Raw genomic sequence first — 55,866 nt, 5'->3', positions numbered from 1 at the left:
TCGTGCTGAGCCGCACGCCCGAGGACGGCTGGCTGACGCAGCCGCTCGCGTTCGTCGCGTACAGCGCGCTCGCGACCGCCGTATTCGAGGAAATCGGCCGCTATCTCGGCATGCGCGTGCTGAACCGCCGCTATGGCGCATCGGCCGGCGACGGCCGCGGAATCGGCTACGGGATCGGTCACGGCGGCGCCGAGGCGTGGTTCGTCGGCGTGCTCGTGTGGGGTCAGTGGTCGTATCTCGCGTGGCTCGCGAGCCGCGGCCAGCTCGAGACGCAGTTGTCGGACCTGCCGGTCGACACCGTGGTGCGGCTGCACATGATGCTCGCGACACTGTCGGCCCAGTCGATCCTGCTGTTGCTGCTCGAACGCTGCGCGGCGTTCGCGGTGCAACTGGCGCTGTCGGTGCTGATGTGGCGCAGCGTGCGTGCCGGCCGCATCGCCGTGTTGCCGCTCGCGATGGTGCTGCATGCGCTCGCGGCGACGCCCACGCTGCTGTACCAGGTGCGCGTGCTGCCGGCCGCGTGGGTCGAGGCCGCGTATTTCGTGCTGGCCGCGATCCTGGTGGCCGTGCTGGCGAAGACGTGCCGGCCGTCGCGTGCGACGGCCTGACGGGAGAGACGCAATGGACGACTATCTGATCGAATGCCCGAGCACGGAATTCGATGCGCTTGCGCGCGTGATCTGCGAACTCTTTCCGGAGCAGACGCGCTTTGTCGAAAACAGCGACGAACGCGGGCGATTCCTGTCCGTGCAGTGGCTCGCGATGCGCTTCGGCGCGACGCCGAAGCGGATGACGCTGGACATCCGGATCGTGCCGGCCGCGCTCGCGCGCTACCTGGCGCTCAAGCCGATGCAGCGCGCGCGCAGCCATGCGGTGCTGCATGCGTATACGGAAGCGATGCTCGGCTCGCTCGAAGAGCGGCACGCGGCCGGCGAGGCCGTCGAGCGCGACGCGGAACTCGAACTCGACGAAGACTTTGCGTGAACGGCGGCGCCGGCCTTGCGCCGGCGCGGTGCGAGACGCGTCACGCGTCGCGGTAGACCTGAGCGAAGCGCTGCGCCTGCACGACGCCGTAGTCGCCCGGCGCGTATTGCATCACCCAGTCGCCGGCGACGCCGCGCAGCGTGTCGCCGTTTTCCGAGCGGGCGATCGTGAACGGCTCGTCCATCCGGCGCGCGAGCACGACGGCCGGCCGGTTGCGGTAGGCGCCCGGCGTGCCGTGCGCGAGCGCCGGATCGGCGGGCAGGTATTTGGCGTCGAAACGTGCGCGCGACACGACCCAGCGGTCGCCGGTCGAGCCGGTGATCAATGCGTCGCCCGTCACATAACGGTTCGGGCCTTCGAGGCTCATCAGTTCGCCGTCGGCGTCCGCGAAGGACACGGCGACGGTTTCGTCCTTGACGACGCGACGGGCCTGCGGATCGGTACGCAGATCGAGTTGCTTGAGTTCGAGCATGGCGGGGAGGGGCGGGAAAGCGGGAAAAGCCGGGAGCTTATCCCGAATTCGGCGCGCCGTGTGACGCGCCGGTCGCCGGTCGACGCACGGCGCCGTTCGGCCCGGGTGGGCCGGCACGGCGCCGGCGGGGAAGGCGTCAGGGCTGCGCGGGCGCGCTCGCGGCCGGCGCGGCGGCTGCGTTGCCTTCCTTGCCCTTCGTCTTGCCCTTGCCGCGGTGCTCGCCGCCGTGGTGCAGCCAACTGCGGAACGTCGTGTCGGCCAGCGCCTTCTGCTCGGCCGGGAAGCTCTCGTAGAGCGGCGCGAATGCGTCGGCGAGCTTCTTCGCGCCGTCGGCGTTCGCCTGCGACAGTTCCGCGTACTGCTTCATGTCGTCGATCGCGGACACGTCGTGTTTGGCCATCCGTTCACTGTAGAGGCGGCCCATCGTTGCGCCGTTGTCGCGCATCGTGTCGGCGAACGTCTTCCATTGCGGCTCCTGCGCCGACGTGATCTTCAACTGGTCGTGCAGGTACTTGATGCGCTGCTCGATGCGCGCTTCGTGGCGCGCCGCGCGCTGCTCGGCGCTCGGCGCCGACGCCGACGCCGCGGCCGTCGTTGCCGGCGCTTGCGGCTGTGCCGGGGTTTGCGCGAACGCGCTGGCTGCAACGGCGAGCGTAGCGAGGGTGAGCGAGATTTTCTTCATGGTTGGCTCTCCGGGGTGGTGTCTGGCGAGCGGGCGCGGCGGCCATCGCCGCCAGCGCGCCTCTCGCGTCGCCCGTTATTAGTAGCACGTTGCCTGCCGCGCGGCAGTGAATGCGACACTTGCTTACATCCGATACGAATCGAAATCGAAGGTGCGAATCCGGGCGATGCCGGTTGGGCGCGCCGGCGTTCGGCGCTATCATCGCGTCACTTTCCACTCCGCCGGCACATCGCGCGCCGGCTCAGCGTCATGCGTCCACCCCGTCTCGACCAACTCGACGATCTCGACCGGCAACTCGTCGCGCTGCTGCAAGCCGATGCGCGCGCCAGCGTCGCCGATCTCGCGCGCCAGCTCGACGTGGCGCGCACGACGGTCGTCGCGCGCATCGCGCGGCTCGAACGCACCAACGTGATCGCCGGGTACAGCGTGCGACTCGGGCAGGACGTGCTCGACGCGAGTATCTATGCGTACGTCGGCATCATCCTCACGCCGAAGTTCGGCAAGGACGTATTGCGCAAGCTCGACCGGATGCCGGAAGTGCAACTGCTGTGCGCGGTGAGCGGCGAGTACGACTACGTCGCGTGGCTGCGCGCCGATTCGCCGGAGCGGCTCAACGACCTGCTCGACCAGATCGGCACGCTCGAAGGCGTCGAGCGCACGACGACGTCGATCATCCTGTCGCGCAAGATCGATCGCGGAACGATCGGCGGCTGACCCGTTGGATGCGGCGCCGCGCGGGCGTCGCTGCGTCACGGCTGCCCGGATTGAAGTCGAGGTACCTGCCCGCACGCACTCGTATCGGCCTTCGCTGTCCTTCGTGATCGGCACGGGCGCCCGCCGTTGTCCTTCTGCGCACTTCGCGCGTCTTTCCCGAATCTCGTTTCGTATTCCGCTTCGAGCGGCGTGTCGTACCTGACGCATGTGCGGTTCGTGCGTCCGGTGCGACGGCGTGCGTCGTCTTCATCCTCGCGATGCGCAGCCGCCAACGGCCGGCGTGCGACAGCGGCTATGCGCGATTTTTATGCGAATCGGTCGTTTCGACCAAATCGATCGTCATAACGTCGAAATTCTCGGTCGTTTCGCATCATTCTTTGTCTTGGAACTGATTTTGCACGTCCCTACACTGTGTTCATTGGCTTAACGCCGTTCACAACACCAAACCCATCATCAGGAGATAAGCGCATGAAAATCGCCATCGTCGGCGCAGGTCTGATCGGCCACACCATTGCTCACATGCTGCGCGAAACCGGCGACTACGAAGTCGTCGCGTTCGACCGCGACGCGGATGCGCTCGCGAAGCTGTCGCGCGAAGGCATCGCGACGCAACGGGTCGATTCGGCCGACGCGAACGCGATTCGCGAAGCGGTGAAGGGCTTCGATGCGCTCGTCAACGCGCTGCCTTACTACCTCGCGGTCAACGTGGCCGCGGCGGCGAAGGCGGCCGGCGTTCATTACTTCGACCTGACCGAAGACGTGCGCGCCACCCATGCGATCCGCGAACTGGCCGACGGCTCCGACCGCGCGTTCATGCCGCAATGCGGCCTTGCGCCGGGCTTCATCGGCATCGCCGCGCACGAACTCGTGAACGGCTTCAGCGAAGTGCGCGACGTGAAGATGCGCGTCGGCGCGCTGCCCGAATATCCGACCAACGCGCTGAAGTACAACCTGACGTGGAGCGTCGACGGCCTGATCAACGAATACTGCCAGCCGTGCGAAGCGATCCGCGACGGCCGCAAGCAGTGGGTGCAGCCGCTCGAGGGCCTCGAACACTTCTCGCTCGACGGCACCGAATACGAAGCGTTCAACACGTCGGGCGGCCTCGGCACGCTGTGCGAGACGCTGTCGGGCAAGGTCGAGACGCTCGACTACAAGTCGGTGCGCTACCCGGGCCACCGCGAACTCGTGCAGTTCCTGCTCGAGGACCTGCGCCTGTCGACCGACCGCGACACGCTGAAGTCGATCATGCGCCGCGCGGTGCCGTCGACGAAGCAGGACGTCGTGCTCGTGTTCGTCACGGTGACGGGCGTGAAGGACGGCCAACTGGTTCAGGACGTGTTCACGCGCAAGATCTTCGCGAAGGACGTGTGCGGGATGCACATGAGCGCGATCCAGATCACGACGGCCGGCGCGATGTGCGCGGTGCTGGATCTGTTCCGCGAAAAGAAGCTGCCGCAGAGCGGTTTCATCCCGCAGGAGAAGGTGTCGCTGAAGGCGTTCCTGTCGAATCGTTTCGGCAAGCTGTACGACGGCGGCACGATGGAGCGCATGCACGCGGTTGCCTGACCGCGGTTGCCAGACGGTAGTTACCAGACGATTCGCCAGCCACTGGCACGAGGGCCGTACGACGCCGGGAGCGCAGCAGCGCTTCCGGCGTTGTTTTTTGGGGGAGAAGCGGAAGGGCCGGGGGGCGCGGGATCAGGCCGGCAGCGGCGGGACCATCGTCGCCGGCTGCGGCGGCGGCACGATGCGGTACAGCAGCGCGTCGATGTCCGCGTCGGACGGCGCGGTGTTGTCGAACATCACGATGCCGTCGCATTCGCGGCCGGTGGGCACGAAGCGGCGCTGCCGGTATTCGTCCCAGTGCGCGAGCTTGTACGCATCGTTCGGGTTCGCACGCGCGACGATCCGCTGGTGCGCGACGTCTTCCGACGTATGGACCCACACGACCGTCAGCGTGACGTCCGGCGCGATGCCGAGCCACGCGCGATCGAGGATGCGCCGGTCGCGCACTTCGCGCGACAGCGGGCCGACGACGAGCGCGCCGATGCCGAGCGCGAGATTTTCGCGGGCCGTGTCGAGCAGGCCCTGGTATTCGGCATCGCGAAGGTGCTTCAGGTAGAGCGGGCTGTCGCGGTCGTTCGGATCGTCCGTGAGCGCCCCCATCGCGGCCGCGCTGTAGCGGCCGTACAGCGTGTCCTTGTCGAGCAGGCAGAACGCCTGGCCGGTCGCGCGCATCAGCGGCCCGATGAGCCGCTTCGCAAGCGTGGTCTTGCCGGTGCCGGCGTGACCGCAGAAGAACGCCAGGTGCGTCACGAATGCCGGCTCCCCGACCGCTGGCCCGACGTGTCGCCGCGCTTGTCGCCGCGCGAGAACACTTCCGCTTCCAGCCACATCGCGTTGATGATGCCGAAGCCGAGCGCCACGCCGATGCCGAGTATCCACGAGAAATACCACATAGGTCTGTCTCCTTGACGATTGGGCCGCGCGGCCGTTGTGCAGTGCGCAATGCAGGCCTGACGAGCCGGTCGGAGCGCACGGAGCGCGTGCTGCGATGCACGCAGCCCGATCATGACCAATATCGGCGTGCCGTGCAAGCCGGCCCGTCCGTGCAGCAAACCGGTAAACTGATGCGCAAACCGCAATATCGTGAACAACATGCTGATCAACTGTGCTGCTTACCAGGACGGCCGCAAGCTGGCCGATATCGACATCGATGCCATCAGCGATTACGTGTCGAAGCCCGAATGCTTCGTCTGGGTCGCGCTGAAGGATCCGACGCCCGAGGAAATCGACCTGATGGGCGAGGAATTCGGGTTGCACGAGCTGGCGCTCGAGGATGCGCGCAAGGGCCATCAGCGGCCGAAGATCGAGGAATACGGCGATTCGCTGTTCGCGGTGCTGCATACGGTCGAACTCGACGAGGACGGCGAATTCAAGGTCGGCGAATTGAACGTGTTCGTCGGCCCGAATTACGTGCTGTCGATCCGCAACCATACCGAGCACGATTTCCGCGACGTGCGCAAGCGTTGCGAGCGGGAGCCGCATCTGCTGCGGGAGGGGTCGGCGTTCGTGTTCTACGCGCTGATGGACCAGGTCGTCGACCGGTATTTCCCGATCCTCGAAACGCTCGGCACCGAACTCGAGGAACTCGAGGACCGCATTTTCGCGAAGGCCACGCCGGCGTCGTCGCGCGCGATCATCGAGGATCTCTATTCGCTGAAACGCCGGCTCGTGCTGCTGTACCAGCACACGGCGCCGCTGATGGAGCCGCTCGCGAAGCTCACCGGCGGGCGTGTTCCGCAAGTCTGCAGCGGGATGGCGGCCTACTTCCGCGATGTGTACGACCATTTGCAGCGGATCGTGAAAACGATCGAAGGGCGGCGCGAGATGGTCGTCACGGCGATCCAGGTCAACCTCGGAATGATCTCGCTCGCGGAGAACGAGGTGACCAAGCGGCTCGGCTCGTTCGCCGCGCTGTTCGCGATACCGACGATGATCGCCGGCATCTACGGGATGAACTTCGCGAACATGCCTGAACTGCACCTGAAATACGGGTTCTACGGCTGCATCGCGGTGATGGCCGCCGCCGACCTCGCGCTGTGGTGGCGTTTCAAGCGGGCAGGGTGGCTGTAGGGCGGCGTCACGCCGGCCGCGGCGCGTGCTTGCCGACCACGACGCGCCACGGCCGCACGCGCCACGATTTCACGAGGCCGTTCTGCACGTACGGATCGGCGCGCGCGAACGATTCGGCCGCTTCCGGCGAATCGCCTTCGAACACGAGCACGGCTTGGTCGGCCGGGTCGGCCAGCGCACCGGCGAGCACGAGTTCGCCGCGCTCGGTCGCCGCCTGCGCGAGCGCGAGATGCTCCGCACGAAGCGGTTCGCGGCGCGACAGGTAGTCGTCGACGAGTTCATAGATCAACTGGTAATGCATGATCGCTCCAGGAATCGGTTTCCGCCTCGGATAGTGGGCGGCCAGGTCAGTATAGGGCAGCGGGAAAGCCCTTGGCGGCGTGGTTTGCCGGCGCGATGGCGGGCATTGGCCGGGCGCGCTTCATGACCCGCGCATCCCGGCCGATATCCCGCTGGTTTCCTCAAAAACGCAACTAACGGTCGAGCTTCCAAACATCGGCAAATTGCCGGGCGCTTCGCGTCCACGGCCGATCCGCGTGGAATTCGTCTACAGGAAACGAGGGGCCGCCGCGGCCTATGCCGGGTCCGGATTTCGCATCCCGGCGAACGCAGGGGAGCGGATGAAAACGATAGGCGCCGGCCCGGGGCGGGGGCGTGCGAGGGGTGTTTCCATTGGGCCGGAATGCGACCTATGCTGAACGAATCCGGAGCGAACGCCGTTCGCCCGATTCGCCCAGACGAGGTGTGCCATGCCGGTCTCAGCCACCCTGCAGGATTGCCTGCGCCAGAAGTCATCGCGGTACGAAGTCGTGTACCACCCCTATAGCCATACGAGCATGGAGACGGCCGCCGCCGCGCACATTCCCGGCGATCGTCTCGCGAAAACGGTGCTCCTCGAGGACGCCGAGGGCTACGTCGCCGCCGTGTTGCCGACGACGCACGCCGTGCGTCTGTCGGATCTCTGGGTGAAGACGGGACGCCATCTCGTGCTCGCCCGGGAGGTCGAATTGCGCGACCTGTTCAAGGATTGCGACATGGGCGCGCTGCCGCCCGTATGCATGGCGTACGGGATGAAGACGTTCCTCGAGGAACGCCTCGCGCAGCAGCCGGAAGTCTATTTCGAGGCCGGCGACCACGAAGCGCTGATCCACATGATGCAGGACGAATTCCTGGCGCTGATGGAGACGGCCGAGCGCGCGCATTTCTCGCATCGTATGCAGGGGATGATGCTGTCCTGAGCGATGCCGGCCGTGCATCGATGACGCATGCGCGGGCATTTTTCCCACCGGGCTCGGTGAAGTGGAGATGCCCGTGCGCGCAGAGGGGCGGGCAACGAATTCACGCTGGCGCAGCGGTACCCGGTTTCGGAAAATCGGTTCGTTGTGCAGAAGATACTTTAAACCGGGCCGGTAGGAAGGTTTGCTTATTTTCGTTTGGAATCCTTTGCAAATAAGCGGTGGGCGACTCCGCGGAATATCGCGTCAACGGGACCTGGCTCCGCGTGACAACGGTCAATCGGCTTCCATCCTTGCATGAGACAACCAGACGCATCCGGCGGCGCGCACTCCAGACGCGCCAATTCAGTGCGCCGCACTAAATCGGTGATTATTTATGAGAAGCACTGAATTAGTGCGATAGCCTACAAAATAATTACCGAATTAATGGAAAATGTTTGTTGAAGCTTACTAACTTGTTATTCGAGTAAGGCCTCCAAACTTTGTATTTGGGTATCAAATAAAGTTTGACGCCCCAATTTTTTCCTTGCTATCTTCTGCACCCAAGACGAACGGCCTGGCTGACATCGGCGTGTAACGAAGATTCAATCGCCATACGAGAATGTGGCTGCGCCGACGAAGCTGACAATTGCCTGAACGCGCTGGTGCAGGGCGGACGCCGGATAGGGCGGCTACCCCGTGGTGGTTGAAACGATTCCTTGAAATTGAATGAATTCGGATCCGAGATCGATGCTTTCGATTCGGATTACTAATTGCATCGAAAATGAAATTTCACGTTGAGGCGGAGGCGGAACCGACCCGGTTCCGGCGCCGGCCATCATCGCGAAACTGGGCGATTCGCTTGGGGGATGGATAGTGGGCATGAAAGTCGAAGAGCATCTGGTTGCTTCGAACAGCGGACTGGCCACGCTGGGCCGTCCGCGGGAATTCGGCAAGAAGCAGCAGAATCCGGTGCGCCGTTTCGGCGGCATCGCAGTCGTCCTCCTGTTGCATGCAGTGCTGATCTACGCATTGCTCAACGGCCTCGCGACGAAAGTCGTGCAGGTGATCCAGCATCCGATCGAAACCCGCATCATCGAGCCGGTGAAGCCGCCGCCGCCCCCGCCGATGCCGGTCGTCAAGCTTCCGCCGCCGAAGTTCGCACCCCCGCCGCCGCCGTTCGTGCCGCCGCCGGAAGTACCGGTGCAGGCGCCGCCGCAGGCGACGATCACGCACCAGTCGGCACCGGTGCCATCCGCGCCGGCCGTGCAGGCGCAGGTCATCGCACCGCCCGCGCCGGCGGCCAAACCGGTCAGTCACGAAGTAGGTGTCGTCTGCCCGAACTCGGACACGATTCGCGCGTCGATGCAGTACCCGAAGGAAGCGCAGGAAAACAACATCACGGGTGACGTGACGATCGAGTTCGTCGTGGATGCGGAAGGGAACATCACGAACGAACGCGTGGCCCAGTCGGCCGACCCCGTGCTCGATCGTGCGGCGTACAACACCGTGAAGCGGTTCAAATGCGTGGCGCAAGGCCAGGCAGTACGGGTGCAGGTGCCGTTCTCGTTCAACCTGAATTGATGCAGTGGGCGGTCCGGCGGGAGCCGGACCGGTGAAAACCGGCTCGAACCTTAATCGTAAGTTCAACGAAAGAATTGGAGTGGGGTATGACGAAGCGTTCTCTAGCCGCGCTGGCGGCAAGCCTGTTGATGTCCGTCGCTGCAATCGACGGGCTCGTTGCACCGCAGCCCGCTTATGCGCAGGCGAGCGGATCCACCGCGGCATCCGACGCGCCGACACAGGCCGCGGCGCCCACGCAGGCGCCTTCCGCGGCCGAGCCGGCCCCGCCGCCGGCGCCGGCCACGACCGAAGCGGTCGAGAATCCGTACGGACTCGGCGCGCTCTGGAAGAACGGCGACTTCGTCGCGCGCTTCGTACTGATCCTGCTCGTGATCATGTCGATGGGCAGCTGGTACATCATGATCACGAAGTTCGTCGAGCAATTGCGGGCAAACCGCCGCGCGAAAATCGCGGACGCACAGCTCTGGAGCGCGCCGTCGCTGGCCGAGGGCGCAAAGCTGCTCGACGAGGCGTCGCCGTTCCGCTTCATCGCCGAAACGGCGATCGAGGCGGGCGAGCATCACGACGAGGCGCTGCTCGAAGCCGTGGACCGCAACACATGGATCGACGTGTCCGTCGAGCGCTCGATCACGAACGTGTCGAACCGCCTGCAGGACGGGCTCGCGTTCCTGGCGACGGTCGGTTCGACCGCGCCGTTCGTCGGGCTGTTCGGCACGGTCTGGGGGATCTATCACGCGCTGACGGCGATCGGGATCGCGGGCCAGGCATCGATCGACAAGGTCGCGGGCCCGGTGGGCGAGGCGCTGATCATGACGGCGATCGGCCTGGCGGTCGCGGTGCCTGCCGTACTTGGCTACAACTTCCTCGTCCGGCGCAACAAGTCGGTGATGGAACGCGTCCGCAACTTCGGCGCCCAGCTGCATACCGTGCTGCTGGCCGGGAGCAAGCGCGCGGTGCGCGCGCCGTCGCCCGCCGCGTCGCTCGTGAACTGACCGGCTGACGGAGGCGCGCGATGGGCATGAACGTCGGGCAGGACGAAAGCGACGAGGTGATCGCGAACATCAACACGACGCCGCTCGTCGACGTGATGCTGGTGTTGCTGATCATCTTCCTGATCACGATTCCGGTCGTCACGCACACGATCCAGCTGCAGTTGCCGAAGGAGGTCGTGCAGCCGCTGCAGACCACGCCGAAGAGCGTCGAGATCGCGGTGAATCGCGACGGCGATTTCTTCTGGGGCGAACAACGGGTGGATGCGTCGGCGTTGCTCGCGAAGCTGAAGGGTGTGTCGCAGCAGCAGCCGCAGCCGAGCGTGCACGTACGGGGCGACCAGAACACGCGCTACGAGTTCATCGGCCGGGTCGTCACGATGTGCGAGCGAGCGGGTATCGCGAAGGTGTCGTTCATTACGGAACCGCCGGCGCGGGGTGGTTAGCCTTGCATGGGAACGGCATACGCGCCGATTCCGATTGACGACGACGCATGGGATCAGATCAGGCATCGACAGGAGCAGACGATGGGAATGAACGTGCCTTCGGGCGGGAGCGGCGGCGAGCCGGACGTGATGGTCGACATCAACACCACGCCGCTGATCGACGTGATGCTGGTGCTGCTGATCATGCTGATCATCACGATCCCGATCCAGATGCATTCGGTGAAGATGGACCTGCCGGTGGGCAACCCGCCGCCGCCCGCCGCACCGCCGGAAGTGGTGCAGATCGACATCGACTTCGACGGTGCGACGACGTGGAACGGCGCGCCGGTGCCGGACCGCGCGGCACTCGAGGCGAAGCTGACGGCGGTCGCGCACGAGCCCGTGCAGGCGGAGATCCATCTGCGAGCGAACAAGCTGGCGCCGTACAAGGACGTGGCGGCCGTACTGGCGTCCGCGCAGCGCGTGGGCGCGACGAAGATCGGCCTGATCGGAAACGAGCAGTTCATGCAATGACGGGACAGGCCGACCGATGAACCAGCGACGATGGAAACGGATGATGGCGCTGACTGCGCTCGGTGCGGCCTGCGTGCTCGGCCGGCCGGCGTGGGCGGCCGACGCGTTGCGGCCCGACGTGGCGAAGCCGCTGGCCGCGGCGCAGGACCTGTATCGCGCGCACAGGTATCGCGATGCGCTCGGCAAGATCGCGCAGGCGGCCGCCGTGCCCAACCGCACGCCGTACGAAACCTACATGGTGGAAGCGACGCGCGGCGCGGCGGCGATGGCGGCCGGCGATACCGGCGTGGCCGCGCAGGCCTACGAAACCGTGCTGAACTCGGGGCGCCTGTCGGGCGCGGACGAGCAGCGGACGACGGCGGCGCTCGCGGGAATCTACTTCCAGCAGAAGAACTATCCGCAGGCGATCCGCGTCGCGCAGCGCTACCTGAAGGCGGGCGGCACGGATCCGGACATGCGCACGCTGCTCACGCAGTCGTATTACCTGTCGAACGATTGCGGCCAGGTCGTGAGCCAGTTGAAGGCGAGCACGGAGGCACAGGCGAAGGCCGGCCACGCGCCGGACGAGGGCCAGCTGCAGATGCTGGCGACCTGTGCGCAAAAGAGCAAGGACGCCGTTGCCTATCGCAACGCGCTCGGCATGCTGGTGGCTTTTCATCCGAGCCCCGCGTACTGGGAGGACATGATCTCGGCCATTCGCGGCAGCCCCGGTTACCTGTCGTCGCTCGACCTCGACATCTACCGGTTGCGCAGGGCGACGGGCTCGCTGACGACGGCCGACGCCTACATGGAGATGACGCAGCTCGCGCTGGTGGCGGGAACGCCGGCCGAGGGCAGGCAGGTGATCGACCAGGGATTCGCGTCCGGCGTGCTGGGCAAGGATGCACAGGCGGAGCGCGAGAAACGGCTGCAGGCGCTGGCTGCCAAGCGTGCGCAGTCGGGTGCGGACGCCGCCAACCCGGTGGCGCCGATCGATGCCGGCATGAATCTGGTGTTCGCGGGCCATGCGGCGCAGGGGCTGTCGATGATGGAGCAGGTGATCGCGAAAGGCGGACTCGAGCATCCCGATGCCGCGCGGCTGCGGCTCGGCGAGGCGTACTACGTAGCCGGCCAGAAGGCGCATGCGGTCCAGGTGCTGCGCACGGTGAAGGGTAACGACGGGTCGGCGGATCTGGCGAAGCTATGGACGGCGGTGGCGTCCCGGTAGCGCAACGCAAAGCCGCGACGGCATGCGACGCGCACGCAATCGACGAGCAGCGTGGCGCGATGGAAGTACAAGTCCTTGACGTTCTGACATGAAGAGAGACAGGGGAAATGTTATTAATTAGTAACGCGAATGAAATAGGCGAAACACTCGCGGGCGCGCGGCGACGGTGCCGCGCCGCGTCGGCCGCGTCATCGCATCGGCCAAGGCTGGCCGACATCAAACCGGTTTCGACTGCGAGGCTCCGCACTTCCATGACTGTGCCCCCTGATGAGTCGGTTCTGGTCGCCGTATCGCTGGGCAGCAAGATCCGGGCGCTGCGCCAGCGCCTGAAGCTCACGCTTGACGAGACGGCCGGGATCGCGGGTATTTCGAAGCCGTTCCTGTCTCAGGTCGAGCGTGGGCGCGCGACGCCGTCGATCACGTCGCTGGTCCGGATCGCGCACGCGCTGGGCGTCACGATGCAGTACTTCATCGACACGCCGACGGAAGCGCGTTCGGTGTGCCGCGGGAACGCGCTGCAGTACTTCCAGTTCGCGAACTCGGCCAGCCTGTTTGCCAGACTGACGAACCTGGTGGATGGCCGCAAGCTTGACGCGATTCTCGTCAGGATGCCGGCGGGGCAGTCGCCGTCCGAGATAACGACGCATGCGGGCGAGGAATTCGTCTACGTGATGCGCGGGCAGGTCGCGCTGACGCTCGAGGATTGCACGTTCACGCTCAACGCGGGCGATACCGCGCACTACGAATCGACGATGCCGCATGCATGGCGCAACACGGCCGACGAAGAAGCGGTGATCGTCTGGGTCGGCACGCCGAGACTGTTCTAGCGGAGGCGGCAGGCGCCGCATGTCGAACGGTAAGCAGCAGGAAGTGCGCTCATGACATCTAGTAAGTATGACGAAGTAAATATAAAGAAACGGTGATGCTGGGCGGAACGGGTGCCCAAGGCCGATCCGTTCGAGTCGTAGCGGTCGGAAGGGTGGCTATTGCGGGTTCCGTTACACGGGCGCCCAGGACGCGCAAGGAATTCACAAGGTTCCGGCGTACAGCAGGTGGGGTCTTACTACGAGCGAGAGGGAACGAGATGAAGCAGAGAGTATTGGCGTTGGCCATCAAGAGGATAGTCTGGGCGGAACTGGCGCTGACGGCCGCGCTGGTGCCGCCGGCGTTTGCCCAGAGCCAGCCGGCGCCAGGCGTCGCATCGATCGCGGATGCGGTCGCGAATGGCGCACCCGTGACCGTCGCGCAGGCGAACGGTACGGCGGGCGCTGTCGCCGCCACGGGCGCCGCGGCATCCGGTGCGGCAGCCGAGGCGACGCCGGCCGCTCCCGGCGCGAACGGACAGGGCAAGGTCGCGCAGATCAAGCGGTTCGAAGTGACGGGTTCGCTGATCCGGCAGGCCGACAAGGTCGGCTTCAACCAGGTTCAGACCATCACGAGCAAGGACATCGAGAACAGCGGCCACACCAGCGTCGCCGACTACCTGCGCAGCACCTCGGCGAATTCGGCAAGCAGTTGGAGCGAAGGGACGACGAACAGCTTCGCGCCGGGCGGCGCAGGCATCGCATTGCGCGGCCTCAGCGAGAAGTACACGCTGGTGCTGATCGACGGCATGCGGGTGTCACCGTATGCGTTCGCGGTGAACGGCAGCGATCAGTTTTTCGACCTGAACACGCTGCCGCTGAACATCATCGACCGAATCGAAATCGTCAAGACAGGCGCGGTGTCTCAGTATGGTTCCGACGCAATCGCGGGCGTGGTGAACATCATCACGAAGAAAAACTTCCAGGGTCTCGAGCTGGGAGGCAGCTACGGCGGTGCGACGAACGGTGAAGGCGGCCAGGGCACGACGAAGTTCAGCATCCTCGGCGGCTTCGGCGACCTGAACGCCGACCGCTTCAACGTGACGGCGGCGCTCAGCTACTACAAGTCGAACGGCATCTCGATCGCCGATCGCGACATGACGCAGAACCAGGATTTCTCCAATTTCCCGGGCGGCGTGTCGAACCAGAGCGTGTCGTACTGGCGCAATCCGGCCACCGGCGCGAAGGTGCCGCTGAGCCCGTGTCCGAACGGCGGTCAGGCCGTGCCGGGCACCTCCGTCGCGCAGGTCAACGGTCCCGGAACGGTCTGCGCAAACAACACCGCGTACGCATCGTCGCTGTCACCGTGGACTGAACGCCTGAGCGCGAAGGTGCACGCCGACTTCAAGATCAGCGACGCGATGCAGGCGTTCGCCGATCTCTGGGAAAGCAACAATACGACGGTCACGAACAACTTCGTCGGCCGCCTCGGCAACAGCACGCAGACCTATGATCCGGCGACGGGCGGTCTCAACCCGATTTCGAACCTCGTGCCGGGCAGCAACCCGTATAACCCGTTTGGCGTGCCGGCCAAGCTGGTCTATGCATTCCCGGCCACGCAGGCCGTGCATACGAGCTCCAACTTCTGGCGTGCCGCGACGGGTGTGAAAGGATCGTTCAGCACGCCGCGCGTGGGTGACTGGGACTGGACGGCGTCCTACACGCATTCGCAGAACACGGTGTCGAACAACTATTCGAACCTGATCAACGCGGCCGCGCTCGAAAATATCGTCCAGAACGGCGTATTCAACTTCGCGAATCCATCGTCGACACCGAACGGGTTGAACGGGCTGTACGGAAGCACGTCGACGCAGGCCATCACGAAGCTCGACGCCGTCGATGCGACGCTGTCGACGCCGAACCTGTTCACGTTGCCCACGGGTAACGTCGGCCTGGGTCTCGGTACGCAATTCACGCACCAGAGCCAATACATCGGGACGGGCGCGGACTACGCGAACGGCACGCTCATCCAGCCGGCGCTGCAATCGGTCAACGGCGAGCGCAACGTCGCGGCGGTCTACTACCAGATCGACATTCCCATCCTGAAGAACCTGACGTTCAGCCAGTCGGGACGCTACGACCACTACAGCGACTTCGGTGGCGCGTTTTCGCCGCGCTTCGCGTTGCGCTTCCAGCCGATCCGCGAGCTGACGATGTACGGTTCGTACAACCGGGGCTTCCGCGCGCCGACGCTGATCGAAAACACTTCGTCGAGGACCTACGGCGCGCAGGGTGCGGTCGATTCGAACGATCCTAACAATCCGAACGCATACAACCTCGTCGAGGAAGTGCAGGCCGGTAACAGCAAGCTGCAGCCTGAGCGGACCAAGAACTACAACATCGGCTTCCAGCTGTCGCCTACCCGCAATACCGATTTCGGCTTCGACTGGTACAAGATCCACATCGACAACGTGATCGGCACGGAAGACATCCAGACGGTGGTCGACCAGAACGATCCGTCGAAGGTGATCCGTAATCCGAATGGTTCGATCGCGTATGTCGTGCTGCCGTACATGAACCTGTCGTCGCTCGATACGGACGGCTTCGAGACCACCTTCCGCCAATCGGTGTCGACCAAGATCGGTACCTTCACGCTGTCGGGCGACTGGGCCTACGTGTGGCACTTCAAGATGCCGGTGGGCGGCGAGACGACCGACTTCGCGGGCAACAACGGTTCGCTGAACGAGCCGTTCGGCGGCAGCTTCCCGCGCTGGAAGGGCAACACGAGTCTGAACTGGAACTACCACAACCAATGGAACGCGACGTTGACGTGGATGTTCACGGGACCGTACAGCCAGGCCATCCTGTCGCCGGGCCAATATCCGAACATGCAGGACAGCGTGGCGTCGTACAGCCAGTTCAACCTGATGGTCAGCTACACCGGCTTCAAGCATTGGACGATCTACGCGGGCATCGACAACATCTTCAATCGTGCGCCGCCGTTCGACCCGGTTTTCATGAACGCGAGCTACCAGACGGGCTACGACACGTCGCTGTACACGTATGTCGGTCGATTCGCGCAGGTTGGCGCGACCTACAAGTTCTGATGCCGATTGCGATGCACGGATGGGCTTTAGACCGGCCGCTCCACGTCCACCTCCCCATTTTTTGGAGCGGCCCTTTTTCGCCTGGCGCCACGACGGCCTGCAACCGGGACGTGCGGCGATGCAGTTCGCAGGCGCGTTTTCAGCACGAACAACCAGTGGGATGCAGGTGGCACGCGGCATCCTGCACCGGCATCTACCGCGCGCAGGCATCACGCCCGCACGCTTTCGGACAGACCGACCATGAAACTGTTGAAATGGCGATGGACAGGCGTGCCGCGCGCGGCGCTGTTCGCATGCGTCGTGCTGCTCGTGTCGGGTAGCGCCATGCCACGTGCGGCGCTGGCGGTGTCGGCGATTGCGCAATACGATCAGCCGAAGTACCCGACCAATTTCGCGCATTTCGATTATGCCGATCCCGACGCGCCGGACACCGGCACGCTCAATTTCGAAAACTACGACCAAGCGCAGAGCTACGACTCGCTGAACCCGTTCCTCGTGCGCGGCTCGCCCGCGCCGGACATCAAGAACCTGATGTTCGACACGCTGATGCAGCGCAGCTGGGACGAGCTCGCGTCCGAATACGCGCTGATCGCCGACGACGTCGAGGTGGCGCCCGACGGGCTGTCGGCCACGTTCCACATCAATCCGGCCGCGCGCTTCTCGAACGGCGACGCGATCACCGCGGCGGACGTCAAGTATTCGTTCGACACGCTGACGAGCCCGCAGGCGTCGCCGATCTACAACGCGCAGTTCTCCATCATCAAGCGCGCGGTGGTGGTCGACCGGAACGTGATCCGCTTCGAATTCCAGCACGCGGAGCGCGACGCGGCGCTGATCGCGGGCGACTTGCCGGTGTTCTCGCCGAAGTGGGGGCAGCGCGCGGACGGTACGCGGCCGCCGTTCGACCAGATCGCGAACGTGCCGCCGATCGCGAGCGGCGCGTACCTGATCGAGCAGCGCAGGAACGACAAGCAGATCACGTACGTGCGCAACCCGCACTACTGGGCCGCGAACCTGCCGTCGCGGCGCGGGATGTTCCGCTTCGCACGCGTGTCGTTCAAGCTGTACCTCGACCAGTACACGGCGCTCGAGGCGTTCAAGGCCGGCGACGTGGACGCGCGGGTGGAGTACAGCTCGACGCAGTGGGCGCGCAAGTACGTCGGCAAGAATTTCCGCAACGGGCTGCTGAAGAAGGGTGAATTCCCGGACGGCCCCGCGCAGATGCAGGGTTTCCTGATGAACCTGCGCAAGCCGATGTTCCAGGACGTACGCGTGCGGCATGCGCTCGCGCTGGCATTCGACTTCGACTGGATGAGCCGGATGATGTTCTACGGGCAGTATCGCCGCACCAACAGCTTCTGGGACGCGAGCCCGTTCGCGGCATCCGGCATGCCGAGCGCGAAGGAACTCGCATTGCTGGAGCCGTTCCGCTCGACGTTGCCGCCGGAGGTGTTCGGCCCGATGGTCAAACAGCCGTCGACGCTGCCGCCCGGCTCGCTGCGCGCGAACCTCAGGCAAGCGCGCGACCTGCTCGCGCAGGCCGGCTGGCACTATCGCGACGGTGCGCTGCGCGACGCGAACGGCACGCCGATGACGATCGAGATCATCGACGACGAGCCCGGCATGGATCGTCTGATCCTGCCGTACACGCAGGCGCTCGCGACGCTCGGCATCCATGCGTACCTGCACGAGATCGACAGCGCGCTCCACCAGAAGCGGCTCGACAATTTCGAGTACGACATGACGACGTATATCTACTCGCCCGTGACGATCCCCGGCGCGGAGCTGACGCGCCGCTTCGGCAGCGCGGCCGCCTCGCAGCCCGGCTCGGAGAACTATCCGGGCGTGAAGTCGAAGGCCGTCGACGCGCTGATCCGCGCGGCGCTCGCGGCAGATACGCTCGACGATCTCGAGACGGCCACGCACGCCCTCGACCGCGTGCTGATCAACCTGTACGTGCTGGTCCCGCAGTACTACCTGCCGAACGCGCGGATCGCATACAAGACGACGCTCGGCCATCCGGCGGTCGTGCCGGCTTCCTATCAGTACGAGGACTGGATCGTCGACTACTGGTACGTGAAGAAGCCGGCCGCACGACCACAACCCGCTCCGGCGGCCTGACGGGGGAGCAACGATGCTGGCATACATAGTGAGGCGGCTGCTGCTGATGATTCCGACGCTGATCGGCGTCGTGACGATCACATTCGCGGTCACGCAGTTCGTGCCGGGTGGCCCGGTGGAGCAAGTGCTCGCGCAGTTGCGCCACGGCAGCGCGCGTGGAGGCGACGCGGGCGGAGGCGGGGGCGGCTACCACGGCAGCCAGGGTGTCGATCCGCAGCAGATCGAGCAGATCCGCAAGCAGTTCGGTTTCGACAAGCCGCCGCTCGAACGCTACGCGCTGATGCTGAAAAGCTACGCGACGTTCGACCTCGGGCAATCCTATTTCGCGCACCGCAGCGTATGGGCGGTGATCCGCTCGAAGTTGCCGGTGTCGATCACGCTCGGGCTGTGGACGGTGATTCTCACGTATCTCGTGTCGGTGCCGCTCGGCATCGCGAAGGCGGTGCGCAACGGCTCGCGGTTCGACACCGTGACGAGCGTGCTGGTGCTGACCGGCTACGCCGTGCCGGGCTTCGTACTCGGCGTGCTGCTGCTGATGCTGTTCGGCGGCGGCACGTTCTGGCAGGTGTTCCCGATGCGCGGGCTCACGTCGGACAACTTCGACGACCTGACGCTGATCGGCCAGATCCTCGACTATCTGTGGCACATCGCGATGCCGGTTACCGCGTCGGTCGTCGGCAATTTCGCGATCGTCACGATTCTCACGAAGAACACGTTCCTCGAGGAAATCGGCCGGCAATACGTGCTGACCGCGCGCGCGAAGGGCGCGCCGGAGCGCGACGTGTTGTGGAAGCACGTGCTGCGCAATGCGGCGATTCCGCTGCTCACCGGGCTGCCGGCGGCATTCGTCGGCGCGTTCCTGAACGGCAACCTGCTGATCGAGACGCTGTTCTCGCTCGACGGGATGGGGCAACTGTCGTACGACTCGGTGATCCGCCGCGACTATCCGGTCGTGCTCGGCTCGCTGTTCCTGTTCACCCTGATCGGTCTGCTGACCAAGCTTATCGCGGATATCTGCTATGTCCTCGTCGACCCCCGTATCCAGTTCAGCCGCCTGGACCACTGATCCGGCCGCCGTCGCATGCGCGGCGTCGCCGTCGCCGTGGCGACGCACGTGGCTGCGGTTTCGCGCGCAGCGGCTCGGCTACTGGAGCCTCGTGATCTTTGCCACGCTGTTCGCACTCAGCCTGCTGGCCGACGGATTGTCGAACGACCGGCCGCTCGTGGTGCGCTATGACGGGCACCTCTATTTCCCGATCGTGAAGGACTATCCGGAGACGCAGTTCGGCGGCGATTTCCCGGCGAAGACCAACTATCTCGATCCGTACATCCGCGCGAAGATCGAGTCGCACGGCAACTTCGCGATCTACCCGCCGAACCGCTACCGCTACGACACGATCGATTATTTCGCGTCGCGGCCGTACCCGGCGCCGCCGTCCGCGAGCAACTGGCTCGGCACCGACCAGTTCGGCCGCGACGTGCTCGCGCGGCTACTGTACGGATTTCGGCTGTCGGTGCTGATGGCGTTCGCGCTGACGGTCTCGGGCGTCGCGATCGGCGTGCTGACGGGCGCGCTGCAGGGCTTCCACGGTGGACGTACCGATCTCGTCGGGCAACGCCTGATCGAGATCTGGAGCGCGCTGCCCGACCTGTACCTGCTGATCATCTTCGCGTCGATCTTCGAACCGTCGCTGTGGCTGCTGTTCATCCTGCTGTCGATGTTCGGCTGGCTCGTGCTGTCCGACTACGTGCGCGCGGAGTTCCTGCGCAACCGCGCGCTCGACTACGTGAAGGCCGCGCGCACGATGGGGCTGTCGAACTGGCAGATCATGTGGCGGCACGTGCTGCCGAACAGCCTGACGCCGGTGATCACGTTCCTGCCGTTCCGGATGAGCGCGGCGATCCTGTCGCTGACAAGCCTCGACTTCCTCGGCCTCGGCGTGCAGCCGCCGACGCCGAGCCTCGGCGAGCTGCTGCAGGAAGGCAAGAACTACCTCGACGCGTGGTGGATCTCGATCTCCGCGTTCTCGGCGCTGGTCGTCACGCTGCTGCTGCTTACGTTCATGGGCGACGCGCTGCGCAACGCGCTCGACATGCGCGCGCGCGGCTCGGCCTTCGGCGGGGAGCAACGATGACGACGCCATTGTTGGAGATCCGCCAGTTCTCCGCGCACTTCGGCGCGAAAGCCGCCGTGCAGGACCTTGACCTCGCGGTCGCGCGCGGCGAGCGCGTGGCGCTCGTCGGCGAGTCGGGCTCGGGCAAGAGCGTGACGGCGCTGTCGATTCTGCGGCTCGCGCAGCAGGCGACGCTGTCGGGCCAGATGCTGTTCGACGGCGAGGATCTGCTCGCGAAGACCGAGCAGCAGATGCGCGGCATCCGCGGCGCCGATATCGCGATGGTGTTCCAGGAGCCGATGACGGCACTCAACCCGTTGTATACGATCGGCAAGCAGATCGCCGAGAGCCTGCGGCTGCACGAGGGGCTGCGAGCGGGCGACGCGCGCGAGCGCGGCATCGCACTGCTGCGGCGCACCGGGATTCCGGAGCCGGAACGGCGCATCGACAGTTTTCCGCACCAGTTGTCGGGCGGCCAGCGGCAGCGCGCGATGATCGCGATGGCGCTCGCGTGCCGGCCGCGGCTGTTGCTCGCGGACGAGCCGACGACGGCGCTCGACGTGACGGTGCGCCAGCAGATCGTCGACCTGCTGATCGAGCTGCAGGAGCAGGAGGCCGCCGCGCGCGGGATGGCCGTGCTGCTGATCACGCACGACCTGAATCTCGTGCGGCGCTTCGCGCAGCGCGTGGCCGTGATGGAGCGGGGCGTGCTCGTCGAGACGAACACGACCGGCGCGCTGTTCGCCGCGCCGCGGCACGCGTACACGCGCCGGCTGCTCGACAGCGCGCCGCAACGCGCGGTCGAGCCGGTCGCGGCCGACGCGCGGACGATCCTCGATGTCCAGCAGCTTGCCGTCGATTACCGCATCGCGGCGAAGGGTTGGCGCGCGGCGTTCGGCAAGACGGCGTTCCGGGCCGTGCACGACGTGAAGCTGAGCCTGCGGCGCGGCGAGACGCTCGGGATCGTCGGCGAATCGGGGTCGGGGAAATCGACGCTGGCGGCAGCCGTGCTCGGCCTGCAGCGGCCGGCGTCGGGCGGCATCGAGATCGACGGCATGCCGCTGGCGTCGCTGCGCACGACACGCGGCCGGCGCGCGCTGTACGGCCGCATGCAGGTCGTGTTCCAGGATCCGTTCGGCTCGCTGTCGCCGCGCATGACGGTCGAGCAGATCGTCGGCGAGGGGCTCGCCGTGCACCGGCCGACGGTGGCCGGCGCCGCGCGGCGCGCGCGCGTCGCCGCCTTGCTGCAGGAGGTCGGCCTGCCGGCCGAGGCAATGCTTCGCTATCCACACGAATTTTCCGGCGGCCAGCGCCAGCGCATCGCGATCGCGCGCGCGCTGGCGGTGGAGCCTGAGTTGCTGGTGCTGGACGAGCCGACGAGCGCACTCGACGTGTCGATCCAGAAGCAGGTGCTGAATCTGCTGACGAATCTGCAAAAGAAGTATGAACTGAGCTATCTGTTCATCACGCACGATCTCGCGGTGATGCGTGCGATGGCCCATCGGGTCATCGTGATGAAGGCGGGGCGTGTGGTCGAGGAGGGCGATACGCTCGACGTGTTGCACGCGCCGTCCCACCCGTATACGCAGGCGCTGCTCGCGTCGTCGATGCTCGCGCCGGAACCGGGGCCGCGGCAGCGGGAAGGGGACGCGGATGATTGACGTCAAGCGGGCGCGGCGCGCCCGCACCGTTCGCTGACGCACGCCGATGCCGTCGTTCTTCATCGACCGCCCGGTGTTTGCGTGGATCGTCGCGCTCGCGATCGTCGTCGCGGGCGTGCTCGCCATTCCGCAATTGCCGGTCGCGCAGTATCCGCGCCTTGCGCCGCCACGCGTCGTGATCACGGCGGCCTATCCGGGCGCGTCGACCGAGACGGTCGACGGCGCCGTCGGCAGCATCATCGAGGAAAGCCTCGACGGCGCCGACGGGCTGCAGTACTACGAAACGAGCAGCGACGGTCACGGCAATCTCGAGATCGACGTGACGTTCGCGCCCGGCACGGATCCGGACATCGCGCTCGTCGACGTCAACAACCGGCTGAAGCAGGTCGAGCCGCGGCTGCCGCAGCAGGTCGTGCAGCAGGGCATCGGCGTGTTCAAGGCCGCCAACACGTTCCTGATGCTCGTCACGCTGACGTCGACCGACGGCACGCGCGACTCCGCCCAGCTCGGCGACTATCTGAACCGTTACGTGCTGCGCGAACTGAAGCGCGCGCCGGGCGTCGGCGCGGCCCAGCTGTGGGACGCCGACGAGGCGCTGCGGGTCTGGCTCGATCCGAACAAGTTGCGCGAATACGACCTCGGCGCCGACGACGTGATCGCCGCGATCGGCGTGCAGAACGCGACGGTCACGGCCGGCGCGATCGGCGATGCGCCGTTCGAGCGCGGCCAGCAGCTCACCGCGACGATCGTCGTCAAGGGGCAGCTGACGTCGCCGGAGGAGTTCGGCCGGATCGTGCTGAAGTCGAAGCAGGACGGTTCGGTGGTGCGTGTCGCCGACGTCGCCCGCGTCGAAATCGGCCGCGACGACTATTCGTTCTATTCCCGGCTGAACGGCCGCCCGGCGGCTACCGTCGGGATCCAGCTCGGCCCGCGCGGCAACGCGCTCCAGACGTCGAACGCGATTCGGGCGCGGCTTGCCGAGCTGTCGAAGACGCTGCCGCCGGGCGTCGCGGTCGAGATTCCATTCGACGGCGCGCATTTCGTGACGATCGCCCTTCGGGAAGTCGTGCTGACGCTCGTCGAGGCCGTCGTGCTGGTGTTCTGCGTGATGTGGCTGTTCCTGCGCGAGCTGCGCTACACGCTCGTGCCGACCGTCGTGATTCCCGTCACGCTGATGGGCGCGTTCGTCGCGATGTGGGCGTTCGGGCTGTCGATCAACGTGTTCACGATGTTCGGCCTCGTGCTGGCGATCGGCATTCTCGTCGACGATGCGATCGTCGTGGTCGAGAGCGTGCACCGCGTGATGGAGGAGGGCGTGTCGCCGCGCGAGGCGACGCGCCTCGCGATGAAGCGGATCGGCGGGGCGATCGTCGGCGTGACGGCGGTGCTGACGGCCGTGTTCGTGCCGATGGCGTTCTTCCCGGGCAGCGTCGGCGGCATTTACCGGCAGTTCGCGGTGTCGATGATCGCGTCGATGCTCGTGTCGTCGTTCATGGCGCTGTCGCTCACGCCGGCGCTGTGCGCGAATCTGCTGAAACCGGTCGGCCGTCGCGAAGGCGCCCACGTGCCGCGACGCGGCCTCGGCGGGCGCCTGGCCGACCGTTTCGGCGTCGCGTTCGCGCAGGCCGAGGCCGGCTATCGGCGCGTGACCGTGTCGGCGGTACGCCGCACGGGCACGGTCGCGGGCCTCTATGCCGCACTCGTGGCCGTGTGCGGGCTGCTGTCCTGGATGATGCCGGGCGGCTTCCTGCCGACCGAAGACCAGGGGCAACTGCAGGTGATGATCCAGTTGCCGGCTGGCGCGACGCAGGCGCGCACGGTGGCGGTCGTCCAGCGCGTCGAGGCGATTCTGCGCGCGGAGCGGGCCGTCGCGAACGTGACGAGCGTGATCGGCTGGAGTTTCGCGGGCAGCGGACAGAACGTCGCGATGGCATTCGTCGAGTTGAAGGACTGGACGCAGCGCGACGTCGATGCGATGACGTTGCGTGATCGCCTCAACCGGCGCTTCGACGGGATTCTCGACGGCGACGTACAAGCGACGCTGCCGCCATCGGTGCCCGGCCTCGGTCACGCGGACGGCTTCACGTTCCGTCTCGAGGATCGTGGCGGGGTCGGGCTCGACACGCTGAAGGCCGCTCGCGAGCAGATGGCCGCGCGCGCGAAGGCGGACCCGGCGCTCGCGTCCGTGCATTTCGAGGACTTGCCCGATGCGCCGCGCATCGAGCTCGACGTCGATCGCGCGAAGGCGTATGCGCTTGGCGTGCCGTTCGAGCGTATCGCGGGGCTGCTCGGCGGTACGTTCGGCTCGAACTACATCAACGATTTTCCGGCGTCGGGCCGGATGCGCCGCGTGATCATCGAGGCAGATCCGGCCGCACGCGCGACCGACGCGCAACTGATGGCGCTGACGGTGCCCAACCGCACGGGGGACATGGTGCCGCTGTCGGCCATCGCCGCGCCGCACTGGACGGTCGGCCCCGTGATGCTGAATCGCTACGACGGCTATCCGTCGCTCGACGTCAGCGGCCGGGCGGCGACCCACACCAGTTCGGGCGCGGCGATGGCGGAGATGGAACGGCTTGCCGCGATGCTGCCGGCCGGGATCGGCTACGACTGGGTGGACGCGGCGCGCGAGGAGCGGATCGCCGCGCGGCAGACGCCGCTGCTGGTCGGGTTGTCGGTGCTCGCGGTGTTCATGGCGCTTGCCGCGCTGTACGAAAGCTGGACGATTCCGTTGTCGGTGCTGACGATCGTGCCGCTCGGCATTGTCGGGGCATTGGCGGCGGCGCTCGCGCGCGGGATGCCGAACGACGTGTACTTCAAGGTCGGGATGATTACCGTGATCGGGTTGTCGGCGAAGAATGCAATTCTGATCGTGCAGTTCGCGCGTGAGCTCGTCGGGCGCGGCGTGCCGCTGCGGCAGGCGGTGGTCGAGGCGGCGGCTGCGCGGTTTCGGCCGATCGTGATGACGTCGATGGCGTTTCTGCTCGGCGTCGTGCCGTTGGTGCTGGCGACTGGCGCGGGTGCGGAAAGCCGGCGTTCGATCGGAACCGGCGCGTTCGGGGGCGTGCTGGCGGCGACAGTGTTCGGGCTGGTGTTCGCGCCGGTGGCGTTTCGGGTAGTCGTGTCCATAGGCCGGCGCGGGCGGCATGCGGCGGTGACGAAGCGCGACGCGCAGCGCGTGGAAACGCCCGGGAATCTGGAGACCGATTGATGGTGGCGACGGGTGTTCCACACGAAGGCTGTCAACTCGCCGGTGCGCGACGCCGCGCACGTGCGCGAAGGGCTGCTCCATCAAGAGTCCGATCTGTTCTCAGGATGAGTGCCCGCTCTTTGCTAAACAAAAAAGTTTTGGCTGACGAGTACCGGCCGTGTGCTCCATTGCGGCGCATTCGCGAGGGGGTGAAAAGCAGCCGAACAAGGAAGACAAGACAACGGTATCGGCTGGTGAACCATATCGCTTTCATTCGGCACCAACCGAGTGCGCTCAATGCACCTAAACAAAGTTATGTGGCATCAAATATTTTTTGACGCATAGATTCTGTCCTGCTATGTTCGCGTCCAACATAAAACTTTGGTAGTGAACGGTAATGAAGATTCCGTGTATTAAGGCTTTCGAAGTGAAGGCGTAAGGCAGTCATTCAACGAGCGGCTGCCTTTCCTGGCAACGCGTACGCGCTAATTGACGAGGCGCCATGGTGCGAATGTTCCAGGGTGCAGCTTTTTTGCAGCCGTTCGATGCGCGGAAAGATCGAATCATGTAATTAGGTTTCCTAACTCAATAGGGATGCCGTTTCTTGTACTTCAAGTTCATTCGGCGTGGCAGTAGAAGAAATAACGTTGAAATAAATGAGCGGGCGAACGGAATGGTTGCGATCGCCAGGTGATGAATCAGGAAAGCGGGGCAGCGCTATTTAAAGGCCGGCGAATCTCCGTGCATACAAAAAGGTCAGGCCTTGCGACGACAGAGGGGTGTTATGAAACCAACGGCTTTGGGATCGGCAATACGCAGCATCGTATGGGCTGAAGTCGCGTTGACGGCGGCTTTGGGTACCTCCGCTTACGCGCAGACAACGCCTGTCGACGGGAGCGTCGCCGCCGAGCAAACCGGCAGCGCTGCCGCCGCCGCGCCCGCGCCGGCATCTGGCGCCACCGCGGGCGGGCAGACCGTGAAGAAGCTCGACAAGTTCGAGGTGACGGGCTCGCTGATCCGCACATCCGACAAGGTCGGTCACACCGAAGTGCAGGTCATCACCGCGAAGGAAATCCAGCAAAGCGGATACACGACGGTCGCCGATTTCCTGCGTTCGACCTCGGCCAACTCCGCAAGCAGCTGGGGCCAGACGACGATGAACAGCTCGGCCCCCGGCGGCGCCGGCATGGCGTTGCGCGGGCTCAGCGAGAAATACACGCTCGTGCTCGTCGACGGCCAGCGCGTCGCGAACTATGCGCAGTCGGTGAACTTCACCGACACGTTCTTCGATGTCAACGCGATCCCGCTGAACATGGTGGAGCGCGTCGAGATCGTCAAGACCGGTGCGGTATCCGTCTATGGCTCCGACGCGATCGCGGGCGTCGTCAACATCATTACGAAGAAGAACTTTCAGGGCCTGCAGATCGACGGCCAACTCGGCAAGGCGCAGCATCCGGGCGACGGGCAGGGTAACTTCAGCGTACTGGCCGGCTTCGGCGATCTGAATTCGGACCGCTTCAACGTCACCGCGGCCGCCAGCTATTACCGCGATTCGGGCTCGACGCTCGGCGATCGCGACATGACGTCGGCGCAAGACTTCACGCAATATCCCGGCGGGCTGGCAGCGCCGCTCGGGCCGAACCAGCAATCGTACTGGTCGCTGGCGGACGGCTCCAAGGTGCCGCTTTCGCCGTGCCCGCCGGGCAGCAAGACGAGCGCGACCAATTGCACGTACAACCCGGCCGCGTCGACATCGCTCGTTCCGTCCACGACGCGCCTGAACGCGAAGGTGCGCGCCACCTTCAAGATCGACGACAACACGCAGGCCTATGCGGGTTTCTGGGTGAGCCGGGATGAAACCGTCCAGCTGCAGGGACCGGCCTCGATCTCGAGCACGACGAACGTCTACAACCCGGCGACCGGGTCCGTTTCGCCGCTGCCGCGCACCGTACCGGTGAGCAACCCCTATAACCCGTTCGGTGTGCCGACGGCGGTCAACCTGACCTTCCCGGGCAACGTCGTGGGGGCGGATACGGTATCGACGTTCTGGATGGCGAACACGGGCGTCAAAGGTTCGTTCGATGCGGGCAGATTCGGCGCATGGGACTGGTCGGCCGATTACGGCCATTCGCAGAGCACGGTCGATACGACGTATCGCAACCGGATCAACGTCGCGGGCCTCGAGAACATGCTCGCGAACGGCACCTACAACTTCTCGAACCCGGCCGCCACGCCAAACGGCCTGAACGGCGTTTTCACGGACGACGATCAGCAGGCCATCTCGAAGATCGACAGCGTGACAGCCAAGGCCTCGACGTCGAATCTCTTCACGCTGCCCGGCGGCCCGGTCGGCCTGGGCCTGGGCACGGAGTTCCGCCACGAATCGTCGACGATCAACCCGCAGACGCTCGCGTCGCAGGGCGTATCCGCGCCCGCGAACGTGCAGACGGTGGAGGGGTCGCGCAACGTCGCCGCCGCGTTCTACCAGGTCGACATTCCGATCCTGCGCAACCTGACGTTCACGCAGGCGGGCCGCTACGATCACTACAGCGACTTCGGCGGGGCGTTTTCGCCGAGTTTTGCGCTGCGTTTCCAGCCGGTGCAAATGCTGACGACGTATGCATCGTACAGTCGCGGCTTCCGCGCGCCGACCCTCGTCGAAAACTCGCAGGCCGTCTATCTCTCTCACCAGAACCTCGTCGATCCGAACGATCCGAGCGGTGTGCCGACGAAGCACTTCACGACGGAGCAAGTCGCGGGCAATCCGAATCTTCAGCCCGAGCACACGAAGAACTACAACATCGGCTTCCAGCTTTCGCCCGATGCGATGACCGATATCGGCGCGGCGTTCTACAAGGTCCGCATCGACGGCGTCATCGGCACCGACGATCCGAACGCGGTGCTCGTCGCCAACGATCCCTCCCGCGTCGTGCGCAACGCCGACGGATCGGTGCGTTACCTCGTTCAGCATTTCGTGAACCTCGGTGCGCTCGATACCGATGGTTTCGATCTCAACTTCCGCAAGGCGGTGCGCACCAAGTACGGCACGTTCACGCTCGCAGGCGACTGGGCTTATGTGTGGCACTTCAAGCTGCACAGCCCCGGAACTGCACCGCAGGACTTCGCCGGCAACAACCTTGCGCTGCTGCAGCCGTTCGGCGCGAGCAACCCGCGCTGGAAGGGCAACACGAGCCTGAGCTGGGACTACCGGCAGCTGACCACCACGCTGACCTGGCAATACACGGGACCCTATACGAACGCCGTGGCCGCGGAATTCGGCGACGGCGGTACGGGATCGGTGGCGTCGTACAGCCAGTTCAACCTCATGTTCAACTATCGCGGCTTCAAGCATTGGACGATTTACGGCGGCATCACGAACCTCTTCGACAAGAAGCCGCCGTTCGACGTTGAGTGGCAAGCCGTGCCCGACATCACTGGCTATGACCAGTCGCTCTACACGGACCTTGGCCGCTTCTTCCAGATCGGGGCGACGTACCGGTTCTGACAGGGAGGAAACCGCCAGGCGGCAACCGGTCCCGGCGCGCAGCCCGCGCCGGGACGACGAGGAATGAGCTGGACTGGCAGGCGGCTTTACTCAAGGCAAGGGCGGAGGTGCAAGGTTCGGACGCGAGGATGCTTGGCTAGCAGCACTCCGTGCAGTCGGTTTTATTTAATTTTACATAATCATAATTATCACCAAAACAGGTTGTAGTAGCTTTTTAGAAATGTCGTGTTCTAGCCATTTAGAAATGTCGCATTCGGGCCGCGTAAGCTGACCGGCGGCCGGCTGGTCATCGGTTTCGTCGCGTCCCGTCAAATCGCCACTTCCGGCGGTGCCTGCCGAAACAGCCGCGTAATCCAGCACAGATACACGAGCCCGAGCGCGAACCACACGACGCCGAGCACGAGCGCCGTCTTCTCGAGGCTGACGAGCAGCCATATATCGGCCACCGCGCCGATCACCGGAAAGACGATGCCGCCGAGCACGCCGATCCTGCGCTCGCCGCCGTGATTGCCCGACAGGTACAGCCGAATCACGCACAGATTGACGGCCGTAAAGGCAAGGAACGCACCGAAGTTGATGAACGACGTCGACGTGGCGACATCCAGCTTCAACGCGATCAATCCGACGACGCCGGCCAGCGTGATGTTGATCGCGGGCGTCTTGAAGCGCGGGTGAATGAACCCGAAGACCCGCTTCGGCAGGATTTCATCGCGGCCCATCGCATACAGCAGCCGGCCGACGCTCGCCTGCGCGGAGATGCCCGACGCGAACTGCGCGAGGATCAGGCCTGCCAGGAACACCGTCACGAACAGGTCGCCGCCGATCATCCTCGCGACTTCGAATGCGGCCGAATCCGTGTCCTTGAACTCGACCCCGGGGTGCGCGAGCTGCATCGTGTACGCAGCGATCACGAAGATCGCGCCACCGATCAGCGCAATCAGCAGGATCGCGCGCGGCATGTTCTTTTTCGGATCGATCGTTTCCTCGGTCAGCGTCGATACGGCGTCGAAGCCGAGGTACGAGTACGCGGCGATCGCGGCACCGGCCATCGTCGCGCCGAACGGCACATGCGGCTTGAAGAACGGCTCCGCCATCGCGATACCGCCCGCGCCTGCCGCCGCCGACGCGTAGTGCCAGCACAGCACGACGAACATCGCGACGATCGCCAGTTGCACGATCATCAGCACGATGTTGAAGCGTGCCGCGAGTTCGATGCCGACGATGTTCAGGCCGCTCGTCAGCACGATGAACGCGACGATCCAGATCCACGTCGGCACATGCGGAAATGCCGCGTTCAGATAGGCCGCGCCGATCAGCCAGATCACCATCGGCAGGAAAAAATAGTCGAGCAGCGTCGCCCAGCCGATCATGAAGCCCAGATGCGGGTTGAACGTCTTGCGCGTGTACGTGTAAGCGGAACCTGCCGCCGGAAAGAGCCGCGCAAGCTTGCCGTAGCTGAGCGCGGTGAACGCAATGGCCACCAGAGCGAGCAGGTACGCGAGCGCGGCCGTGTCGTCGCTGGCCTTGGCGAGCACGCCGTACGTACCGTAGACAATCAGCGGCGCCATATAGGCGAGGCCGAACAGCAGCACGGAGGGCAAGCCGAGCGTGCGCTTCAGGCGCGCGGGTTCGTGGGATGACGACGCTTGCATGTTATCTCCTGGGCCTTCGAGGCCGATCGAGTGCCTGTGGCAGGCCTTTCAATGGAATGAGCCGGCACCGCCGGGCGTGACGCCCGCGCGATGTCGCAGAGGAACAGCGAGTGAGCCGGATTACCCGGTGCGGTGACGGCGCGCGTCGATCATCAGCGCGCGGCGTCCGTTCGGCTCCTCGATGGGCGCGAGACCGAGTGTCACGCGTGCGTCGTGCAGATAGCTGTAGTGTTCGCGGCTTGCTTCGAGACGCGTCAGATCGAGGCTCGTCTGCGCGACGGCTTCGTCCCGGCCGAGTTCGAGCCTGCTCTCGCCGAACGGATCGACCAGTGCGGACTGGCCGGCGAATGTCAGGCCGTCATCACCGGAGCCGCAGCGATTCACCATCAGCGCGAACATCTGGTTCTCCATCGCACGTGCCGCGATCGCACGGCGATGCACGGGGCCGAACGGATCCATGTTGCCGTTGGTGACGATCAACAGATCGGCATCGAGCGCACCGATCGCGCGCGCCGTCTCGGGGAATTCGATGTCGTAGCAGATCAGCAGGCCCACCGTCAGGCCATTCCACGGACAGGTTACGAAACGGTCGCCCGGCGTGAACACGCCGACATCCGACGCCCACAGATGGGTCTTGCGATAGCGCAGCACGAGCTCGCCCTGATCGTCGACGAGCACCGTGCTGTTGTAGAACCGTCCGCCGTCGCGTTCCGCGAGGCCGACCGCGACGGCGACGCCCTTCTGTCGTGCCGCATCGCGTACCGCGGACAACGCGGGACCGTCGAGCGTCTGCGCGACATCGGCGACGTTGTCCCGCGTGGGGAAGCCCGACAGTGTCGTTTCGGGGAACACGACCAGCTTCGTGCCGCCTGCCACATCGACGCGCCCGATCGTGTCGATCACCTTGCGCGTGTTGTGCGCGACGTCGCCGTCGACCAGCGCGAGTTGTGCGAGTTCTACCTGCATGAAGCCCACTCCTTCCAATACCTTTCATTCGCGTGTCGTATCCATTGCATCGCGCATACGACGCTTCGTCGAGCAAAGCAGCCTCCACCGCCGCCTGCCGAAGTGAGGTCGATTATCGGGTTATTATTTTTGTCCAGAAATTCCCCACCAGGGTTACCCTCACCGGAGCACACGATGGACCTCGAATGGCGAGATCTCGCTTTTCATCGGGAGATTGGTTCGGACATCGACGCGCTCGATGGCCCGCATTTCTGGGCGCGCCTCACGCGCGTGCTCGAACGGCACCTGGATTTCGACAACTGGGTCGCGCTGCGTTTCGCACGCGATGGCGCGCCGCTCGTGCTCGCCGAACAGGCGATGCCGGACGGCAAGATCGACCTGATGTTCCAGGACTACCTTGCCGCGCTCTACCAGCTCGATCCGTTCTATCTCGCCGCATTCGAAACGCAGGCGTCGGGCTTCTACACGCTGGCCGACGTCGCGCCGGACAACTTCCGGATGACCGAGTACTACCAGCGCTATTTCAAGAAGAACATCGTCGGCGACGAAGTGCATTTCAACGTCGTGATCGATCGCGATCACACGCTGGGCTTTTCGCTCGGCAAGACGAGCAAGTACGACGAGCGCGAGATAGCCTTGCTCACGCTGTACACGCCGTGGGTGCTGTCGTTGATGCAGCAGCGCCTGCGCTTCGAGACGTTCGCCGTGAAGGAGGCGCCGCGTGCAACGGAAAGCGAGCTGCCCGATCCGCACGCGCGCTTCGGCACGCTGACCGGCAAGAGCGGACGCGGTGCATTGACGACGCGCGAAATCGAAGTGGCGATGTTGTCGTTGAGCGGGTTCTCGTCGCGCGCGATCGGCGAGAAGCTGTCGATCTCGTTCGAAACCGTGCGTGCGCATAAAAAGCATATCTACGCAAAGCTCGGTGTCGGGTCGCAATCCGAGCTCTTTGCGTTGTTCTACGATCCGGCAAGAGCGGGTGAATCCACGTGATTTGCCGCGTGTCCTGACGGCCCGGATGCCTGCAAGCGCCCTTCGTCAGGCTCCCGAACGGTATCCAGGTCGAGCCGCAGATCCGTCACGAATGCACTCCCCGGCTGGCGCGACAGCGTGAATCCGACGGAACGCGCAAGGCCTTTCATCGCATCGTTCTCGGTCAGCATCGTGCCGACCATCTGCCGCATGCCCGAGCGCCGCGCGAGATCGATCAGGCTCGACAGCAGCATACGGCCGAGCCCTTGCCGCTGCCATGCGTCGTCGATCACGATCGCGCATTCGACGATCTCGGTTGCTCCATCGTCAATCGCATAACGTGCAACGCCGATCAAACGCTCGCGACCGCCGGCGCGGATCGTCGCGATCACCGCGCCTTCCCGCCGGCGATCGATGCGGGTCCATCGGATCAATTCGTCTTCCGTCGGCTTACGTGCGGACATCAACCTCATGTAGCGGCTGCGGCTCGACAGCCGGTCGACCAGTTCGCGTTCGATGTCGAGATCGTCGGGCTCGATCGCACGCAGGAGGATCGGCGTTCCGTCCCGCGCGTCCCGGACGCGCCGGACGCCGAGCGCCGGTGCATCCTGCCTGGCCGTGACGCAGGCCGCCCATTCGGGCGCCATCGTATCCATCGTGCCCTCCGCCTTTTCCTGCGGGTCGGGCGCGTCGCCACCGGATCGCCGCGTACGCTGCCCTGACCTTATGCATCGATTATCGGGACGGCCGCCCACCCGATAAATGCCTGGCGGAAGACTTCACAGTTGGTCGTGCGGAAACAATGGACCGGCAACGCGAAACCGGCACGCCATGTGCCGGTGTCATCGCCGTCATTGGCGCGGCAACTACCACTACTGCCAGTACCTGCACTGTCCGTGCCCCCTTAACCTTGTCGTCATCGCTGGCGCGCCGTCGAAGGCCGCGCCGCTTCGACCGGAGACACGACAGATGCCATTTGACTGGACGCAAGAGCAGCACGCGACGCGGGCGCGGTTTCGCGACATTGGCGCCGGAATCGCCGCCGCCGTGGAACGCGACGGCCGCGCGCCCGCCGGATTCGACGAAGCCGGCTGGATGAAGCTCGGGCAGGAAGGACTGTGGGACATGATCGTGCCGCAGACGTATGGCGGCGACGGTCACGGCTGGTGGCACTTTTCCGCGGCGCTCGAAGGGCTTGCGTCGTCGATCCGCCGCCCGGCGCTGCTGTTGTCGGTGATCGCGCAGGCCGGCATGGTGCGCGCGCTCGAACGGTATGGCACGGCCGCGCAGCAGGACCGCTATTTCGGTGCGATCCTGCGTGGCGAACTGAGCGCGACCGCGATTGCCGAGCCGGGCACCGGCACCGACGTGCGCAGCATCGCGACGACGCTCGCCGAGCACGGCGACGGCTACAGGATGACCGGCAGCAAATTCAATATCGCGCATGCGCCGCTCGCGCGTTTCATCCTCGTCGTCACGCGCATCGAAACGCCGGGCCGGCGCAACACCGCGCTCGTGATCGTCGATCGCGACCAGCCGGGCATCACGGTGAGCCCGCCCGACCGCAAGCTCGGCCTCGACGACCTGCCCACCGGCGCGCTGCATTTCGACGACTGTCCGATCACGCGCGGCCAACTCCTCGGCGAACCGGGCGCCGGGCTCGGCAACCTGATCGACATCATCTCGCTCGGCCGGCTCTATTACGGCCTCGTCGCCGCCCAGGTGACGGCGCCCTATCTGCGCGACGCGATCGGCTATTGCCGCGAGCGACGCAGCTTCGACAGCACGATCGATGTGCACCAGTACGTGCAGCGCCGCCTCGTCGATTTGCAGATCGGCATCGAGCGCGGCACGTGGCTCGCGCGCGGCGCGCTCGCGCAGTTGCTGACGGATCACCCGCACGCGCTGATGACATGCTCGATCGCGAAGCTTGTCGGCGCTCAGGATCTCGTCGACAGCGCGCTCGGCCTCGTGCGGCTGTACGGCAGCCTCGGCTACCAGGCCGGGCCGGTGGCCGCGTTCGCGGCGGACGCACTGGGCTTCATGAGCGTCGGCGGCACCGAGGAAATGCACCGCAAGAACATCTTCAACCAGATGATGCGCGCCGGCTGATCGCCCGCGCCATCGCCACGCGCACCGCGCGCCTTACAGGAAACCACGCATGACACCGACGAACCGACGCCCTTCCCGCCTGCGCCGCTCCTGGCTGTTTCTCGCCGGCGCCGATCACGATGCGCTCGTTGCCGGCACCGCGAGCGGTGCGGATGTGCTGATCCAGGAACTCGAAACCTTTACGCCGCCCGACCGGCGCCCGGCCGCGCGCGAACTGAGCGAGCGGGTGCTCGCGGGCTGGCGCGATGCCGGCGTGCTGGCGTCCGTGCGCGTGAATCCCCTCGACGCGGGCGGCATCGACGACCTGCGCGCCGCGATGCGCGGCCGCCCGGACATCGTGATGATGTCGTACGTCGCGACGCCCGAGCAGGTCGTCGCGCTCGACGAAGCCGTCACGCGCTTCGAGCGCGAATACGACATCGCGCCGGGCTCGACCGAACTGGTGCCGAACGTCGAGACGACGCTCGGCCTCGTGAACACGATGGCGATCGCGCGCTCGAGCCCGCGCGTGTCGGCCGTGCTCGTCGCGACCGAGGACATGGTGGCCGACATGGGCGCCGAGCGCACCCGTGCGGGCCGCGAGCTCGACTACGTGCGCTCGCGCTTTCGCGTCGAATGCGCGGCGGTCGGCGTGACCGCGATCGACTGCCCGTACAGCTATGCCGACAACGAAGGCGCGGAACTCGACATGCGCGTGTCGCGCGGCCTTGGCTACCAGGCGAAAGCGATCGTCAACGCGCAATTCGTGCCGGTCGTCAATCGCGTGCTGACGCCGACGGCCGACGAGGTCGCCCTCGCCCGCCGCGTGATCGACGCGTTCGATCACGCGCGGCGTACCTCCGGCGGCCGCCGCGTGGCCGCGGCCGTCGTCGACGGCTTCCTCGCGGAAGTCCCCGACTATCTCGCCGCGCATCGGCTGATCGCCCGCGCGACGCAATTCGGCATCGCATGAGTACCGCCATGGATACGATCGCCACGCGCCTGAAGGCGCTGAAAACCCTCGCGCATGCCGCGCCGCATGTGCCGGCCGACCACTGGGCCGACACGCCGCACGCGCAGTTCGAACGCTGGCTCGACGAGGCCGTGACCGCCGGCGCGCTCGAACCGCAGGTGACGACGCTGTCGACGGTCCGCCCGGACGGACGGCCCGATGCCCGTTCCGTCGTGCTGCTGAACATCGACGCGCGCGGCTGGCATTTCGCGGCGAACGCGCGCAGTCCCAAGGGCCGCCAGCTCGCGAACCGGCCGTTCGCGGCGCTGACGTTCTACTGGCCCGCGATCGCGAGCCAGATCCGGCTGAGCGGCCCGGTCGAGCGGTTGCCGGACGCCGAGGGCCATGCCGATTTCGCAAGCCGCCCCGAGCGGTCGCGCGCGAGCATCCTGGCCGGACGGCAAAGCGAACGGCTCGACGCTCCGGCCGACCTGACGCGTGCGATCGACGCGCAGCTCGAACGGCTGGCCGCCGATCCGGCGCTCGTGTCGCCCGACTGGCACCTGTATGCGCTGGCCCCCGACGAAGTCGAGTTCTGGCGGGCCGACAGTTCGCGCCGTTTCGCGCGGCAGGCTTATCGTCGCGCCGGCGCGCGCTGGGAACGGTGTGCGCTATGGCCGTGAAGCGTGACGAACCGCCGCCGCCGCGCGACGGCGCGCATGACGGCCTGCACGACGACACGCGGCTCGCGCACGCGGGCCGCGACAGCGCCGCGTGGCACGGCTTCGTCAATCCGCCCGTCTACCATGCGTCGACCGTGCTCAGCCCGACGGTGTCGGATCTGCTGAACCGCACGCAGCCGTATATCTACGGCCGTCGCGGCACGCCGACGACGGACGCGCTCGAGCGCGCGGTGACGAGCCTCGAAGGCGGCGCCGGCGCGGTGCTGTGCCCGTCGGGCCTGTCCGCGTGCACGCTCGCGCTGCTGTCGTGCCTGAAGCCCGGCGACCATCTGCTGATGACCGCATCGGTCTACGGCCCGGTGCGTCACGCATGCGAAGGCGTGCTTGCGCGGCTCGGCGTCGAGACGACGTGGTACGACGGCGGCAAGCCCGTCGCAGCCGCGTTTCGTCCGAACACGCGTGCACTGTACGTCGAGGTGCCCGGCTCCTACACGTTCGACATGCACGACATTCCCGCGCTCGTGCGGCTTGCGCATACGCACGGTGCGCTGGTCCTCGCGGACAACAGCTGGGCCACGCCGCTGTTCTTTCAGCCGCATGCAGTCGGGATCGACCTGTCGATCCAGGCCGGCACCAAGTATCTGGTCGGGCACTCGGATGCGATGCTCGGCACGGTGTCGGCCAACGCGCGCGCATGGCCCGCGCTGAAGCAACTGCATGGCGATCTCGGACTGTGCGCCGGCCCCGACGACGTGTATCTCGCGCTGCGCGGGTTGCGCACGCTCGGCGTGCGGCTGCGGCAGCATCAGCGCAATGCGCTTGCGGTCGCGAGCTGGCTCGCGACGCGCGCCGAAGTGCAGCGCGTGCTGTATCCGGCGTTGCCGGGCGACGCGGGCCACGCGCTGTGGCGCCGCGATTTCCGTGGCGCGTCGGGGCTGTTCTCGATCGTGCTGCAACCGGCTCCCGCGCACGCGATCGACGCGTTTCTCGATCATCTGGCGCTGTTCGGGCTCGGTTATTCGTGGGGCGGCTACGAGAGCCTCGCGTTGCCGTTCGAACTGGACGCGCACGGCCTCGCGGCGCGCTGGCCGGCCGGCAGTTGCGGCGTGCGCCTGCACATCGGACTCGAGGATGCGGACGACCTGATCGCCGATCTGGCGGCGGGCCTCGACCGCTACGCGGCATGCGCGTCGACCGCCGCCTGCGAGGATGCCGCGCGATGCTGACCGTCTGGGGCCGCCGCACGTCGTTCAACGTGCAGAAGGTGTTGTGGCTCATCGGCGAGCTCGGCCTGCCTTACCGGCATATTCCGGCCGGCGGCGAGCACGGCTCGCTGCAGACGCCCGCGTTCGCGGCGCTGAACCCGACCTGCCGGATTCCGGTGATCGACTGGGACGGCGACGTCGTGTGGGAGTCGCACACGATCCTGCGCTATCTGGCCGCGCGCGTGCCGAACAATCCGTTCTGGTGCCGCGACACGTTCGCCCGTTCGCGCGCGGAGCGCTGGATGGACTGGTCGCAGACCGCGCTCGAACCCGACGTGATGACCGGGTTGTTCTGGGCACTCGTGCGAACGCCGCCGGAGCGGCGCGACGATGCGATCGTGCGCGACAAGGCCGCGCGCAGCGCGACGCATTACCGGCTGCTCGACCGGCTGCTGTCGACCCAGCCGTTTCTCGGCGGCGCGACGCCGGGCCTGGCCGACATCCCGGCCGGCGCGACGCTGTTCCGCTATTTCTCGCTCGACGTCGAACGGCCGCCGTTGCCGCACGTCGAGGCCTGGTACGCCCGCCTGTGCCGACGGCCCGCCTACCGCGAACAGGTGATGGTGTCGTTCGACGCGTTGCGCGGCCAGCCGGGCTGACCTTCTACCGACCTCACGACATGACGCATTCCGCCCTTCGTCCGATCCTGATCGTGCTGCATCGCGAACAGTCGAGCCCCGGCCGGATCGGCCGGCTGCTCGCCGCCCGCGGCCATCCGCTCGACATCCGGCGCCCGCCGCTCGGCGATCCGTTGCCGGCGACGCTCGCCGACCATGCGGGCGCCGTGGTGTTCGGCGGCCCGATGAGCGCCAACGACGGCGATCGCTGGATCCGCGACGAGATCGACTGGATCGGCGTGCCGCTGCGCGAGGCGGCGCCGTTTCTCGGCGTCTGCCTCGGCGCGCAGATGATGATCCGTCATCTGGGCGGTCGCGTGAACGCGCATCGCGACGGGCGCGCGGAAATCGGCTACTGGCCGATCGCCGCGACCCCGGCCGGCCGGCGGCTCGGTTCATGGCCGTCGCACGTGTATCAGTGGCATCGCGAGGGCTTCGAGCGCGTCGCGGGGCTCGAAATCCTCGCCACCGGCGAGCATTTCGAGAACCAGGCCGTCCGTTACGGGCCGCGCGCGTACGGTGTCCAGTTCCATCCGGAAGTGAGCTATCCGATGATGCGGCGCTGGAGCACGGCGGCCGCGCACAAGCTGGGGGTGCCCGGCGCGCAGGATCTCGCGACGCAGGCGAACGAAGGCTGCCGGCACGACCGCGCGACGGCCGCGTGGCTCAGCGCGTTTCTCGACCGCTGGCTCGACGGGACGCCGGCATCAGGTCTGCACGGTCACGTCGGAGATGCTGATCAGCCCCCACTCGACCGCGCGCAGCACGGCTTCGTGCCGACGTGACACGTTGAACTTGCGGCGGATGTTCATGAAGTGGAAGTTGATGCACGACTCGGTCACGTTCAGGATGTGGCCGATTTCCCACGAGGTCTTGCCGGCCGCATGCCAGCGCAGGCACTCGACCTCCCGCCGGCTCAGACGCGGCACGCTGTCGGGCGGTGCGTGGCAGCGCGTGCCGGCGATCGCTTCGCAGGCGATGTCGCGCAGCAGCGTGAGCGCCGCGAGATGACGGTCGCAGCGCTCGCACGTGGTGGCGAGATCGTCCGCGCTCGCGCACGACAGCATGCCGACCTCCCCCTTTGGGCCGCGCACGGGCAACACGACGCCGCTGCGCATGCCGTACGCGGCGGCCGCCTCGTAGCATGGCCGTTGCCCGGGCAGCCCGAACAGCGCGGCGTCCCAGACGAGCGGCAGCGCCGAACGGAAGCAATGCTGCAGCATCGGGTCGATGCGGTCGAACTGCCGCTGCCGGTACAGCGCCGTCCAGCCCGGCACGCCGCTGCTCCACTTGCGCGCGAGATCGAACGATGCGCCGGCAAACGGCAGCACGATCAGCACGACCTTGTCGAACCCCATGCCGGCGGCCGCGTCGGTCATCCGCTGCCATGACGCGTCCGTGTCGCCGGGTACCAACCATTTCAGACAATCCAGTCCTTTCATACAAGCCACCCCGTTTATTAGTTGGAATCTGCAATCAGGCGGACTTGCGCAACCGGTTCGAGGCGTTGCGCGCGAACGGGCCGCGCTAGACCGCCTCGGTCAGACGTCGCCGACCCGCCTGCTTCGCGTCGTCGAGCGAAGCCGTCACGTCGAACGGAATCCCGAACGCCTTTTCGATGCCGGATGCGTTCGCGATGGCCGCTTCACGCTCGTTCGGGTCCGGTTCGACCGACACGAGCGCGCGGCAGACCGCGGCGAGCGCGGCGCGGTTCTGCTTGAGCCACATGCCGCGCTCCTTGCGGTCGTCGTGCGGCTCGTCGGGGCGGGCCGGCGGAAAGATCATGACAAACGGCTCGCCGTGCCGCATCAGCGCGTGCATGTCGTCGAGCCAGCGCTGCGCGTAGCCGCGGGAGGCAATGGCGTCGTTGCGCACGACGACGAGCGGGAATTCCGTGACGTCGAACACGGCGAGCGTCGCCAGTGCGGACGGCGCGTTTCCAGCGTGGTGGGTAGGCATCGGGTCAGTCTCCATCGAGTTGAACAGCATGGGTCGGAACGGGCCGCGCGGCACCCGCTTCATCGTTTCGCGGCAGCGCCGGGGCCGAACGGCGGGCGGGCGAGCCACACCACCGCGATCACGGCGAGATACACGCAGCCGAGCGCGAACGACACGTCGTTGAACGAGATCTGGTACGCCTGCGCGTCGACCAGGTTGCCGAGCAGCGCTGCCGCGCGTTGCGGATCGCCGCCGCCCAGCTGCGCGAGTTCGGCGCGAACGGACGGATCGAACCTGCTCAGGTGTTCGCTGAGCTGCGCGTGATGCAGGATCGCGCGCCGGTCCCACAGGAACGACGTGATCGACACGGCGAAGCTCGCGCCGAGCGTGCGCAGGAACGTCGACAGGCCGGAGCCCGCGGCGATCTCGTCCGGCTTCAGGTCGGACAGCAGGATGCTGTTGATCGGCATGATGAACAGCGCGAGGCCGAGGCCTTGCAGCAGCTGGATCAGCGCGATGTGCGTGAAGTCGACGTCGGGTACGAAGCCCGCGCGCAGGAACGACGACGTGCCGAGGATCGCGAACGCGCAGCACACGAGCACGCGCATGTTGAAGCGCGGCGCGTACTTGCCCATGAACGGCGTCATCAGCACGGGGATCACGCCCATCGGCGCGACGGCCAGCCCGGCCCAGAACGCCGTATAGCCGAGCGTGCGCTGCAGCCACTGCGGCACGATCACGTTGACCGCGAAGAACGCCGAGTACGCGAGCACGAGCGTCAGCGTGCCGGCCGCGAAGTTGCGATGCGCGAACAGCCGCAGGTTCACGATCGGGTTCGGCTCGTTGAGCTCCCAGATCAGGAACAGCGCGATCCCGAACGCGGCGACCACCGACATCACGACGATGAACGTCGAGTTGAACCAGTCGGCTTCGTTACCCTTGTCGAGCACGATCTGCAGCGCGCCGACGCCGACGACGAGCGCGGCGAGCCCGACATAGTCGACGCGCGCGGCGACCGTCGTCTCGACGCGCGCGCGCATCTGCGCGAACACGCACATCGCGGCGAACACGCCGATCGGCAGATTGATCAGGAACGCCCAGCGCCACGAGTAATGTTCCGTCACCCAGCCGCCGAACACGGGGCCCGCGATCGGCGCGACGACGGTCACCATCGCGATCATCGACAGCGCGAAGCCGCGCCGCTGCGGCGGGTAGATCGACAGCATCAGCGCCTGGGTGGTCGGGATCATCGGCCCGGCCACGAGGCCCTGCAGCGCGCGGAACGCGACGAGCTGCGGCAGGTTTTGCGCGAGGCCGCACAGGAGCGACGCGAACGTGAACGCCAGCGTCGCCCACACGAACAGCCGGACCTGCCCGACGCGCTTGACGAGAAACCCGGTCAGCGGCAACGCGATCGCGTTGCTGACCGAGAACGTCGTGACGACCCATGCGCTCTGCGTCGTGCTGACGCCGAAGTTGCCGGCGATCGTCGGCAGCGAGACGTTCGCGACGGTGCCGTCGAGCACCTGCATGAACACCGCGAGCGCGAGGCCGAACGTCGTCAGCGCGACGCTCGACGGGCGAAAGCCGGCGTCCGCGGCCGGCATCGGGCCGCTCATCGCACACGCTCCGCACGCACCGCCGCCGGCAGGTTCGCATGCACGACGTCGGCGATCAGGCTGTCGGCGCGCGCGAGCTCGTCGCGGTACACGTCGGTCCTGAACACCGGCGCGTCCTGCGCGCGGCGCGACAGCATCGCACCGCTGCGGTCGTGCTGGTCGACGCGCGCGTGCATCGACAGGCCGATGCGCAGCGGATGCGCGTCGAGTTGCGATGGATCCGTCAGCTCGATGCGTACCGGCAAGCGCTGCACGATCTTGATCCAGTTGCCGGTCGCGTTCTGCGCGGGCAGCAGCGAGAACGCGCTGCCGGTGCCGACGCCGAGGCTCTGCACGCGGCCCTTATAACGCACGGCGTCGCCGTACAGGTCGGCCGTCAGCTCGACCGGTTGCCCGATCCGCATGTGCTCGAGCTGCTTTTCGGTGAAGTTCGCGTCGACCCACAGCTCGCGCAGCGGCACGACGGCGAGCAGCGGCACGCCGGGCGACACGCGTTGCCCGACCTGCACCGTGCGCTTGGCGACATAGCCGGTGACGGGCGCGACGATGTCGGTGCGCGCACGGGCAAGATAGGCCGCGCGCAGCCGCGAGGCCGCGGCCTCGACGTCGGGATGCGACGCGACCGCGGTGTCGTCGACGAGCGCCTTGCTCGTCTGGTGCTGTTCGCTCAACGTCGCGAGCGCGCTTTGCGCGGCGGCGTACGCGCTTTGCGCGGACGTCAGCGTATCGAGCGCATGCGCGAGCTCCTCGCGCGAGATCGCGCCGGAGCGGCCGAGATCCTCGCGGCGCCGGTAGTCGGCCTTCGCCTTGTCGAGCGCGGTGCGCCGCGCGTCGAGATCGGCGCGCGCGCCGTCGATGCTGTTCGCGAGCCCGCGCTCGTTGCTGTACAGGCCGCGCACCTTGCGCACCGTGGTCGCGAGGTCGGCCTGCGCGGCCGCGAGCGCGATCTGCGCGTCGCTCGCGTCGAGACGGACGAGCGGCGTGCCGGCGCGGACGAGGTCGCCGTCGTCCGCGTCGATCGACACGACGGTGCCCGTCACCTGCGGCGTCAGCTCGACGACGTTGCCTTGTGCGTATGCGTTGTCGGTGGACTCGTACCAGCGGCCGACGAGCCCGTACCAGATGCCCCAGCTGACGATGCCGAGCGCGAACGCGGCGACGAGCGCACGCACGAGGTGCTTGCGTCTTGCGGGCGGCGGCGTGGCCGGTGCGGCGCCGCCCGGTGCCGGTTGCGTGCGGGCGTCCGACCCGCCTGGCGCGCGCGGCGCGCCGGTGTGGTCGGCCGACGGTTGCTGGCGGGCGCTGGCCGGATCGGCGGCTGCGGGCCGCGCGGGAGTCTGCAGGGTGTTGTCGCTGCTCATGGTTCGATGTCAAGGACGGTGGGAAGGAGTGGCGGCGAGCGCGACGTCGTCCGGCTCGGCGCGGAAGCCGCCGCCGAGCGCGGCGACGAGCTGCAGCGACTGGTCCGCGCGCTGGGCGCGCAACGCGGCGACTTCGCGACTCGCGATCAGGAGCTGCTGGCGCACGACGAGCGCATCGAGGTAGCTGCCGACGCCCGCGCGGTAGCGCGCGTCCGCGAGCCGCCATGCATCGGTGGCGGAATCGAATGCGCGCTGCTGCGCATCGGCCTGCACGGCGAGCGAATGCAGCCGGTGGAGATCGTCGGCCACCTCGCCGATCGCGCCGATCAGCGTCTTGTTGTAGCTGGCGACCGCGACGTCGTATTGCGCGTCGCGCTTGCGCAGCACGCCGCGCCGTTCGCCGCCGTCGAAGATCGGCAGGCTCACGGCCGGGCTGACGTTGTAGATGCGCGACGCTGCCTGGAACAGCGATGCGCCGCCGCGCGTCGCGAGACCGATCAGCGCGGTGAGGCTCACGTCGGGCAGGAAGTCCGCGCGGGCGGCCGCGACGTTGCGACTCGCAGCTTCCACCCGCCAGCGTGCGGCGACGAGATCGGCGCGCCGGCCGAGCAGCGCGGCCGGCAGGTCGGCCGGCACCGCGAGCGCGGCGGTGGGCAGCGGCGCGGGCCGCGCGAGCGCGAGGCCGCGATCGGGGCCCGCGCCGAGCAGGATCGCGAGCGCGATGCGCGCGCTGTCGATCGCCTGCGCCGCGCGTGCCTGCTCGCGCATCGCGGCCGCGACTTCGCTTTCCGCCTGGCGCTGCTGCGCGACGTTGTCGATGCCTTTCGTGACACGCTGACGCGTCAGCGACAGTGCTTCGTCGGCGCGATCGTATTCGGCCCGCGCGACGTCCTGCTGATCGAACGCATAGGCGAGATTCACGTAGGCGCGCGCGACGTTGACGGACAGCAGCACGCGCGCGGCCCGTGCATCGATCTGCGCGGCCCGCGCTTCGCCGAGCGCGGCTTCCCACGCCGCGCGGCGGCCGCCCCACAAATCGAGATCCCAGCTCAGGCCGAGATTGATTTCGCGCGTGTGGCTGAAGAACCCGCCGCCCTCGGCCGTCGAGAACTGCGTGCCGGACGTGCGTTCCCCTTTCGCGCTTGCGCGGCCGACGAGATGCGGCAAGCGGGCAGCCTGTGCTTCGATCACGAGCGCCTGCGCCTCGCGCGCGCGCGCATCGGCGGTCGCGAGATCGGGATTACCGGCAAGCGCTTCGTCGATCAGCGCATTCAACTGCGCATCGTTCAGCGCAACCCACCAGTCGGCGGCCGGCCAGTCGGCGGCCGGCGCATGCGCGAGGCTGCGCGCTGCGGCGAGCGTATCGGCGCCGCGCAGCGTGCCGGCCGGCGCGAGCCCGTCGCGGCTCGCGCATGCGCCGAGCATGGCGAGCGCCACGATTGCGGCCATGCGCGACAGGACGCGCCGCGCGACGGCATCGCGTGGCGAGGGAGCAAGTGCTGCGTGCATCGCGTTCCTCTGCTTCGTTTGGGTTTGAACACGACACGCATTGTTGGACGCTCCCGGGTAAAGCTGATAATGTTGTTTAGACAAAAAATAATGAATTCCGGCCATGCCCATCCGAGAAGCTTCTCCCGCCCGCGTGGCGCAACGCGCCGACGCCGATCCGAGCGAACGCGCGGACGGCCCGTCGCTGATCGCCGTCTGGGGCGAGGACGACGGCAGCAATACCTACCAGCTCGGCACGCGCGAGGTCGACTGGCACAGCCATCTGCGCGGCCAGGTGTTCTGCGTCGAAAGCGGGTTCGCGCACGTGCGCACGCCGCACGGTTCGTGGCTGCTGCCGCCGCATCGCGCGGGCTGGATTCCGCCGGGCGAGCAGCACAAGGTCAGCATCAGCGGCGCGTTGAGCGGCTGGAGCGTCGTGATCGCGCCGGCCGCGAGCCGCCGCATGCCGGACCAGCCGTGCGTGATCGCGATCACCGATCTGATGCGCGCGCTCGTGCGGCGCGCGGTGTCGTGGGCCGACCAGGACCGGCTCGACATCGAACAGGCGCGCATGAGCGTCGTGCTGCTCGACGAGATGCGCCGCGCGCCGCACGAACCGCTGCACTTGCCGATGCCGCACGACCGGCGGTTGCTGCGGATCGCGAATGCGATCCTCGGGCAGCCGCACGACAGCCGCACGCTCGACGCGTGGGCCGAGTGGGCCGGGCTGTCCGCCCGCACGCTGAGCCGGCTGTTCGTCGCGGAAACCGGCACGAGCTTCGCGCAGTGGCGGCAACAGGCGCGGCTCACGCATGCGCTCGAACGTCTGGCGAACGGCGACAGCGTCGCCAACATCGCCGACGCGCTCGGCTATGCGACGCCGAGCAATTTCATCGCGATGTTCCGCCGCGCGTTCGGTGATTCGCCCGCGCATTACTTCGCGAAGCGCAAGCAGCCGTAATGTCGCGCGGCCTCGCACCGCCCCTATCACCCCTGCCAGTACTGCGCGCGCATCGACGTCGCTATAGTCGCCGTGCGACCGGCCGGTCGGTCGCCCAATGTGACCTGTGGAGGATGTCGATGTCGAACGCCGTCGGATCGGACAACACGCCGATCGTCTCCGAGCAGCAGCTCGCCGATCATCTGGCCGCCGGCTGCAAGCCGGCCGCGCAGTTCCGGATCGGTACCGAGCACGAGAAGTTCGTCGTTTCCCGCGCGACGCATGCGGCTGCGCGTTATGAAGGGCCGTCCGGCATCGCCGAGGTGCTGGCGCGGCTGCGCGGCGACGGGGCGCCGATCGTCGATGCCGGGCAGACCGTCGGCGTGATCCAGCGCGACGGCGCCGCGATCTCGCTCGAGCCGGCCGGCCAGCTTGAACTGTCGGGCGCCCCGCTCGATACGCTGCACGACACGCACGCCGAGCTGCACGCGCACCTCGCCGCGGCCCGCGCGGCATGCGATCCGCTCGGACTGCGCTGCGTGCCGCTCGGTTTTCACCCTCACCTGTCGCGCGACGCGCTGCCGTGGATGCCGAAGCAGCGCTACGCGATCATGCGGCGCTACATGCCGCGGGTCGGCACGCGCGGGCTCGACATGATGCAGCGCACCTGCACCGTGCAGGTCAACCTCGATTTCGCATCGGAAAGCGACATGGCGCGCAAGATGCGCGTGTCGCTCGCGTTGCAGCCGGTCGCCACCGCGCTGTTCGCGAATTCGCCGTTCCGCGACGGCCGCCCGTCGGGCCTGCTGTCGACGCGCGCGCACACGTGGCTCGATACCGACGAGGATCGCTGCGGCGCGCCGGCGCTGTTCCTGTCGCGCAGCTTCGGCTTCGAGCGCTACGTGAGCTGGCTGCTCGACAACGTGCCGATGTATTTCGTGCGGCGCGGCGATCGTTATGCGGACGCGACCGGGCACACGTTCCGCGATTTCATGCGGCGGCGCATTCCGCACCTCGAAGGCGAGACGCCGACGCTGGGCGATTTCGCGGACCATCTGACGACGGTGTTCACCGAGGTCCGGCTCAAGCGCTATCTCGAGATGCGCGGCGCCGATGCCGGCTCGCCCGACATGATGGTCGCGCTGTCCGCGTTCTGGACCGGCCTGCTGTACGATCCGGCGGCGCTGTCGGATGCCGGGACGCTGGCTGCCGAGATCGACCGCGGTACGCTGCTCGCGCTGCGTCGCGACGTGCCGCGTACCGGGCTCGATACGCCGGCCGGCGGCCGGTCGTTACGCGCGATCGCGGCCGATGCGCTCGCGATCGCGCATCGCGGCCTGCGCGCGCGGGCGCGCACGGATGCGGCCGGCCGCGATGAATCGATGTATCTCGCGCCGCTCGACGAGATCGTCGCCGGGGCGCCCACGCAGGCCGAGCACTGGCTGGCCCGCTATCGCGACGCGTGGGCCGGCGACGCGACGCGCATCCTTGACGAAGCCGCCATCTGAGCGTGTCGCGCCGGGCCGCTCACGCGCAGCAGGCGAGCAGCGGCTCGTGCGCGAACTCGGCGCCGAGCGGCAGCGGGTGGCCGCGTCGCCGCGTACGCACCGCGTGCGCGAGCGTCTCGAACAACTGCGCGGTATCGGCGAACGACAGGCACGCATCCGTGATGCTCTGCCCGTAGCGCAACGGCACGCCGGGCACGAGATCCTGCCGCCCTTCGATCAGGTTCGATTCGATCAGCACGCCGACGATGCGCGTATCGCCGGCCGCCACCTGCGCGGCGACTTCCGCGCCGACGGCGAGCTGGTTCCGGTACTGGCGGCGGCTGTTGCCGTGGCTGACGTCGATCATCACGCGCGGCGCGAAGTGCGCGGCCGTCATGCGTTCGCAGGCGGCGTTCACCGCGGCCGCGTCGAAATTCGGTTCGCGTCCGCCGCGCAGCACGACGTGCGTATGCGGATTGCCGGGCGACGCGCTCGCGCATAGCCGGCCGCCTGCATCGATCGACAGGAACCGGTGCGCGTGCGCCGCCGCGCGCATCGCGTCGACGGCGACCTGGACATTGCCGTCCGTGCCGTTCTTGAAGCCGATCGGGATCGGCAGCGACGACGCCAGCTCGCGATGCACCTGCGACTCCACGGTGCGCGCGCCGATCGCGCCCCAGGCGACCAGATCGGCCAGGTAGCGCGGCGACAGCGGATCGAGGAACTCGGTCGCGGCCGGCATCTCCGCGCCGTTGATGTCGCACAGCAGCGCGCGGGCCGTATGCAGTCCGACGTCGATCCGGTCGGTGCCGTCCAGCAGCGGATCGTTGATCAGCCCTTTCCAGCCGACCGTCGTACGCGGCTTCTCGAAATACACGCGCATCACGATTTCCAGCTCGTCCGCGAAGCGCGCGCGTTGCAGCGCGAGCCGTGCCGCGTAGTCGCGCGCGGCGTCGGGATCGTGTATCGAACACGGGCCGGCGATGACCACGAGCCGGTCGTCCGCGCCGTCGAGCACGTCGACGATCGCGCGGCGGGTCGTATGAACTGTGCGCGACGCGCGCCACGCCGGCGGCAGCGCGCCGGCCAGATCCGCAGGGGACGGCAAGCGCAGCACGGCGTCGCGGTTTGTCGTCCAGGCGTTTGCATGCATGGGGACTGCCCTCCTGTCGATAATGAACGTGACTTTTTACTACAGCGCGACTGTATTGAATGGTGCTTTCGGCGCGCAACTAACATAGTTATCAGTTTCTAATTCATAACCTTATGAATGAGGTAAATAAGCGTCGGATTCGATAATTGAGGATCCTGTCGGCATGCCTGTTCACGGATGTGGAATGGAGCGTTCATTGGGTTTTCGTTCGAAAATCAGGCCGTGATCTTGCAGCGGCGAATGCGTTCGCATGCGGCTTTCCGCCACGCTTCGCTATTCGTTCTGATAGTGGCGGCCCGATAGTCGTTCGATTAATTTTCGGATGCCCGACAGGCCATTCGGGCTCGAAAATATAAATCAACCCAGTCATTGCGGAGAGTCACCATGTCGAAACGGCATTACGAAACCCCCATTCACGTCAAGTATCGCGATACGGATTCGATGGGGCATGTGAGCAGCCCCGTCTATTACGACTATCTGCAGCATTCGTACCTCTGCTACATGTTCGATCTGCTCGGCCTGCCGCGCACCGAGAAACTGCCGCACATCATGGTGAAGACGCAGTGCGAGTACCTCGCACCGGCCCAGTTCGGCGACAACCTGACCGTCCGCTCGAGCATCGTGCGCTTCGGCAGCAAGAGCTTCGATCTCGAACACCTGATGGAGCGCGACGACCAGACCATCGTCGCGCGCGGCGTGTCGACGCACGTGATGTTCGATTACGCGAACAACACGACGCTGGCCGTGCCCGACGAATTCAAGACGCGCGTGCTCGAATTCCAGGGGTCGCTGTGATGCGTGCGCGCGCGCTCGGGAGCGACACGTGAGCTGCGCGGTGGCGCGCGCCCGGCGCCGGATCGGTGCGATCGTCGAGCGGCGGGACGATCGCGCGATCGTGATCGTCCGGCATGCGGCGCAGGCGCTGCTCGAGCCGGCCGCGCTCGAGCAGCACCGTGCGCTCGCATGCCGCCACGAGGACGAGCTGGAAGTGCTGCTGCAGCCGTGCGGCGGTGCGCACGACGGCGTGCGGACGCTGCTCGGCCGGCTGCGGGATGCCGGCGTGGCCGTGGCGCTCGACGCGGCGACGGTTGCCCACGATGCATCGCTGCTCGAATTCGCGAGCTGGGTCACACGGTGTACGACGGCCGACGATTCGGCAGCGGTACCCGACGACGCGGCTGTGCCGGGTGGTGCGCTGCTCTACGGGCTGGTCGTGCGATGGCGCGATCTGCACGGCAGGTGGCGGCGGCCCGAGCGCGACGCGGCGCCTGAACGCACGCCGCGGACCATCGCGGCGGATGCAGCCGAGCACATCGCGGCCTGCGATCCGGACGAGCAGGTGCTCGGCGCGCTGCTCGACGCCGATGACGCGTCGACCGGCGCGGCGCTCGACACGCTGTCGGACGCGGTGCGCGCACGACGGATCTGCCTGGCGACGCGGGCCGGCTGGCCGCTCGCGCGACGGTTATGAGCACCGCCGTCGCGACGGCCGGCGGGCGCGCGTTTCTGGTCGGCATGATGGGCGCGGGCAAATCGACGCTTGGCCGCGCGCTCGCGGCTTCGCTCGGCTGGGCGTTCGCCGACAGCGACGACGAGATCGAGCGGCGCACCGGCCGCTCGGTCGCCGCGCTGTTCGACGTGGTCGGCGAAGGCGGCTTTCGGCTGCTCGAAGCGCATATCGTCGACGAGCTGACGCAGCGCGCGAACGTGGTCGTGGCGACCGGCGGCGGCTCGGTCCTGAATCCGCACACCCGCGCACGCCTGAGCGAGCGCGGCAGCGTGATCTATCTGCATGCGGATCCCGATGTGCTGTGGCGGCGTACGCGCGACGACACGCGGCGGCGGCCGCTGCTGCAGGCGGGCGAACCGCGGCAGACGCTCGCCGCGCTGTACCGGACGCGCGACCCGCTGTATCGCGAATGCGCGCATGCGCTGGTCGATACGACCGCACACGATGTTGCGCACACGACGGCGGAGGTGTTGACGCTGCTGTTTGCGCGGAGGAACGCGCCGGCGTGACGGCGCGGTCGCTTCCCTGCCCTTCGATTCGACGACGCGCTCGACGTCATACGCGTTTTTGAAGTGGCGAGTTTGGATTTGCGATAGTGCTATCGTGATAAGAAAAGTTATCCGGATAGAGGAATTTTCTTATCCAACCCCGTGTTTTCGTGGCAAAAGAATCGACGCTTCAAGCTCCCGGAAAATCGGTCCATCAGGCACGATCCCGCCCCGCGCCGACATTCTCCCGTAGCGCGCCGACTTGGCGAGCACCCGGCGCGGCGGTGTACCCGACTCCAGCGCGGCGATCGGCGCAGACCCTCGCCTTTCCCGTCATTTGTTCCCGCGACGCAAGACTGTTGCTCCATGGCGGGTGTTCGAAATCGTGACCGGCACGCCTACAGTCTGCCCATCGGATTCATCGATCCGGTCGGCATCGAGGCCGAACATCATTCACCTGTCGAGGTACATCATGAGCGCATCCAAAGTCATCATCGTCACCGGCGCATCGCAAGGCATCGGGGCGGAAACGGTCAACGCATTCCGCGCACGCGGCCATCGCGTCGTCGCGACGTCCCGTTCGATCGGCCCGTCGCACGGTCCCGATCTCGTCACCGTCGCGGGCGACATCGGCGATCCGGCCGTCGCGCACCGTGTGGTCGATGCGGCAATCGAACATTTCGGCCGTGTCGACACGCTCGTCAACAACGCGGGCATCTTCGTCGCGAAGCCGTTCACGCAATACACCGCGGACGACTATGCGCGGATCACGAGCGTCAACCTGAACGGCTTCTTCCACGTCACGCAGCGTGCGATCGCCGCGATGCAGAAGCACGGCACGGGCCATGTGGTCAGCATCACGACGAGCCTGGTCGATCACGCGAACAGCAATGTACCGTCGGTGCTGGCGTCGCTGACGAAAGGCGGATTGAATGCCGCGACGAAGTCGCTCGCGATCGAGTATGCGAAGGCCGGCATTCGCGTCAATGCGGTGTCGCCCGGCATCATCAAATCGCCGATGCATGCGGCCGACACGCACGCGACGCTCGCGTCGCTGCATCCGGTCGGCCGGATGGGCGAGATGAGCGATATCGTCGGTGCGATCCTGTATCTCGATTCGGCGCCGTTCGTCACCGGCGAAATCCTGCACGTGGACGGCGGTCAGAGCGCCGGGCATTGAGCGCCGGCGTCGAAGCCGCGCGCCGGCGCGTCTATCGCGATGCGCCGCCGCGAGTGCCGCGTGTGCCGGCTGTCCGGTTGGCAGGCGCCTGCGCCAACTGTTCGACGAGAAAGTCGACGAACACCCGCACGCGCGACGACAGAAAGCGTGCATGCGGGTACAGCAGCACGAAGGGCCTCGACCGGCCGCCGAGGCCGGACAGCACTTCCACGAGCGTGCCGGCGCGCAGATCGTGCTCGACGATGAAGCGGTAGGTCTGGAACAGCCCTGCGCCGCTGCGCGCGAGCGTCACGCCGGCCAGGACGTCGCCCGACGTGCCGTAGCTGCCGGCCGTCGTGACGTCGATTTCATCCGCGCCGTCGTCGAACAGCCAGGGAATCGTCCGTCCGCTGCTCGGCAGCTCGAACTGGATGCATTCGTGCGCGTGCAAGTCGGCGATCGCGGTCGGCGTGCCCGCGCGCTTCAGATAGTCGGGCGTCGCGACGACGACGAGTTCGGCGTCCTCCAGCTTGCGCGCGACCAGGCTCGAATCGGCCGGCGCGCGGCCGCGGATCGCGAGATCGTAGCCTTCCTCGGCGAAGTCGACGTTGCGGTTGCTCAGGTGAGTTTCGATGCGTACCGCCGGGTAGCGCTCGCGAAACGCCGGCAGCAGCGGCAGCACGCGATAGTGCCCGTACGGCGTCGGCATGCTGATCCGTAGCAGGCCGGCAGGCGTGGCCTGCTGGCCCGTGGCTTCGCGCTCCGCGTCGACGAGCTGCGACAACGCATCGCGACATTGCTCGAAATAACGCCGGCCGGAATCGGTCAGCCGGATCTGTCGCGTCGTGCGGACGAACAGGCGCACGCCGAGACGCTCCTCGAGCCGTGCGACCGACCGGCTGACCGCGGCCGGCGTGACGCCGGCCGCATTTGCCGCAAGCGTGAAGCTGCCGAGCTCGGCAGCCAGACAGAACAGCTCGATGCTGCCCAGCAGCAGATCGTCGAATTGTCGTTGCATGGGGCGATTCCTGCCGTCTCGGCCATGGGGGGACGCGGTGAAGCAACGAGTGTGCATGAATCTCGTGCGGGAAACCAGCCGGTGCGGCGGGCGCGATTCGTTACATGACGTCCCGACTCAATTGCGCGGCCGGCATTTACCGGTTTCGGCCGCATGACTACAGTGATTCACGGGCCGCGCCGGTCGCCCGATCCCTTTCACCGCAAGGAGCACGACATGAGCGTCGAACAGAACCTGGCCGAACTCGGCCTCGCATTACCGGAACCGCCGAGTCCGCTCGGCAGCTATACGGCCGTCGGCGAAGCCGGCAACCTGCTGTTCGTGTCGGGACAGTTGCCGCTCGCCGACGGCAAGCTTGCTTATACCGGCCGTGTCGGCGAGCAGTTGAGCGTCGACGATGGCAAGCATGCCGCGCGGCTGGCGGCACTGAACGTGCTTGCGCAAATCCGCAAGCATCTGGGCGGGTTCGATCGCCTGCGCAAGATCGTGCGCGTCGAGGGGCACGTGAGCTCTGCCGACGGCTTTTTTGGACAGCCGGCCGTGATCGATGGTGCGTCCGACCTGTTCGCCGCCGTGCTCGGCGCCAAGGCCGGACATGCGCGTTCGGCGTTCTCCCAACACCAGTTGCCGGCCAACGCCGCCGTGATCCTGGTCGTGATCGCCGAGATCGAGGTAGCGTGATGACAGGCCGGACGTGTGGGGCGGCATCCGGTCCCGCAAGGGTTCTCGCGCGCCCTACCCGGCATCCGGCACGCACGTCGGCGCACCGTGCAATCGGGGGCTGGATCGTCTGAAAAGCTTGTCAGGAAAGGCGCTACACGATCCGGATACATTGAAATACAAAATATCGTATGCGATTTAATCGAATCCGCTTGACGAGAGAGGTCGTCAGGCGGAAACTGCGTCGCATGCGATCGAATCGCATCTGAGACAAACCAACCGACGGAGCAAATGATGAGCAAGATCGACAAGGTACTGTACACGGGCAAGACGCATACGACTTCCGGCGGCCGCGACGGCGCGGCGCGCAGTTCCGACGGCCGCCTCGACATCCAGTTGTCGTCGCCGGGCAGCGCCGGCACCGGTACCAACCCGGAACAACTGTTCGCAGCCGGCTGGTCGGCCTGCTTCATCGGCGCGATGCAGCTTGCGGCGCGTGCCGCGAAGGTGACGCTGCCGGCCGACCTCGCGGTCGATGCCGAAGTGGATCTCGGCACCGCGGGCAACGCGTACTTCCTGCAGGCCCGGCTGAACGTGAGCGTGCCGGGGCTCGAGCGCGACGTCGCGCAACGCATCGTCGACGCCGCTCACCAGACCTGCCCGTATTCGAAGGCGACGCGCGGCAACATCGACGTCGACATCCGGATCGTCTGAACGTTGTATCGGGCGGCCGAACGCCGCCCTCCCGAATTCCCGATTCCTTTTCCATCGAGGTGAATGATGAAAACCCAACTGATCGCTACCCTGCTCGTCGCTGTTTCGGCCGCTGTTGCCGCACCGGCGTTCGCCAACGAAACCACCGTGACGCGTGCGCAGGTGCGCGCCGAACTCGCGCAGCTTCAACACGCCGGCTATCCGCTGAACCGCGCGACCGACGCCACCTACCCGAACGATCTGCAGGCCGCGCTGACGCGGATCCACGCCGACGACGCCGTCGCGGTCAACGCAGCGGGTGCCGGCTACGGCAGCGACGGCGGCGCCGCGACGCAATCCGGCCGCCGCGATGTCGCAAGCGTGGCCGAGCGTTCGGTGTACTTCGGTCACTGAGCACCGCGCCGGTACGTGAACCCTGAGTCCCTTTATTCCTGATTCCATTTTGTCGAGGTGAATGATGAAAACCCGCCTGATCGCTGCCCTTCTCGTCGCTGTTTCCGCTTCTGCCGCCGCGCCGGCGTTTGCCGATGCAGCCGTCGTGTCCCGCGCGCAAGTACGCGCCGAGCTCGTCCAGCTGGAACAAGCCGGTTATCGGCCGGGACGCGCGAACGATCCGCATTACCCGGACGACCTGCAGGCCGCGTTGTCGCGCATTCATGCGAACGACGCGGTGGCGGCCTACGCATCGGCATCCGGTTACGGCAACGATGCCGCCGCCGCGACGCAGTCGGGCAGCCGGCCGGCGATGCGTGTTGCCGAACGCTCGATCTACTTCGGTCATTGAACGAACGCGCGAACGGCGCCGATGGCCGGCGTGCGGTGCGCCCCCCTGAATTCCTGAATCCCTGTCGAGGTGAACGATGAAGACCCAACTGATTGCCGCCCTGCTCGTTGCCGTGTCGGCCGCCGTCGCCGCGCCGGCTTTTGCCGGAGAAAGCACCGTCACGCGTGCGCAAGTGCGTGCCGAACTGGCCGCGTTGCAGCAAGCCGGCTACCAGCCGAATCGCCCCAACGATCCGCACTATCCGGACAATATCCAGGCGGCGCTGAAAAGGATTCGCGACGATGGCGCCGTCGCGGTCGATACGCAGACAGCCGGTTACGGCGGTGATGCCGGCGGTGCCACGCAGTCCGGCAGCCGCGGCGCGATTCGCATGGCCGAGCGCTCGATCTATTTCGGGCATTGAGTGTGGTACGGCGAATTCTGTCGCTGAAGTCCATCATATAAAGCGCATACGATGTAATCGCATGCGCTTTTATTTGCATTGCCGCAGCCTGCATTCCCGCCCATCCCGGATTATTCTGTGCGGCACCCCCATCTTTCACGAAGGAGCCGCCGATGCCGGATGCCATGACCGGAAACGCGACAAGCGATGCGCACGTGCTCGATCGCGTTGTCTGGAACGCGCTGACGGGCAAGCAGCACCGCTTTGCGCTCGGCAATGACCGCGCATGGCGGTTTCCGGTGCCCGTGGCGCCGTTTGCCGCGCTCGCCGACACGAGCCCGGCGTCGTTCGACGCGCTGCGCGCGCTGGTCGCCGCACACGGGCCGGCCGCGCTCGTCACGCCGGACGAGATCGCGCCACCGGCGGGATGGTCGGTGATCCGGCGCGCGACGCTGCTTCAAATGATCTGGCAACGGACGTTCGACCCGGCACATGAATCGGAACATGTCCCGCTCGGCGAAGCCGACGTGCCGGACATGCTTGCGCTGACCGCCGCCGCGCAGCCGGGCCCGTTCGGTCCGCGCACGTTCGAGCTCGGCCGCTACATCGGCGTGCGCAACGAAGGGCGGCTGGCCGCGATGGCCGGCGAGCGGATGCAGTTGGACGGCTATACGGAGATCAGCGCCGTGTGCGTGGATGCCGCGTTTCGGCGGCAAGGGCTGGCGGCGAGGTTGATCCGGTCGCTGATTGCGTCGATCGACGCACGATCGGACACGCCGTTCCTGCACGTGCTCACGACGAACCAGGTGGCGATCGAGCGCTATCTCGCGCTCGGTTTCGTCGTACGGCGCGACATGCACCTGCTGGTGCTGGGCGATGCGCACGCGTGACAATGCGGCCGGCGCGATTCACGCGCCGGCCGCTCGTCATGCCTGAGTGCCTGAGTGCCTTTATGCTTCGGTCGACCGGATCAGGTTGCCGCGCAGCGTGACGATCGCCTTCTGCACCTTCGCGAACTC

Annotated in this window: 54 protein-coding genes (2 of these 54 only partly in view); 38 read left to right on the top strand and 16 right to left on the bottom strand. The window is 66.6% G+C overall.

The features are described 5' to 3' along the window. On the top strand, positions 1-608 hold the 3' portion of the coding sequence (locus LGM42_RS06380) for a YhfC family intramembrane metalloprotease (RefSeq protein ID WP_226231822.1). The gene continues 181 nt to the left of window position 1, outside the view; only the last 608 of its 789 coding nucleotides appear in the window; the start codon falls outside the window, past its left edge; it ends in the stop codon at positions 606-608. Positions 609-621: 13 nt separating this feature from the next. After that, positions 622-984, top strand: a complete 363-nt coding sequence (locus LGM42_RS06375) for a DUF3022 domain-containing protein (RefSeq protein WP_226231821.1) — start codon at positions 622-624, stop codon at positions 982-984. A gap of 40 nt (positions 985-1,024) precedes the next feature. Here LGM42_RS06375 and LGM42_RS06370 read toward each other — a convergent pair whose 3' ends face one another. Together LGM42_RS06370 and LGM42_RS06365 are read right to left on the bottom strand one after the other, a co-directional pair. Next, positions 1,025-1,456, bottom strand: a complete 432-nt coding sequence (locus LGM42_RS06370; RefSeq protein ID WP_059583428.1) for a PGDYG domain-containing protein — start codon at positions 1,454-1,456, stop codon at positions 1,025-1,027. Between the two features lie 136 nt (positions 1,457-1,592). Next, a complete protein-coding gene (locus tag LGM42_RS06365; RefSeq protein WP_059645862.1) occupies positions 1,593-2,138 on the bottom strand; it encodes a Spy/CpxP family protein refolding chaperone in 546 nt (181 codons plus the stop codon). A gap of 249 nt (positions 2,139-2,387) precedes the next feature. Between LGM42_RS06365 and LGM42_RS06360 the strand changes: the two genes are divergently transcribed. Next, on the top strand, positions 2,388-2,852 hold the full coding sequence (locus LGM42_RS06360; RefSeq protein WP_006481526.1) for an Lrp/AsnC family transcriptional regulator: 465 nt from the start codon (positions 2,388-2,390) through the stop codon (positions 2,850-2,852). A gap of 468 nt (positions 2,853-3,320) precedes the next feature. Further along, positions 3,321-4,421: a saccharopine dehydrogenase family protein gene (locus LGM42_RS06355; protein WP_059583425.1), complete on the top strand. Its 1,101-nt coding sequence runs from the start codon at positions 3,321-3,323 to the stop codon at positions 4,419-4,421. 132 nt (positions 4,422-4,553) lie between these two features. Here the strand turns inward: LGM42_RS06355 and LGM42_RS06350 are convergent, their stop codons facing one another. Next, positions 4,554-5,171, bottom strand: coding sequence for an AAA family ATPase (locus tag LGM42_RS06350; protein ID WP_124863611.1), 618 nt, complete (start codon positions 5,169-5,171; stop codon positions 4,554-4,556). Then, positions 5,168-5,314: a cytochrome bd-I oxidase subunit CydX gene (cydX, locus tag LGM42_RS06345; protein ID WP_063892434.1), complete on the bottom strand. Its 147-nt coding sequence runs from the start codon at positions 5,312-5,314 to the stop codon at positions 5,168-5,170. The genes LGM42_RS06350 and cydX overlap by 4 nt, the downstream gene beginning before the upstream one ends. A gap of 199 nt (positions 5,315-5,513) precedes the next feature. Here cydX and corA point away from each other — a divergent pair, with 199 nt between their 5' ends. Then, positions 5,514-6,491: a magnesium/cobalt transporter CorA gene (corA, locus tag LGM42_RS06340; protein WP_059583422.1), complete on the top strand. Its 978-nt coding sequence runs from the start codon at positions 5,514-5,516 to the stop codon at positions 6,489-6,491. Between the two features lie 7 nt (positions 6,492-6,498). On the opposite strand, the gene LGM42_RS06335 is transcribed toward corA, so the two are convergent. Then, a complete protein-coding gene (locus LGM42_RS06335; RefSeq protein WP_059583421.1) occupies positions 6,499-6,792 on the bottom strand; it encodes a YciI-like protein in 294 nt (97 codons plus the stop codon). Between the two features lie 448 nt (positions 6,793-7,240). Here LGM42_RS06335 and LGM42_RS06330 point away from each other — a divergent pair, with 448 nt between their 5' ends. The 14 genes from LGM42_RS06330 to LGM42_RS06265 all read left to right on the top strand — a co-directional run bounded on the left by LGM42_RS06330 (position 7,241) and on the right by LGM42_RS06265 (position 28,948). Then, positions 7,241-7,729, top strand: a complete 489-nt coding sequence (locus LGM42_RS06330) for an aminoacyl-tRNA deacylase (protein ID WP_060318656.1) — start codon at positions 7,241-7,243, stop codon at positions 7,727-7,729. An 858-nt stretch (positions 7,730-8,587) separates the two neighbouring features. Continuing rightward, a complete protein-coding gene (locus LGM42_RS06325) occupies positions 8,588-9,289 on the top strand; it encodes an energy transducer TonB (protein ID WP_226231820.1) in 702 nt (233 codons plus the stop codon). Between the two features lie 86 nt (positions 9,290-9,375). Then, on the top strand, positions 9,376-10,281 hold the full coding sequence (locus tag LGM42_RS06320; protein ID WP_226231819.1) for a MotA/TolQ/ExbB proton channel family protein: 906 nt from the start codon (positions 9,376-9,378) through the stop codon (positions 10,279-10,281). Between the two features lie 20 nt (positions 10,282-10,301). Continuing rightward, positions 10,302-10,724 carry an ExbD/TolR family protein gene (locus LGM42_RS06315; RefSeq protein WP_059645854.1) on the top strand — a complete coding sequence of 141 codons (423 nt, stop codon included), beginning with the start codon at positions 10,302-10,304 and terminating at the stop codon, positions 10,722-10,724. An 81-nt stretch (positions 10,725-10,805) separates the two neighbouring features. Further along, a complete protein-coding gene (locus LGM42_RS06310) occupies positions 10,806-11,237 on the top strand; it encodes an ExbD/TolR family protein (RefSeq protein WP_060318832.1) in 432 nt (143 codons plus the stop codon). A gap of 16 nt (positions 11,238-11,253) precedes the next feature. After that, positions 11,254-12,444, top strand: coding sequence for a tetratricopeptide repeat protein (locus LGM42_RS06305; RefSeq protein ID WP_060318653.1), 1,191 nt, complete (start codon positions 11,254-11,256; stop codon positions 12,442-12,444). A gap of 251 nt (positions 12,445-12,695) precedes the next feature. Continuing rightward, entirely contained in the window at positions 12,696-13,271 is a 576-nt protein-coding gene (locus LGM42_RS06300) for a helix-turn-helix domain-containing protein (RefSeq protein ID WP_059645851.1), read from the top strand. Between the two features lie 257 nt (positions 13,272-13,528). Further along, the gene (locus tag LGM42_RS06295; protein ID WP_226231818.1) at positions 13,529-16,354 is read left to right on the top strand and encodes a TonB-dependent receptor; all 2,826 of its coding nucleotides are present in this window, start codon (positions 13,529-13,531) and stop codon (positions 16,352-16,354) included. A 240-nt stretch (positions 16,355-16,594) separates the two neighbouring features. Then, the gene (locus LGM42_RS06290) at positions 16,595-18,475 is read left to right on the top strand and encodes an extracellular solute-binding protein (protein ID WP_226231817.1); all 1,881 of its coding nucleotides are present in this window, start codon (positions 16,595-16,597) and stop codon (positions 18,473-18,475) included. Positions 18,476-18,488: 13 nt separating this feature from the next. Next, on the top strand, positions 18,489-19,541 hold the full coding sequence (locus LGM42_RS06285) for a microcin C ABC transporter permease YejB (RefSeq protein WP_059645841.1): 1,053 nt from the start codon (positions 18,489-18,491) through the stop codon (positions 19,539-19,541). Further along, complete coding sequence (locus LGM42_RS06280) at positions 19,495-20,610, top strand: ABC transporter permease (protein ID WP_059645838.1); 1,116 nt, start codon at positions 19,495-19,497, stop codon at positions 20,608-20,610. Before LGM42_RS06285 ends, LGM42_RS06280 begins: the two co-directional genes overlap by 47 nt. After that, entirely contained in the window at positions 20,607-22,250 is a 1,644-nt protein-coding gene (locus LGM42_RS06275; RefSeq protein ID WP_059583403.1) for an ABC transporter ATP-binding protein, read from the top strand. The genes LGM42_RS06280 and LGM42_RS06275 overlap by 4 nt, the downstream gene beginning before the upstream one ends. Before the next feature lie 46 nt (positions 22,251-22,296). Beyond that, on the top strand, positions 22,297-25,464 hold the full coding sequence (locus LGM42_RS06270; protein WP_226231816.1) for a multidrug efflux RND transporter permease subunit: 3,168 nt from the start codon (positions 22,297-22,299) through the stop codon (positions 25,462-25,464). Positions 25,465-26,227: 763 nt separating this feature from the next. Continuing rightward, a complete protein-coding gene (locus LGM42_RS06265) occupies positions 26,228-28,948 on the top strand; it encodes a TonB-dependent receptor plug domain-containing protein (RefSeq protein ID WP_226231815.1) in 2,721 nt (906 codons plus the stop codon). Between the two features lie 308 nt (positions 28,949-29,256). Here the strand turns inward: LGM42_RS06265 and LGM42_RS06260 are convergent, their stop codons facing one another. Both LGM42_RS06260 and LGM42_RS06255 read right to left on the bottom strand, forming a co-directional pair. Then, on the bottom strand, positions 29,257-30,600 hold the full coding sequence (locus tag LGM42_RS06260; protein WP_060318629.1) for an APC family permease: 1,344 nt from the start codon (positions 30,598-30,600) through the stop codon (positions 29,257-29,259). 120 nt (positions 30,601-30,720) lie between these two features. Continuing rightward, positions 30,721-31,566, bottom strand: coding sequence for a carbon-nitrogen hydrolase family protein (locus LGM42_RS06255; RefSeq protein ID WP_226231814.1), 846 nt, complete (start codon positions 31,564-31,566; stop codon positions 30,721-30,723). A 174-nt stretch (positions 31,567-31,740) separates the two neighbouring features. Between LGM42_RS06255 and LGM42_RS06250 the strand changes: the two genes are divergently transcribed. Next, on the top strand, positions 31,741-32,559 hold the full coding sequence (locus LGM42_RS06250; RefSeq protein WP_226231813.1) for a response regulator transcription factor: 819 nt from the start codon (positions 31,741-31,743) through the stop codon (positions 32,557-32,559). Here LGM42_RS06250 and LGM42_RS06245 read toward each other — a convergent pair. After that, on the bottom strand, positions 32,526-33,293 hold the full coding sequence (locus LGM42_RS06245) for a GNAT family N-acetyltransferase (RefSeq protein ID WP_226231812.1): 768 nt from the start codon (positions 33,291-33,293) through the stop codon (positions 32,526-32,528). The two genes, LGM42_RS06250 and LGM42_RS06245, sit on opposite strands and share 34 nt — an antisense overlap. 214 nt (positions 33,294-33,507) lie before the next feature. On the opposite strand from LGM42_RS06245, the gene LGM42_RS06240 reads away from it, so the two are divergent. Genes LGM42_RS06240 through LGM42_RS06215 form a run of 6 tightly spaced genes read left to right on the top strand, consistent with a single transcriptional unit; the run spans position 33,508 to position 38,931 of the window. Further along, positions 33,508-34,650: an acyl-CoA dehydrogenase family protein gene (locus tag LGM42_RS06240; protein ID WP_226231811.1), complete on the top strand. Its 1,143-nt coding sequence runs from the start codon at positions 33,508-33,510 to the stop codon at positions 34,648-34,650. A gap of 49 nt (positions 34,651-34,699) precedes the next feature. Beyond that, positions 34,700-35,602 (top strand): HpcH/HpaI aldolase/citrate lyase family protein, encoded by a 903-nt coding sequence (locus LGM42_RS06235; RefSeq protein ID WP_060318623.1) that lies wholly within the window; start codon positions 34,700-34,702, stop codon positions 35,600-35,602. Positions 35,603-35,610: 8 nt separating this feature from the next. Continuing rightward, a complete protein-coding gene (locus LGM42_RS06230) occupies positions 35,611-36,264 on the top strand; it encodes a pyridoxal 5'-phosphate synthase (RefSeq protein ID WP_226231810.1) in 654 nt (217 codons plus the stop codon). Further along, a complete protein-coding gene (metC, locus tag LGM42_RS06225) occupies positions 36,255-37,490 on the top strand; it encodes a cystathionine beta-lyase (RefSeq protein WP_226231809.1) in 1,236 nt (411 codons plus the stop codon). The genes LGM42_RS06230 and metC overlap by 10 nt, the downstream gene beginning before the upstream one ends. Continuing rightward, complete coding sequence (locus LGM42_RS06220) at positions 37,484-38,128, top strand: glutathione S-transferase family protein (RefSeq protein ID WP_063892451.1); 645 nt, start codon at positions 37,484-37,486, stop codon at positions 38,126-38,128. Before metC ends, LGM42_RS06220 begins: the two co-directional genes overlap by 7 nt. Before the next feature lie 20 nt (positions 38,129-38,148). Continuing rightward, positions 38,149-38,931, top strand: coding sequence for a glutamine amidotransferase (locus LGM42_RS06215; RefSeq protein ID WP_063896780.1), 783 nt, complete (start codon positions 38,149-38,151; stop codon positions 38,929-38,931). Here LGM42_RS06215 and LGM42_RS06210 read toward each other — a convergent pair. The 5 genes from LGM42_RS06210 to LGM42_RS06190 all read right to left on the bottom strand — a co-directional run bounded on the left by LGM42_RS06210 (position 38,854) and on the right by LGM42_RS06190 (position 44,513). After that, on the bottom strand, positions 38,854-39,588 hold the full coding sequence (locus LGM42_RS06210; protein ID WP_081075301.1) for an autoinducer binding domain-containing protein: 735 nt from the start codon (positions 39,586-39,588) through the stop codon (positions 38,854-38,856). The genes LGM42_RS06215 and LGM42_RS06210 overlap by 78 nt on opposite strands. Before the next feature lie 85 nt (positions 39,589-39,673). Beyond that, a complete protein-coding gene (locus LGM42_RS06205) occupies positions 39,674-40,105 on the bottom strand; it encodes a hypothetical protein (RefSeq protein WP_226231808.1) in 432 nt (143 codons plus the stop codon). 59 nt (positions 40,106-40,164) lie between these two features. Continuing rightward, positions 40,165-41,703, bottom strand: a complete 1,539-nt coding sequence (locus LGM42_RS06200; RefSeq protein ID WP_060318619.1) for a DHA2 family efflux MFS transporter permease subunit — start codon at positions 41,701-41,703, stop codon at positions 40,165-40,167. Next, positions 41,700-43,064: an efflux RND transporter periplasmic adaptor subunit gene (locus LGM42_RS06195; RefSeq protein WP_081083391.1), complete on the bottom strand. Its 1,365-nt coding sequence runs from the start codon at positions 43,062-43,064 to the stop codon at positions 41,700-41,702. The genes LGM42_RS06200 and LGM42_RS06195 overlap by 4 nt, the downstream gene beginning before the upstream one ends. Positions 43,065-43,073: 9 nt before the next feature. Then, positions 43,074-44,513: an efflux transporter outer membrane subunit gene (locus LGM42_RS06190; protein ID WP_226231807.1), complete on the bottom strand. Its 1,440-nt coding sequence runs from the start codon at positions 44,511-44,513 to the stop codon at positions 43,074-43,076. 163 nt (positions 44,514-44,676) lie between these two features. Here LGM42_RS06190 and LGM42_RS06185 point away from each other — a divergent pair, with 163 nt between their 5' ends. Then, positions 44,677-45,513 (top strand): AraC family transcriptional regulator, encoded by an 837-nt coding sequence (locus tag LGM42_RS06185; RefSeq protein WP_059645802.1) that lies wholly within the window; start codon positions 44,677-44,679, stop codon positions 45,511-45,513. Positions 45,514-45,632: 119 nt separating this feature from the next. After that, a complete protein-coding gene (locus LGM42_RS06180) occupies positions 45,633-47,000 on the top strand; it encodes a glutamate--cysteine ligase (protein WP_226231806.1) in 1,368 nt (455 codons plus the stop codon). A gap of 19 nt (positions 47,001-47,019) precedes the next feature. Here LGM42_RS06180 and LGM42_RS06175 read toward each other — a convergent pair whose 3' ends face one another. Further along, positions 47,020-48,132, bottom strand: a complete 1,113-nt coding sequence (locus tag LGM42_RS06175; RefSeq protein ID WP_226231805.1) for a 3-deoxy-7-phosphoheptulonate synthase — start codon at positions 48,130-48,132, stop codon at positions 47,020-47,022. A 384-nt stretch (positions 48,133-48,516) separates the two neighbouring features. Between LGM42_RS06175 and LGM42_RS06170 the strand changes: the two genes are divergently transcribed. From LGM42_RS06170 to LGM42_RS06155, 4 genes are all read left to right on the top strand, one after another. Continuing rightward, positions 48,517-48,927, top strand: coding sequence for an acyl-CoA thioesterase (locus LGM42_RS06170; protein ID WP_059585355.1), 411 nt, complete (start codon positions 48,517-48,519; stop codon positions 48,925-48,927). 28 nt (positions 48,928-48,955) lie between these two features. Continuing rightward, on the top strand, positions 48,956-49,603 hold the full coding sequence (locus LGM42_RS06165) for a hypothetical protein (RefSeq protein WP_060318608.1): 648 nt from the start codon (positions 48,956-48,958) through the stop codon (positions 49,601-49,603). Beyond that, positions 49,600-50,151 carry a shikimate kinase gene (locus LGM42_RS06160; RefSeq protein ID WP_226231804.1) on the top strand — a complete coding sequence of 184 codons (552 nt, stop codon included), beginning with the start codon at positions 49,600-49,602 and terminating at the stop codon, positions 50,149-50,151. Before LGM42_RS06165 ends, LGM42_RS06160 begins: the two co-directional genes overlap by 4 nt. Before the next feature lie 451 nt (positions 50,152-50,602). After that, positions 50,603-51,310 carry an SDR family NAD(P)-dependent oxidoreductase gene (locus LGM42_RS06155; protein ID WP_059585353.1) on the top strand — a complete coding sequence of 236 codons (708 nt, stop codon included), beginning with the start codon at positions 50,603-50,605 and terminating at the stop codon, positions 51,308-51,310. A 31-nt stretch (positions 51,311-51,341) separates the two neighbouring features. On the opposite strand, the gene LGM42_RS06150 is transcribed toward LGM42_RS06155, so the two are convergent. Then, a complete protein-coding gene (locus tag LGM42_RS06150; RefSeq protein ID WP_226231803.1) occupies positions 51,342-52,307 on the bottom strand; it encodes a LysR family transcriptional regulator in 966 nt (321 codons plus the stop codon). A 216-nt stretch (positions 52,308-52,523) separates the two neighbouring features. Between LGM42_RS06150 and LGM42_RS06145 the strand changes: the two genes are divergently transcribed. The 6 genes from LGM42_RS06145 to LGM42_RS06120 all read left to right on the top strand — a co-directional run bounded on the left by LGM42_RS06145 (position 52,524) and on the right by LGM42_RS06120 (position 55,737). After that, positions 52,524-52,988: a RidA family protein gene (locus LGM42_RS06145; RefSeq protein ID WP_059585377.1), complete on the top strand. Its 465-nt coding sequence runs from the start codon at positions 52,524-52,526 to the stop codon at positions 52,986-52,988. Positions 52,989-53,261: 273 nt separating this feature from the next. Further along, the gene (locus LGM42_RS06140) at positions 53,262-53,681 is read left to right on the top strand and encodes an organic hydroperoxide resistance protein (protein ID WP_059585376.1); all 420 of its coding nucleotides are present in this window, start codon (positions 53,262-53,264) and stop codon (positions 53,679-53,681) included. A gap of 66 nt (positions 53,682-53,747) precedes the next feature. Further along, positions 53,748-54,074, top strand: coding sequence for a DUF4148 domain-containing protein (locus LGM42_RS06135; protein ID WP_060318816.1), 327 nt, complete (start codon positions 53,748-53,750; stop codon positions 54,072-54,074). Positions 54,075-54,135: 61 nt separating this feature from the next. Further along, positions 54,136-54,465 (top strand): DUF4148 domain-containing protein, encoded by a 330-nt coding sequence (locus tag LGM42_RS06130; protein ID WP_226231802.1) that lies wholly within the window; start codon positions 54,136-54,138, stop codon positions 54,463-54,465. Between the two features lie 76 nt (positions 54,466-54,541). Next, the gene (locus LGM42_RS06125) at positions 54,542-54,868 is read left to right on the top strand and encodes a DUF4148 domain-containing protein (RefSeq protein WP_226231801.1); all 327 of its coding nucleotides are present in this window, start codon (positions 54,542-54,544) and stop codon (positions 54,866-54,868) included. 152 nt (positions 54,869-55,020) lie between these two features. Next, entirely contained in the window at positions 55,021-55,737 is a 717-nt protein-coding gene (locus LGM42_RS06120) for a GNAT family N-acetyltransferase (RefSeq protein WP_226231800.1), read from the top strand. Positions 55,738-55,797: 60 nt separating this feature from the next. On the opposite strand, the gene LGM42_RS06115 is transcribed toward LGM42_RS06120, so the two are convergent. Then, on the bottom strand, positions 55,798-55,866 hold the end of the coding sequence (locus tag LGM42_RS06115) for a MarR family winged helix-turn-helix transcriptional regulator (RefSeq protein WP_006482257.1). 387 nt of this gene lie beyond the right edge of the window; only the last 69 of its 456 coding nucleotides appear in the window; its start codon lies off the right edge, out of view; the stop codon is at positions 55,798-55,800.

Source organism: Burkholderia sp. AU39826, from assembly GCF_020419965.1.
GTDB classification, from domain to species: Bacteria; Pseudomonadota; Gammaproteobacteria; order Burkholderiales; family Burkholderiaceae; genus Burkholderia; species Burkholderia semiarida.
Note: the sequence above shows the minus strand (reverse complement) of the source record. Positions and strands in the feature narration are given on the sequence as shown.

What these genes read in the sequence shown, in the direction of transcription:
- LGM42_RS06300 (WP_059645851.1), top strand. Translation starts at nt 12,696, where the DNA reads ATGACTGTGCCCCCTGATGAGTCGGTTCTGGTCGCCGTATCGCTGGGC.
- LGM42_RS06200 (WP_060318619.1), bottom strand. Translation starts at nt 41,703, where the DNA reads ATGAGCGGCCCGATGCCGGCCGCGGACGCCGGCTTTCGCCCGTCGAGC.
- LGM42_RS06235 (WP_060318623.1), top strand. Translation starts at nt 34,700, where the DNA reads ATGACACCGACGAACCGACGCCCTTCCCGCCTGCGCCGCTCCTGGCTG.
- LGM42_RS06190 (WP_226231807.1), bottom strand. Translation starts at nt 44,513, where the DNA reads ATGGCCGCAATCGTGGCGCTCGCCATGCTCGGCGCATGCGCGAGCCGC.
- cydX (WP_063892434.1), bottom strand. Translation starts at nt 5,314, where the DNA reads ATGTGGTATTTCTCGTGGATACTCGGCATCGGCGTGGCGCTCGGCTTC.
- LGM42_RS06155 (WP_059585353.1), top strand. Translation starts at nt 50,603, where the DNA reads ATGAGCGCATCCAAAGTCATCATCGTCACCGGCGCATCGCAAGGCATC.
- LGM42_RS06375 (WP_226231821.1), top strand. Translation starts at nt 622, where the DNA reads ATGGACGACTATCTGATCGAATGCCCGAGCACGGAATTCGATGCGCTT.
- LGM42_RS06265 (WP_226231815.1), top strand. Translation starts at nt 26,228, where the DNA reads ATGAAACCAACGGCTTTGGGATCGGCAATACGCAGCATCGTATGGGCT.
- LGM42_RS06150 (WP_226231803.1), bottom strand. Translation starts at nt 52,307, where the DNA reads ATGCAACGACAATTCGACGATCTGCTGCTGGGCAGCATCGAGCTGTTC.
- LGM42_RS06255 (WP_226231814.1), bottom strand. Translation starts at nt 31,566, where the DNA reads ATGCAGGTAGAACTCGCACAACTCGCGCTGGTCGACGGCGACGTCGCG.
- metC (WP_226231809.1), top strand. Translation starts at nt 36,255, where the DNA reads ATGGCCGTGAAGCGTGACGAACCGCCGCCGCCGCGCGACGGCGCGCAT.
- LGM42_RS06315 (WP_059645854.1), top strand. Translation starts at nt 10,302, where the DNA reads ATGGGCATGAACGTCGGGCAGGACGAAAGCGACGAGGTGATCGCGAAC.
- LGM42_RS06125 (WP_226231801.1), top strand. Translation starts at nt 54,542, where the DNA reads ATGAAGACCCAACTGATTGCCGCCCTGCTCGTTGCCGTGTCGGCCGCC.
- LGM42_RS06365 (WP_059645862.1), bottom strand. Translation starts at nt 2,138, where the DNA reads ATGAAGAAAATCTCGCTCACCCTCGCTACGCTCGCCGTTGCAGCCAGC.
- LGM42_RS06310 (WP_060318832.1), top strand. Translation starts at nt 10,806, where the DNA reads ATGGGAATGAACGTGCCTTCGGGCGGGAGCGGCGGCGAGCCGGACGTG.
- LGM42_RS06260 (WP_060318629.1), bottom strand. Translation starts at nt 30,600, where the DNA reads ATGCAAGCGTCGTCATCCCACGAACCCGCGCGCCTGAAGCGCACGCTC.
- LGM42_RS06195 (WP_081083391.1), bottom strand. Translation starts at nt 43,064, where the DNA reads ATGAGCAGCGACAACACCCTGCAGACTCCCGCGCGGCCCGCAGCCGCC.
- LGM42_RS06170 (WP_059585355.1), top strand. Translation starts at nt 48,517, where the DNA reads ATGTCGAAACGGCATTACGAAACCCCCATTCACGTCAAGTATCGCGAT.
- LGM42_RS06275 (WP_059583403.1), top strand. Translation starts at nt 20,607, where the DNA reads ATGACGACGCCATTGTTGGAGATCCGCCAGTTCTCCGCGCACTTCGGC.
- LGM42_RS06320 (WP_226231819.1), top strand. Translation starts at nt 9,376, where the DNA reads ATGACGAAGCGTTCTCTAGCCGCGCTGGCGGCAAGCCTGTTGATGTCC.
- LGM42_RS06120 (WP_226231800.1), top strand. Translation starts at nt 55,021, where the DNA reads ATGCCGGATGCCATGACCGGAAACGCGACAAGCGATGCGCACGTGCTC.
- LGM42_RS06330 (WP_060318656.1), top strand. Translation starts at nt 7,241, where the DNA reads ATGCCGGTCTCAGCCACCCTGCAGGATTGCCTGCGCCAGAAGTCATCG.
- LGM42_RS06220 (WP_063892451.1), top strand. Translation starts at nt 37,484, where the DNA reads ATGCTGACCGTCTGGGGCCGCCGCACGTCGTTCAACGTGCAGAAGGTG.
- LGM42_RS06135 (WP_060318816.1), top strand. Translation starts at nt 53,748, where the DNA reads ATGAAAACCCAACTGATCGCTACCCTGCTCGTCGCTGTTTCGGCCGCT.
- LGM42_RS06240 (WP_226231811.1), top strand. Translation starts at nt 33,508, where the DNA reads ATGCCATTTGACTGGACGCAAGAGCAGCACGCGACGCGGGCGCGGTTT.
- LGM42_RS06280 (WP_059645838.1), top strand. Translation starts at nt 19,495, where the DNA reads ATGTCCTCGTCGACCCCCGTATCCAGTTCAGCCGCCTGGACCACTGAT.
- LGM42_RS06215 (WP_063896780.1), top strand. Translation starts at nt 38,149, where the DNA reads ATGACGCATTCCGCCCTTCGTCCGATCCTGATCGTGCTGCATCGCGAA.
- LGM42_RS06160 (WP_226231804.1), top strand. Translation starts at nt 49,600, where the DNA reads ATGAGCACCGCCGTCGCGACGGCCGGCGGGCGCGCGTTTCTGGTCGGC.
- LGM42_RS06305 (WP_060318653.1), top strand. Translation starts at nt 11,254, where the DNA reads ATGAACCAGCGACGATGGAAACGGATGATGGCGCTGACTGCGCTCGGT.
- LGM42_RS06205 (WP_226231808.1), bottom strand. Translation starts at nt 40,105, where the DNA reads ATGCCTACCCACCACGCTGGAAACGCGCCGTCCGCACTGGCGACGCTC.
- LGM42_RS06140 (WP_059585376.1), top strand. Translation starts at nt 53,262, where the DNA reads ATGAGCAAGATCGACAAGGTACTGTACACGGGCAAGACGCATACGACT.
- LGM42_RS06360 (WP_006481526.1), top strand. Translation starts at nt 2,388, where the DNA reads ATGCGTCCACCCCGTCTCGACCAACTCGACGATCTCGACCGGCAACTC.
- corA (WP_059583422.1), top strand. Translation starts at nt 5,514, where the DNA reads ATGCTGATCAACTGTGCTGCTTACCAGGACGGCCGCAAGCTGGCCGAT.
- LGM42_RS06180 (WP_226231806.1), top strand. Translation starts at nt 45,633, where the DNA reads ATGTCGAACGCCGTCGGATCGGACAACACGCCGATCGTCTCCGAGCAG.
- LGM42_RS06130 (WP_226231802.1), top strand. Translation starts at nt 54,136, where the DNA reads ATGATGAAAACCCGCCTGATCGCTGCCCTTCTCGTCGCTGTTTCCGCT.
- LGM42_RS06175 (WP_226231805.1), bottom strand. Translation starts at nt 48,132, where the DNA reads ATGCATGCAAACGCCTGGACGACAAACCGCGACGCCGTGCTGCGCTTG.
- LGM42_RS06355 (WP_059583425.1), top strand. Translation starts at nt 3,321, where the DNA reads ATGAAAATCGCCATCGTCGGCGCAGGTCTGATCGGCCACACCATTGCT.
- LGM42_RS06185 (WP_059645802.1), top strand. Translation starts at nt 44,677, where the DNA reads ATGCCCATCCGAGAAGCTTCTCCCGCCCGCGTGGCGCAACGCGCCGAC.
- LGM42_RS06250 (WP_226231813.1), top strand. Translation starts at nt 31,741, where the DNA reads ATGGACCTCGAATGGCGAGATCTCGCTTTTCATCGGGAGATTGGTTCG.
- LGM42_RS06335 (WP_059583421.1), bottom strand. Translation starts at nt 6,792, where the DNA reads ATGCATTACCAGTTGATCTATGAACTCGTCGACGACTACCTGTCGCGC.
- LGM42_RS06370 (WP_059583428.1), bottom strand. Translation starts at nt 1,456, where the DNA reads ATGCTCGAACTCAAGCAACTCGATCTGCGTACCGATCCGCAGGCCCGT.
- LGM42_RS06285 (WP_059645841.1), top strand. Translation starts at nt 18,489, where the DNA reads ATGCTGGCATACATAGTGAGGCGGCTGCTGCTGATGATTCCGACGCTG.
- LGM42_RS06295 (WP_226231818.1), top strand. Translation starts at nt 13,529, where the DNA reads ATGAAGCAGAGAGTATTGGCGTTGGCCATCAAGAGGATAGTCTGGGCG.
- LGM42_RS06210 (WP_081075301.1), bottom strand. Translation starts at nt 39,588, where the DNA reads ATGAAAGGACTGGATTGTCTGAAATGGTTGGTACCCGGCGACACGGAC.
- LGM42_RS06290 (WP_226231817.1), top strand. Translation starts at nt 16,595, where the DNA reads ATGAAACTGTTGAAATGGCGATGGACAGGCGTGCCGCGCGCGGCGCTG.
- LGM42_RS06145 (WP_059585377.1), top strand. Translation starts at nt 52,524, where the DNA reads ATGAGCGTCGAACAGAACCTGGCCGAACTCGGCCTCGCATTACCGGAA.
- LGM42_RS06230 (WP_226231810.1), top strand. Translation starts at nt 35,611, where the DNA reads ATGGATACGATCGCCACGCGCCTGAAGGCGCTGAAAACCCTCGCGCAT.
- LGM42_RS06270 (WP_226231816.1), top strand. Translation starts at nt 22,297, where the DNA reads ATGCCGTCGTTCTTCATCGACCGCCCGGTGTTTGCGTGGATCGTCGCG.
- LGM42_RS06325 (WP_226231820.1), top strand. Translation starts at nt 8,588, where the DNA reads ATGAAAGTCGAAGAGCATCTGGTTGCTTCGAACAGCGGACTGGCCACG.